Annotated in this window: 30 protein-coding genes, 5 rRNA genes and 1 pseudogene (2 of these 36 cut by a window edge); 15 read left to right on the top strand and 21 right to left on the bottom strand. The window is 54.8% G+C overall.

Annotation, left to right across the window (positions count from 1 at the left end):
• The 8 genes from OZX70_RS00500 to OZX70_RS00465 all read right to left on the bottom strand — a co-directional run.
• Nucleotides 1–2,532 (bottom strand): 23S ribosomal RNA (locus OZX70_RS00500) (it extends 539 nt beyond the left edge of the window).
• A gap of 422 nt (nucleotides 2,533–2,954) precedes the next feature.
• Nucleotides 2,955–4,479 (bottom strand): 16S ribosomal RNA (locus OZX70_RS00495).
• The 16S and 23S rRNA genes sit together here, the layout of an rRNA operon.
• A 461-nt stretch (nucleotides 4,480–4,940) precedes the next feature.
• Entirely contained in the window at nucleotides 4,941–6,470 is a 1,530-nt protein-coding gene (locus OZX70_RS00490) for a hypothetical protein (RefSeq protein ID WP_277181070.1), read from the bottom strand.
• Between the two features lie 179 nt (nucleotides 6,471–6,649).
• Entirely contained in the window at nucleotides 6,650–8,479 is a 1,830-nt protein-coding gene (locus OZX70_RS00485; RefSeq protein ID WP_277181068.1) for an AAA family ATPase, read from the bottom strand.
• Between the two features lie 545 nt (nucleotides 8,480–9,024).
• The gene (locus OZX70_RS00480) at nucleotides 9,025–9,558 is read right to left on the bottom strand and encodes a GNAT family N-acetyltransferase (RefSeq protein ID WP_277181066.1); all 534 of its coding nucleotides are present in this window, start codon (nucleotides 9,556–9,558) and stop codon (nucleotides 9,025–9,027) included.
• Between the two features lie 270 nt (nucleotides 9,559–9,828).
• Nucleotides 9,829–9,945 (bottom strand): 5S ribosomal RNA (gene rrf, locus OZX70_RS00475).
• Between the two features lie 163 nt (nucleotides 9,946–10,108).
• Nucleotides 10,109–13,178, bottom strand: a 23S ribosomal RNA gene (locus OZX70_RS00470).
• Nucleotides 13,179–13,600: 422 nt separating this feature from the next.
• Nucleotides 13,601–15,129, bottom strand: a 16S ribosomal RNA gene (locus OZX70_RS00465).
• A gap of 771 nt (nucleotides 15,130–15,900) precedes the next feature.
• Here OZX70_RS00465 and OZX70_RS00460 point away from each other — a divergent pair.
• On the top strand, nucleotides 15,901–16,662 hold the full coding sequence (locus OZX70_RS00460; protein WP_277181064.1) for a Sir2 family NAD-dependent protein deacetylase: 762 nt from the start codon (nucleotides 15,901–15,903) through the stop codon (nucleotides 16,660–16,662).
• Between the two features lie 207 nt (nucleotides 16,663–16,869).
• Complete coding sequence (locus OZX70_RS00455) at nucleotides 16,870–17,259, top strand: pyridoxamine 5'-phosphate oxidase family protein (RefSeq protein WP_277181062.1); 390 nt, start codon at nucleotides 16,870–16,872, stop codon at nucleotides 17,257–17,259.
• A gap of 231 nt (nucleotides 17,260–17,490) precedes the next feature.
• Here OZX70_RS00455 and ilvA read toward each other — a convergent pair whose 3' ends face one another.
• On the bottom strand, nucleotides 17,491–18,756 hold the full coding sequence (ilvA, locus tag OZX70_RS00450) for a threonine ammonia-lyase (RefSeq protein WP_277181060.1): 1,266 nt from the start codon (nucleotides 18,754–18,756) through the stop codon (nucleotides 17,491–17,493).
• A gap of 247 nt (nucleotides 18,757–19,003) precedes the next feature.
• Nucleotides 19,004–21,697 (bottom strand): bifunctional alpha,alpha-trehalose-phosphate synthase (UDP-forming)/trehalose-phosphatase, encoded by a 2,694-nt coding sequence (locus OZX70_RS00445; protein ID WP_277181058.1) that lies wholly within the window; start codon nucleotides 21,695–21,697, stop codon nucleotides 19,004–19,006.
• Nucleotides 21,698–22,035: 338 nt separating this feature from the next.
• Here OZX70_RS00445 and asnB point away from each other — a divergent pair, with 338 nt between their 5' ends.
• Both asnB and OZX70_RS00435 read left to right on the top strand, forming a co-directional pair.
• A complete protein-coding gene (gene asnB, locus OZX70_RS00440; RefSeq protein ID WP_277181056.1) occupies nucleotides 22,036–23,994 on the top strand; it encodes an asparagine synthase (glutamine-hydrolyzing) in 1,959 nt (652 codons plus the stop codon).
• Nucleotides 23,995–24,129: 135 nt separating this feature from the next.
• Nucleotides 24,130–25,110, top strand: a complete 981-nt coding sequence (locus OZX70_RS00435; protein ID WP_277181055.1) for a sulfite exporter TauE/SafE family protein — start codon at nucleotides 24,130–24,132, stop codon at nucleotides 25,108–25,110.
• Between the two features lie 131 nt (nucleotides 25,111–25,241).
• Here OZX70_RS00435 and OZX70_RS00430 read toward each other — a convergent pair whose 3' ends face one another.
• Nucleotides 25,242–25,778, bottom strand: a complete 537-nt coding sequence (locus OZX70_RS00430) for a nucleoside deaminase (RefSeq protein WP_277181053.1) — start codon at nucleotides 25,776–25,778, stop codon at nucleotides 25,242–25,244.
• Between the two features lie 164 nt (nucleotides 25,779–25,942).
• Here OZX70_RS00430 and OZX70_RS00425 point away from each other — a divergent pair, with 164 nt between their 5' ends.
• Nucleotides 25,943–28,021 carry a Na+/H+ antiporter gene (locus tag OZX70_RS00425; RefSeq protein WP_277181051.1) on the top strand — a complete coding sequence of 693 codons (2,079 nt, stop codon included), beginning with the start codon at nucleotides 25,943–25,945 and terminating at the stop codon, nucleotides 28,019–28,021.
• A gap of 546 nt (nucleotides 28,022–28,567) precedes the next feature.
• Here OZX70_RS00425 and OZX70_RS00420 read toward each other — a convergent pair.
• Nucleotides 28,568–29,356 carry an alpha/beta hydrolase-fold protein gene (locus OZX70_RS00420; RefSeq protein ID WP_277182209.1) on the bottom strand — a complete coding sequence of 263 codons (789 nt, stop codon included), beginning with the start codon at nucleotides 29,354–29,356 and terminating at the stop codon, nucleotides 28,568–28,570.
• 182 nt (nucleotides 29,357–29,538) lie between these two features.
• Nucleotides 29,539–30,210 (bottom strand): hypothetical protein, encoded by a 672-nt coding sequence (locus OZX70_RS00415; RefSeq protein ID WP_277181049.1) that lies wholly within the window; start codon nucleotides 30,208–30,210, stop codon nucleotides 29,539–29,541.
• 653 nt (nucleotides 30,211–30,863) lie between these two features.
• Here OZX70_RS00415 and dcd point away from each other — a divergent pair.
• Together dcd and rlmB are read left to right on the top strand one after the other, a co-directional pair.
• The gene (dcd, locus tag OZX70_RS00410) at nucleotides 30,864–31,445 is read left to right on the top strand and encodes a dCTP deaminase (protein ID WP_277181047.1); all 582 of its coding nucleotides are present in this window, start codon (nucleotides 30,864–30,866) and stop codon (nucleotides 31,443–31,445) included.
• Between the two features lie 454 nt (nucleotides 31,446–31,899).
• Nucleotides 31,900–32,904 (top strand): 23S rRNA (guanosine(2251)-2'-O)-methyltransferase RlmB, encoded by a 1,005-nt coding sequence (gene rlmB / locus OZX70_RS00405; protein ID WP_277181045.1) that lies wholly within the window; start codon nucleotides 31,900–31,902, stop codon nucleotides 32,902–32,904.
• A 546-nt stretch (nucleotides 32,905–33,450) separates the two neighbouring features.
• Here rlmB and OZX70_RS00400 read toward each other — a convergent pair.
• Both OZX70_RS00400 and ugpC read right to left on the bottom strand, forming a co-directional pair.
• A pseudogene (locus OZX70_RS00400) lies at nucleotides 33,451–34,815 on the bottom strand (DUF4032 domain-containing protein); the annotation flags it as partial.
• A gap of 249 nt (nucleotides 34,816–35,064) precedes the next feature.
• Nucleotides 35,065–36,192, bottom strand: coding sequence for a sn-glycerol-3-phosphate ABC transporter ATP-binding protein UgpC (ugpC, locus tag OZX70_RS00395; RefSeq protein ID WP_277181042.1), 1,128 nt, complete (start codon nucleotides 36,190–36,192; stop codon nucleotides 35,065–35,067).
• Nucleotides 36,193–36,812: 620 nt separating this feature from the next.
• On the opposite strand from ugpC, the gene OZX70_RS00390 reads away from it, so the two are divergent.
• The 4 genes from OZX70_RS00390 (at nucleotide 36,813) to OZX70_RS00375 (ending at nucleotide 41,022) form a co-directional block, all read left to right on the top strand.
• Nucleotides 36,813–37,163 (top strand): hypothetical protein, encoded by a 351-nt coding sequence (locus tag OZX70_RS00390; RefSeq protein WP_277181041.1) that lies wholly within the window; start codon nucleotides 36,813–36,815, stop codon nucleotides 37,161–37,163.
• A gap of 464 nt (nucleotides 37,164–37,627) precedes the next feature.
• Nucleotides 37,628–38,029, top strand: coding sequence for a hypothetical protein (locus tag OZX70_RS00385; protein WP_277181039.1), 402 nt, complete (start codon nucleotides 37,628–37,630; stop codon nucleotides 38,027–38,029).
• Between the two features lie 429 nt (nucleotides 38,030–38,458).
• Nucleotides 38,459–38,836, top strand: coding sequence for a hypothetical protein (locus OZX70_RS00380; RefSeq protein ID WP_277181037.1), 378 nt, complete (start codon nucleotides 38,459–38,461; stop codon nucleotides 38,834–38,836).
• Between the two features lie 632 nt (nucleotides 38,837–39,468).
• Entirely contained in the window at nucleotides 39,469–41,022 is a 1,554-nt protein-coding gene (locus tag OZX70_RS00375) for a dicarboxylate/amino acid:cation symporter (RefSeq protein WP_277181035.1), read from the top strand.
• Nucleotides 41,023–41,141: 119 nt separating this feature from the next.
• Here OZX70_RS00375 and OZX70_RS00370 read toward each other — a convergent pair whose 3' ends face one another.
• Both OZX70_RS00370 and OZX70_RS00365 read right to left on the bottom strand, forming a co-directional pair.
• Nucleotides 41,142–42,590 carry an amidohydrolase gene (locus OZX70_RS00370; protein ID WP_277181033.1) on the bottom strand — a complete coding sequence of 483 codons (1,449 nt, stop codon included), beginning with the start codon at nucleotides 42,588–42,590 and terminating at the stop codon, nucleotides 41,142–41,144.
• A 329-nt stretch (nucleotides 42,591–42,919) separates the two neighbouring features.
• Nucleotides 42,920–44,455, bottom strand: a complete 1,536-nt coding sequence (locus OZX70_RS00365; protein ID WP_277181031.1) for a hypothetical protein — start codon at nucleotides 44,453–44,455, stop codon at nucleotides 42,920–42,922.
• Between the two features lie 450 nt (nucleotides 44,456–44,905).
• Here OZX70_RS00365 and OZX70_RS00360 point away from each other — a divergent pair, with 450 nt between their 5' ends.
• Together OZX70_RS00360 and OZX70_RS00355 are read left to right on the top strand one after the other, a co-directional pair.
• Nucleotides 44,906–45,625 carry a LytTR family DNA-binding domain-containing protein gene (locus tag OZX70_RS00360; RefSeq protein WP_277181029.1) on the top strand — a complete coding sequence of 240 codons (720 nt, stop codon included), beginning with the start codon at nucleotides 44,906–44,908 and terminating at the stop codon, nucleotides 45,623–45,625.
• Nucleotides 45,626–45,908: 283 nt separating this feature from the next.
• Nucleotides 45,909–47,246, top strand: coding sequence for a sensor histidine kinase (locus OZX70_RS00355; RefSeq protein WP_277181027.1), 1,338 nt, complete (start codon nucleotides 45,909–45,911; stop codon nucleotides 47,244–47,246).
• 449 nt (nucleotides 47,247–47,695) lie between these two features.
• Here OZX70_RS00355 and OZX70_RS00350 read toward each other — a convergent pair whose 3' ends face one another.
• The 3 genes from OZX70_RS00350 to OZX70_RS00340 form a co-directional block, all read right to left on the bottom strand.
• Complete coding sequence (locus tag OZX70_RS00350; protein ID WP_277181025.1) at nucleotides 47,696–48,283, bottom strand: GtrA family protein; 588 nt, start codon at nucleotides 48,281–48,283, stop codon at nucleotides 47,696–47,698.
• Nucleotides 48,280–50,871, bottom strand: a complete 2,592-nt coding sequence (locus OZX70_RS00345; RefSeq protein ID WP_277181023.1) for a glycoside hydrolase family 3 C-terminal domain-containing protein — start codon at nucleotides 50,869–50,871, stop codon at nucleotides 48,280–48,282. The genes OZX70_RS00350 and OZX70_RS00345 overlap by 4 nt, the downstream gene beginning before the upstream one ends.
• Nucleotides 50,872–51,071: 200 nt before the next feature.
• Nucleotides 51,072–53,987, bottom strand: coding sequence for a glycoside hydrolase family 3 N-terminal domain-containing protein (locus tag OZX70_RS00340; RefSeq protein ID WP_277181021.1), 2,916 nt, complete (start codon nucleotides 53,985–53,987; stop codon nucleotides 51,072–51,074).
• Between the two features lie 560 nt (nucleotides 53,988–54,547).
• Here OZX70_RS00340 and OZX70_RS00335 point away from each other — a divergent pair.
• Nucleotides 54,548–55,507 (top strand): hypothetical protein, encoded by a 960-nt coding sequence (locus OZX70_RS00335; RefSeq protein ID WP_277181019.1) that lies wholly within the window; start codon nucleotides 54,548–54,550, stop codon nucleotides 55,505–55,507.
• A 423-nt stretch (nucleotides 55,508–55,930) separates the two neighbouring features.
• On the opposite strand, the gene OZX70_RS00330 is transcribed toward OZX70_RS00335, so the two are convergent.
• On the bottom strand, nucleotides 55,931–56,323 hold the full coding sequence (locus tag OZX70_RS00330; protein ID WP_277181017.1) for a helix-turn-helix domain-containing protein: 393 nt from the start codon (nucleotides 56,321–56,323) through the stop codon (nucleotides 55,931–55,933).
• 120 nt (nucleotides 56,324–56,443) lie between these two features.
• Here OZX70_RS00330 and OZX70_RS00325 point away from each other — a divergent pair, with 120 nt between their 5' ends.
• On the top strand, nucleotides 56,444–57,671 hold the 5' portion of the coding sequence (locus OZX70_RS00325; protein ID WP_277181015.1) for a serine/threonine protein kinase. Its footprint extends 1,256 nt past the window's final position; 1,228 of the gene's 2,484 nt are visible here — the first part of the coding sequence; the start codon lies at nucleotides 56,444–56,446; its stop codon lies off the right edge, out of view.

Below are 57,671 nucleotides of genomic sequence, written 5' to 3'. Positions count from 1 at the left end.
CGACCCGTCAGTCTCACAGTCAAGCCCGCTTGTGCGATTGCACTCGACACCCGATTGCCAACCGGGCTGAGCGGACCTTTGAGCGCCTCCGTTATCCTTTGGGAGGCAACCGCCCCAGTTAAACTACCCGCCAGGCACTGTCCCTGACGCGGATCACGCGTCGAGGTTAGACATCAAATGGAGACAGAGCGGTATTTCACCTTGCGGCTCCACACGGGCTGGCGCCCGCGCTTCGAAGCCTCCCGCCTATGCTACACAGTTTCCACCTAATGACAATACCAAGGTATAGTAAAGGTCCCGGGGTCTTTTCGTCCTTCTGCGCTTAACGAGCATCTTTACTCGTACTGCAATTTCGCCGAGCTCCTGGTCGAGACAGTGGGGAAGTCGTTACGCCATTCGTGCAGGTCGGAACTTACCCGACAAGGAATTTCGCTACCTTAGGATGGTTATAGTTACCACCGCCGTTTACCGGGGCTTGAATTCACCGCTGCCCCCTCCGAAGAGGGATGACGGATCCTCTTAACCTTCCGGCACCGGGCAGGCGTCAGTGCATATACAGCGGCTTGCGCCTTCGCATGCACCTGTGTTTTTGGTAAACAGTCGCTACCCCCTGGTCTGTGCCACCCCCCGCGGCTCCGGGCGCGAAGCCCATCACCGCAGGGGGTCTCCCTTATACCGAAGGCACGGGAGTGATTTGCCGAGTTCCTTGACCAGGATTCGCTCGATCGCTTTGGTATTCTCTACCTGACCACCTGTGTCGGTTTGCGGTACGGGCGCCGCAGCACCTCGCGCCGAAGCTTTTCTCGGCAACGGAAACCACCGGATTCGGCCCCAACGGGCCCCACCATCGCGCCTCGCCCTGTTGCACCGCGGATTTGCCTACGGTACGGGCTGCACGCTTGGCCACGGACTACCACCGCCGCGGCCGGCTCTTCCATTGCGTCACTCCTGCGCTGGCCTACCGGAAGGTCTGTCCCAACCGCCAAGCATCAGCCACCCCGAAGGGAGGCATCCGCAAGGCGGGAGGTTAGTACCCGACTTTCGGCCCGGACGGTCCTGCGCCGGTACGGGAATATCGACCCGTTCGTCCATTCGACTACGCCTGTCGGCCTCGCCTTAGGACCCGACTCACCCGGGGACGATGAACGTGGCCCCGGAACCCTTGGTCATCCAGCGGACGGGATCCTCACCCGTCTCTCGCTACTCATGTCTGCATTCTCGCTCCCGCACGGTCCACGGCGAGCTTACGCTGCCGCTTCACCCCGTACGGGACGCTCTCCTACCCAGCATACGAAACGTACGCTGCCGCGTCTTCGGTGGCGTGCTTGAGCCCCGCTACATTGTCGGCGCGGAACCACTAGACCAGTGAGCTGTTACGCACTCTTTCAAGGGTGGCTGCTTCTGAGCCAACCTCCTGGCTGTCTATGCGACTCCACATCCTTTCCCACTTAGCACGCGCTTCGGGACCTTAGACGACGATCTGGGCTGTTTCCCTTTCGACGACGGAGCTTATCCCCCGCCGACTCACTGCCGCGCTATACCGCCACGGGTATTCGGAGTTTGGTTGCCTTCGGTACGCGATACGCGCCCTCAGGCATCCAGTAGCTCTACCCCCCGGGCGAACCACACGACGCTGCACCTAAATGCATTTCGGAGAGAACCAGCTATCACGGAATTTGATTGGCCTTTCACCCCTAGCCCCAAGTCATCCCCCCAGTTTTCAACCTAGGTGGGTCCGGTCCTCCACGCGGTCTTACCCGCGCTTCAACCTGCTCAGGGCTAGATCATCCCGCTTCGGGTCCAGGACAAGCGACTCAAACGCCTTTTGAGACTCGCCTTCGCTACGGCTCCCCCACGACGGGTTAGCCTCGCCACTTGCCACTGACTCGCAGACTCATTTTTCGATAGGCACGCCGTCACCCCTCAAGGAGGCTCCGACGGTTCGTAGGCGCACGGTTTCAGAAACTGTTTCATTCCCCTCCCGGGGTGCTTTTCACCTTTCCCTCACGGTACTCGTTCGCTATCGGTCAGACAGTCATATCTAGGCTTACCCCACGGTCGGGGCGGATTCACACGGGATTCCACGAGTCCCGTGCTACTTGGGAACCTGGATCGGAAGGCAGCGCGCGACCGGCTACGGGGCCATCACCCTCTACGGCCGGGAATTCAATCCCGTTCGCCTAGCACGCCGCTTTATGACTTCCGCCGGACGCTCCAGCATCCGGGCACCAGGCCCCACAACACCCGCCGCGCAACGCCTGGAGGCTATCACACGCGGCCGGTTTGGCCTGATCCGCTTTCGCTCGCCACTACTCACGGAATATCCTTTCCTGCAGGTACTGAGATGTTTCACTTCCCTGCGTACCCCCCGCTCGAAAGCGGTGCCAACCCATACGGCTGGCGGGTCCCCCCATTCGGAAATCCTCGGATCAAAGCCCTGTCGGCGGCTCCCCGAGGCCTATCGCGGCCCCACACGTCCTTCATCGGTACTGTCTGCCAAGGCATCCACCATACGCCCTTACCAGCAACACACACCCATACGGGCTGCATGCCGCAAGGACCTTCTGCGAAAAACTCTGGACAACACATCATCACACTATGAATGATCACAAAACGATCGACCAAATCCCCAATTAGAAAATCGGAGACCGGTCTTAAAAATTGCATCTAACAAAGCAAGATCAAAATCTTGCTCGCGTCCACTATCCAGTTCTCAAGCCACCACGCACGACCGCATCAGACGCCCCGACCGGGGCCGCCGTCAACGGAAGGCATCGAATCGCACCATCCACAAGGGATGGGGTGGCGATCCGGGAGCCCAAAAGCATGCCCATACTCCAATGTATGTGTAAAGCTGTCATCCTTGATCTTTTCCACACCAGCAGGACCATCAACGGGAACATCCCGAGACGGCCCGACACCGGATGCCAAACAGCATCCTGAATTCTCCGTAGAAAGGAGGTGATCCAGCCGCACCTTCCGGTACGGCTACCTTGTTACGACTTAGTCCCAATCACGAGCCTCACCTTAGACGGCTCCGCCCCACAAGGGGTTCGGACACCGGCTTCGGGTGCTGCCCACTTTCATGACTTGACGGGCGGTGTGTACAAGGCCCGGGAACGCATTCACCGCGGCGTTGCTGATCCGCGATTACTAGCGACTCCGCCTTCATGGAGTCGGGTTGCAGACTCCAATCCGAACTGAGACCGGTTTTCAGGGATCCGCTCCATGTCGCCATGTCGCATCCCGTTGTACCGGCCATTGTAGCATGCGTGAAGCCCTGGACGTAAGGGGCATGATGATCTGACGTCATCCCCACCTTCCTCCGAGTTGACCCCGGCGGTCCCTTGTGAGTTCCCGGCATAACCCGCTGGCAACACAAGGCGAGGGTTGCGCTCGTTGCGGGACTTAACCCAACATCTCACGACACGAGCTGACGACGACCATGCACCACCTGTGAACCGGCCCCGAAGGGAAGCCCCATCTCTGAGGCGATCCGGAACATGTCAAGCCCAGGTAAGGTTCTTCGCGTTGCATCGAATTAATCCGCATGCTCCGCCGCTTGTGCGGGCCCCCGTCAATTTCTTTGAGTTTTAGCCTTGCGGCCGTACTCCCCAGGCGGGATGCTTAACGCGTTAGCTCCGACGCGGAACCCGTGGAATGGGCCCCACATCCAGCATCCACCGTTTACGGCGTGGACTACCAGGGTATCTAATCCTGTTCGCTCCCCACGCTTTCGCTCCTCAGCGTCAGTAACAGCCCAGAGACCTGCCTTCGCCATTGGTGTTCTTCCCGATATCTACACATTCCACCGTTACACCGGGAATTCCAGTCTCCCCTACTGCACTCAAGCCCGCCCGTATCCGGCGCAGACCCATCGTTAAGCGATGGGCTTTCACACCAGACGCGACGAACCGCCTACGAGCTCTTTACGCCCAATAAATCCGGATAACGCTTGCGCCCTACGTATTACCGCGGCTGCTGGCACGTAGTTAGCCGGCGCTTATTCGAAGGGTACACTCACTCTCGCTTGCTCCCCAACAAAAGCGGTTTACAACCCGAAGGCCTTCATCCCGCACGCGGCGTCGCTGCATCAGGGTTCCCCCCATTGTGCAATATTCCCCACTGCTGCCTCCCGTAGGAGTCTGGGCCGTATCTCAGTCCCAATGAGGCCGGTCGCCCTCTCAGGCCGGCTACCCGTCAAAGCCTTGGTGGGCCGTTGCCCCGCCAACAAGCTGATAGGACGCGACCCCATCCCATGTCGGTAACCCTTTCCCGCGATCACATGCGATCACGCGGAACACCCGGCATTACCACCCGTTTCCAGGAGCTATTCCGGAACATGGGGCAGGTTGGTCACGCATTACTCTCCCGTTCGCCACTCTCACCACGGTGCAAGCACCATGGATCCCGTTCGACTTGCATGTGTTAAGCACGCCGCCAGCGTTCATCCTGAGCCAGAATCGAACCCTCCACAAAAAACATGAAAGGCCGAACAAATCGGCTCTATACAAAATAATTGACGGAACCATTCCATAAGGGGGAATGGCCCCCACTAAAAACCTCGACGTCCCTCACAGCCCCGCTAGAGGCACCCCGCAAAACACGGGGCGGACGCCAAACTGGCAATCAAAAAAAGCTTTACAAATAAAAAGTAGTACAGACACACTCTTGAGTTCTCAAACCACCACCACACCAATGATTTCAACTAATCTCAGGGATTTGTTGTCGCCATCAGGCAGCAAGTAGATAACTTACACTAGATTGCCCCCACACGCAAGTTTCATTGAAATAAATGCTCTATATTCATTCTAATTTCAACGTTTCGTCGGCGTGTCGGAATTGTTGCTTTTATACTGCTTTCGACTTTGGAAATAAGTAAAACGTACTCGAGACTTTTTGCCACTAAGCCATTACAAGTCAAGCACTATTTTCTCTTGTCAACTTTCTGGATGCTGAATCAGCTTACGCATGCGATCTTCGTTCTTTCCCATCTGTTTGCTGAATTGGGGATAGCTGCAATCCTCGGAAGGAATATTCAGTCCAATCTTGTATACAGTGACATCCTGCGTCTGATCCACATCGAATAGTTCTCTCGTAAAGTCATGCCCATCTACACCCTTTAACAATCTGTACTCTATTAACTCGTTCTCGTCATCATTGAGCTTTCCGTCATTACGAAGTGGATGTAGATAATAGCCGCGACTGGTGCCAAATCGAAACATATAAGTCAGTACCTGCTTATAATCGTTTCCGCTTATTCCCGTGGTTACCTTAAATTTGGCATCCAACACAAAATTCCCGTCAGCCGTAACAAAATCCGGAAAAATCTGACCTACACATGCCTTACTGGCATCACGATCTTTATCCATTCTTCGCAACAGCATTTGTTCACCACTACCTGCATGGCCTTTCAACCTGTTTTTTGGATGCCAGAACTGCGAGCCGAGTACTTTCCCAACATATTCTTCCCAGAGCCATGCTCCATCGAATAGAATGCCATACATGTCGTTCGCATGCCCTTTGGCAGCAATAGATTGCCTGTCAATGATTGCCAAGCAGAGTTTCTGCAAATCAGCATATTCTGAATAATAGGGATGTTTGAACGGATTACGTCGATTATATTCAACGACCTTTACCCAATCGTATGGATTATATGTCGCATCAGTAGCGCGCCTTATCGCCCGTATATCTTTTCTGATACGCAAATCACCGAGTACACCACGGCCAAGGCCACGTTCAGGGTAAAGTCGGGGAATCATTTCTATAGTATGCCGCACCAATTGATTCATCATATTATCCGGCGAAGGATCGTACGAGCTGTACGCAAGTCGGTCACGACGACCGATATTACTGATTATTTGTCTGTCCACATCGATGGGGCCTCTTACCGCAAGGTCATTGTGCTGATGCCTGATGTACGTGCTGAACGGCCCTTTAAGCATCGCTTGATGCAGGAAATTGGGGAATAGCAGCACCATCAGTTGGAAAATCCTTGTTTCAACATCGGCGTTAATCGACAAATCTACCAAATCAAGCCGCAAACCCAATACTCGTTGCAACAGATACTGTAAGAACCAATCAGCTCCAAAACCATTCAGCTGTGCTGGACGCTCATCTATTAAGTACAGATCCTCGTTTTTCTTCTTATCAACTGCGCTGACGAACGGCGAGGTAATTGTCAAGGCGTCACCGGCATAACCGATGAACCCCATGACGTTGCCGGTCTTATATTTGGTTTCCTGCTTATCTCCTGGATGGGCAATGACCGTACACCCTTCATCATCACGCAAATCCGGAGAACCTGCGAGCCCTCTAGGAAGAACGAAGAAACATCTTCCTCCGAATTTATCATGCAACTCAGAAAGCTTCAGACCGTTAATCTTCTGCAGAAGCCCACTCTCGCCAATCTTCGTGTTATCCGCCTTATTCATATCCACCGTATTGTTGCAGATAAAAGTCATTTCCATGTCTTGCTCCCGAGCGCAAATGCTGATCTTCGAAACCTGCTATGAGCGGATTTTGTTTGTCTGAAGACCCGGTCAGATTTTTTCGTTTATGTTATGAGTTCGCGAACACCAGCGACTTGCCAAGTCCTGCATCCATCAGCCAACATTGCTAAACGTCACATTTGTCTAACCAATCTTAATCATTCCGGCAACGGTTCAACAGAATCGACCTCCTGGTCTTCCTTTTCTTCAAAATCTTGTAAAGTTCTGGCTCCGTCAGACTCAGGCATTATTCTCTGATACTCAATCAGCAATGGTTTCAGCTCGTTTTTCCAAAGCTCGCGAGCCGTTTCTTCGCCCTGAGCCATATTCACAAAATAGCTCGCACCAATGCAATATCCGGAACCAAGTCCGGAAACTTTGATTTCGTCGTTCACTTTATCCATGAAAGCTTCCGCCTGCCCGATTTGCGCTCCAGACAGCATCACCTTGCTATCCTCAACGGATATGGGCACAAACCTGAAGCGCCGGCGCATAGCGAAATCGAAGGTATCGACGGATCGGTCGATGTCATTCATCGTCGCGATGATGTAGACGTTTTCTGGGATATAGAACCAATCGTTGGAATCATCTTTGTCGGCATTCGACGACGATTTCTTATCATTATCATCATGCAGGTTAGCGTACTGGGTCTTTACTTTGCCTTTCAACCCACGGTACCCTGGATCGATGCTGAAAAACAGCTCACCAAAAATCTCCGATATATTGCCGCGGTTAATCTCATCAATGACGAAAACATACTTCCGCTCAGGATCTTTACGCGCTTTATTTATGAATCGCATAAACACACCAGGACGCAACTCAAAACCGGATCGGGAATCAACAGCCTTCACCGGACGTATCCCTTCTACAAAATCAGTGTAGTCATAACTCGGATGGAACTGGACAAAGTCGAAACGAAAGTCATCCTCCGCAAGCGCTGCAACATCTGGAACCCTGATGATCTTCGCAGCAATTTGTTTCGCCATCGTCGTCTTGCCTGTTCCCGGCGCACCATGAAGAATAACGTTGGGGGAACCATGCCTCCTAGTCATCATCTCGAAAATCTCTTGAACTCTAGGGTTGGTAGCCTCTGTCGGAGCGGCACCGTCTCGTTTTTCTCCAGTCCCATCATCGCTGGGCACACTTGTATTTGAGCCGACACCAGCATCATCCGCTAAAGAATCGCGATTTGACGACGGTTCGGTATCCGACATCGAGGCATCTGGGACGCTCCCACCATGACTTTCCCAAGCATGATATGACATGTCCTGCAGACTTGAATAAGGAACTTTCTCGCTCTGAACCGCATTCAGGCAATCATCACAGAGCTCGAGATAGTCACCACCATTGGGCGGGTTATTATCTAACAAGGCAGCAACCTTTTCAAATACTGGCTGCCGTTGGCCCTGGATAAATCTTCTGTTATATTCACTCAGCGATACGTAACGCTGAAGATTCAGCCAACTCAGCCCGTTAGTCAGAGACCACTTAAGTCCGGGAATTTTCAACACTACATCATATGCGTTCATAAATGTTTGACGAGCTTTATTCGTGTCATCAGACTCAAGAACTCTGGCAGCTTCAAATAAAAGCCACAGATTCTCTATATCTTCCTTCTGCTGAGCTGCAGATACTCGTCTGTTTTTTACCGACGTCCGATAGAATGTTGGCGGGCCAGCACTTCTTATGGAAATGCCTTTTAAGTCAGTCGGAACCGGTGCTTTGATAGCAAGCTCACTCTTAAGCTCAGACATATAATGCTGCCGATTTTGAAAGTTAGATGTTCGCGCATAAGCATTGAAAAGATTGTATACCGTAAAGGGGTCTATGACATTAATAAGATATTTTCTAGGACTGATACCCATTCTTCGATCAACATTTTTTATTTTCGCAAGTAAGGGTCTGCTATCTTGACGAAAAGCCGATAGTTTATCTGCAACTTCTTCATAAAAGGAAACCTGCTCCTTAATACATCCAGATTGAACCATTACCCATCCTTGATTATATTTACCACATTTCAAGCATAATTACTCAGTCGAGGATACCACCGTTTTCAACAAAACAACAATGTTCGCCAAATCCGATAATGAACATTATGTTCGTTTGATTTGCAGATATACGCTTCTTTTACGCTTTTAAACGCTCAATGCTGATTATGGTGCCTCAAGCGATTCCTTCTTCTTACCAAGGCAAGGCAACGAAAACTTAATGAGAACCTATAAACCCAAACCAAACTACGACATAAACATGAACAAATCACTGTACAACTGAGGTTATTCGTTATGGCTCCAAACAGGGTAGATAGTTTCTGTTTGCGTATCGTCATCGATATAGTAAGCCACACGACGATGCTGACCGTTGATCCGCCTGGGGCACAATCTTTTACTGGCCTGCTGAAGCTTTTGAAAAAGATGAGGCGGCTGATACGGTTCTGATTTCGGATCTGCAACAATCTGCATGAATGATTGCCGGAATTGTGGACGCTTAAGTTTTTACCATTTTCTGTGGCAAGTTTTCGGTAACAACGTATTCGTCACAGTGTATCCCAATCGATATCATCGATATCTGTCGTACCGCTATCATCGCCAAGTCGCTTTTCAATCAGACCAAAAGCATCTGAACTCTCGAGTAGAAATCGTTCCATGACGATCTCGCCGTCATCAATCTCACCAGTAGCGGTGAAACCCGCCTTGACATATACGTGTTCGGCCATGGCGTTGCCAGGCACGTAGCTTAAACGCAACCGAACCATGCCGGCAGCTTTCGCTTTTTGAGCCAAAAGTTCCAGCGTACGTGAGCCATACCCATGGTTCACATATTCTTCCGGTATCAGGATCCGCCAGACATGGCAAATTCGTTGATTGCAATCGTCATGGGTCATTGCAAAGCCCACCAAGGCATCATCGTCATAGATTGCAAAAGGATGGACCGTGTGCTCATCCCCATAGAGCCATGCCTCGGCAAGGGAAACGCTGTTCGGCGCCACATATTCTTCGCCTTCAGGTCGGCGCATGTCCAGGACCTGATAAAAGTTTGATTTGTCGATATCGCACAGTTGCACTGTCATAATTCGATATTATCGAAATGTGCGGATATAACAAAGTAATTCCGGCTGACGAAGCATGCATGACGAGGATGCAACGTACCGATAGTGCGGAGGGTCGTGACGCGGATCCCATTCCCGGGATTCCGTCCCGTGCGGGTGTGCGGCCGCGGCCGGTGCGCGCGGAGGCCTCGTGGGGGGGCCGCGGGTGCCGTGCGGCTTGTGGCCGTGGTGTGTGTGGGGTATGAGAAAAGGGGAGCCGTCCTTTCGGGCGCTCCCCTTTCGTGGAGTGTGGTGCGGCGGCGGGCTACTCTCCCACACCCTGTCGGGTGCAGTACCATCGCCGTGCCAGGCCTTAGCTTCCGGGTTCGGAATGGGACCGGGCGTCTCCCCTGGGCTATGGCCGCCGCAAATCTTGAATTGTACGCAACCCTCGGGGCTGCGGCATGTGGCGGCTCGGGAACCGGAAAGCGGACGCGTTGGATGCGGATGAATCGTGATGTGACATCGAAGTGCTCAATGCCGTCTTCGTTTATCGCAGAAGATGCCTCACGTCCCAACCGCAACGGTTGGGGGTGTGATTGCCTTTCGGCCGTTAGTACCGGTCGGCTCCACCCCTCGCGGGGCTTCCACGTCCGGCCTATCAACCAGGTGTTCTCGCCTGGGGCCTACAGAGGCTCGAAGCCTCAAGGAATACTGATCTCGGAGCAGGCTTCCCGCTTAGATGCTTTCAGCGGTTATCCCTTCCGAACGTAGCCAACCGGCCGTGCCGCTGGCGCGACAACCGGCATACCAGAGGTTCGTCCACCCAGGTCCTCTCGTACTATGGGCAGGTCTCCTCAATATTCCAACGAGCGCAGAGGATAGAGACCAAACTGTCTCACGACGTTCTGAACCCAGCTCGCGTGCCGCTTTAATCGGCGAACGGCCGAACCCTTGGGACCTGCTACAGCCCCAGGATGCGACGAGCCGACATCGAGGTGCCAAACCATCCCGTCGATATGGACTCTTGGGAATGATCAGCCTGTTATCCCCGGGGTACCTTTTATCCGTTGAGCGATGCCGCGCCCGTGCGCCGGCACCGGATCACTATCTCCGACTTTCGTCCCTGCTCGACCCGTCAGTCTCACAGTCAAGCCCGCTTGTGCGATTGCACTCGACACCCGATTGCCAACCGGGCTGAGCGGACCTTTGAGCGCCTCCGTTATCCTTTGGGAGGCAACCGCCCCAGTTAAACTACCCGCCAGGCACTGTCCCTGACGCGGATCACGCGTCGAGGTTAGACATCAAATGGAGACAGAGCGGTATTTCACCTTGCGGCTCCACACGGGCTGGCGCCCGCGCTTCGAAGCCTCCCGCCTATGCTACACAGTTTCCACCTAATGACAATACCAAGGTATAGTAAAGGTCCCGGGGTCTTTTCGTCCTTCTGCGCTTAACGAGCATCTTTACTCGTACTGCAATTTCGCCGAGCTCCTGGTCGAGACAGTGGGGAAGTCGTTACGCCATTCGTGCAGGTCGGAACTTACCCGACAAGGAATTTCGCTACCTTAGGATGGTTATAGTTACCACCGCCGTTTACCGGGGCTTGAATTCACCGCTGCCCCCTCCGAAGAGGGATGACGGATCCTCTTAACCTTCCGGCACCGGGCAGGCGTCAGTGCATATACAGCGGCTTGCGCCTTCGCATGCACCTGTGTTTTTGGTAAACAGTCGCTACCCCCTGGTCTGTGCCACCCCCCGCGGCTCCGGGCGCGAAGCCCATCACCGCAGGGGGTCTCCCTTATACCGAAGGCACGGGAGTGATTTGCCGAGTTCCTTGACCAGGATTCGCTCGATCGCTTTGGTATTCTCTACCTGACCACCTGTGTCGGTTTGCGGTACGGGCGCCGCAGCACCTCGCGCCGAAGCTTTTCTCGGCAACGGAAACCACCGGATTCGGCCCCAACGGGCCCCACCATCGCGCCTCGCCCTGTTGCACCGCGGATTTGCCTACGGTACGGGCTGCACGCTTGGCCACGGACTACCACCGCCGCGGCCGGCTCTTCCATTGCGTCACTCCTGCGCTGGCCTACCGGAAGGTCTGTCCCAACCGCCAAGCATCAGCCACCCCGAAGGGAGGCATCCGCAAGGCGGGAGGTTAGTACCCGACTTTCGGCCCGGACGGTCCTGCGCCGGTACGGGAATATCGACCCGTTCGTCCATTCGACTACGCCTGTCGGCCTCGCCTTAGGACCCGACTCACCCGGGACGATGAACGTGGCCCCGGAACCCTTGGTCATCCAGCGGACGGGATCCTCACCCGTCTCTCGCTACTCATGTCTGCATTCTCGCTCCCGCACGGTCCACGGCGAGCTTACGCTGCCGCTTCACCCCGTACGGGACGCTCTCCTACCCAGCATACGAAACGTACGCTGCCGCGTCTTCGGTGGCGTGCTTGAGCCCCGCTACATTGTCGGCGCGGAACCACTAGACCAGTGAGCTGTTACGCACTCTTTCAAGGGTGGCTGCTTCTGAGCCAACCTCCTGGCTGTCTATGCGACTCCACATCCTTTCCCACTTAGCACGCGCTTCGGGACCTTAGACGACGATCTGGGCTGTTTCCCTTTCGACGACGGAGCTTATCCCCCGCCGACTCACTGCCGCGCTATACCGCCACGGGTATTCGGAGTTTGGTTGCCTTCGGTACGCGATACGCGCCCTCAGGCATCCAGTAGCTCTACCCCCCGGGCGAACCACACGACGCTGCACCTAAATGCATTTCGGAGAGAACCAGCTATCACGGAATTTGATTGGCCTTTCACCCCTAGCCCCAAGTCATCCCCCCAGTTTTCAACCTAGGTGGGTCCGGTCCTCCACGCGGTCTTACCCGCGCTTCAACCTGCTCAGGGCTAGATCATCCCGCTTCGGGTCCAGGACAAGCGACTCAAACGCCTTTTGAGACTCGCCTTCGCTACGGCTCCCCCACGACGGGTTAGCCTCGCCACTTGCCACTGACTCGCAGACTCATTTTTCGATAGGCACGCCGTCACCCCTCAAGGAGGCTCCGACGGTTCGTAGGCGCACGGTTTCAGAAACTGTTTCATTCCCCTCCCGGGGTGCTTTTCACCTTTCCCTCACGGTACTCGTTCGCTATCGGTCAGACAGTCATATCTAGGCTTACCCCACGGTCGGGGCGGATTCACACGGGATTCCACGAGTCCCGTGCTACTTGGGAACCTGGATCGGAAGGCAGCGCGCGACCGGCTACGGGGCCATCACCCTCTACGGCCGGGAATTCAATCCCGTTCGCCTAGCACGCCGCTTTATGACTTCCGCCGGACGCTCCAGCATCCGGGCACCAGGCCCCACAACACCCGCCGCGCAACGCCTGGAGGCTATCACACGCGGCCGGTTTGGCCTGATCCGCTTTCGCTCGCCACTACTCACGGAATATCCTTTCCTGCAGGTACTGAGATGTTTCACTTCCCTGCGTACCCCCCGCTCGAAAGCGGTGCCAACCCATACGGCTGGCGGGTCCCCCCATTCGGAAATCCTCGGATCAAAGCCCTGTCGGCGGCTCCCCGAGGCCTATCGCGGCCCCACACGTCCTTCATCGGTACTGTCTGCCAAGGCATCCACCATACGCCCTTACCAGCAACACACACCCATACGGGCTGCATGCCGCAAGGACCTTCTGCGAAAAACTCTGGACAACACATCATCACACTATGAATGATCACAAAACGATCGACCAAATCCCCAATTAGAAAATCGGAGACCGGTCTTAAAAATTGCATCTAACAAAGCAAGATCAAAATCTTGCTCGCGTCCACTATCCAGTTCTCAAGCCACCACGCACGACCGCATCAGACGCCCCGACCGGGGCCGCCGTCAACGGAAGGCATCGAATCGCACCATCCACAAGGGATGGGGTGGCGATCCGGGAGCCCAAAAGCATGCCCATACTCCAATGTATGTGTAAAGCTGTCATCCTTGATCTTTTCCACACCAGCAGGACCATCAACGGGAACATCCCGAGACGGCCCGACACCGGATGCCAAACAGCATCCTGAATTCTCCGTAGAAAGGAGGTGATCCAGCCGCACCTTCCGGTACGGCTACCTTGTTACGACTTAGTCCCAATCACGAGCCTCACCTTAGACGGCTCCGCCCCACAAGGGGTTCGGACACCGGCTTCGGGTGCTGCCCACTTTCATGACTTGACGGGCGGTGTGTACAAGGCCCGGGGGAACGCATTCACCGCGGCGTTGCTGATCCGCGATTACTAGCGACTCCGCCTTCATGGAGTCGGGTTGCAGACTCCAATCCGAACTGAGACCGGTTTTCAGGGATCCGCTCCATGTCGCCATGTCGCATCCCGTTGTACCGGCCATTGTAGCATGCGTGAAGCCCTGGACGTAAGGGGCATGATGATCTGACGTCATCCCCACCTTCCTCCGAGTTGACCCCGGCGGTCCCTTGTGAGTTCCCGGCATAACCCGCTGGCAACACAAGGCGAGGGTTGCGCTCGTTGCGGGACTTAACCCAACATCTCACGACACGAGCTGACGACGACCATGCACCACCTGTGAACCGGCCCCGAAGGGAAGCCCCATCTCTGAGGCGATCCGGAACATGTCAAGCCCAGGTAAGGTTCTTCGCGTTGCATCGAATTAATCCGCATGCTCCGCCGCTTGTGCGGGCCCCCGTCAATTTCTTTGAGTTTTAGCCTTGCGGCCGTACTCCCCAGGCGGGATGCTTAACGCGTTAGCTCCGACGCGGAACCCGTGGAATGGGCCCCACATCCAGCATCCACCGTTTACGGCGTGGACTACCAGGGTATCTAATCCTGTTCGCTCCCCACGCTTTCGCTCCTCAGCGTCAGTAACAGCCCAGAGACCTGCCTTCGCCATTGGTGTTCTTCCCGATATCTACACATTCCACCGTTACACCGGGAATTCCAGTCTCCCCTACTGCACTCAAGCCCGCCCGTATCCGGCGCAGACCCATCGTTAAGCGATGGGCTTTCACACCAGACGCGACGAACCGCCTACGAGCTCTTTACGCCCAATAAATCCGGATAACGCTTGCGCCCTACGTATTACCGCGGCTGCTGGCACGTAGTTAGCCGGCGCTTATTCGAAGGGTACACTCACTCTCGCTTGCTCCCCAACAAAAGCGGTTTACAACCCGAAGGCCTTCATCCCGCACGCGGCGTCGCTGCATCAGGGTTCCCCCCCCATTGTGCAATATTCCCCACTGCTGCCTCCCGTAGGAGTCTGGGCCGTATCTCAGTCCCAATGAGGCCGGTCGCCCTCTCAGGCCGGCTACCCGTCAAAGCCTTGGTGGGCCGTTGCCCCGCCAACAAGCTGATAGGACGCGACCCCATCCCATGTCGGTAACCCTTTCCCGCGATCACATGCGATCACGCGGAACACCCGGCATTACCACCCGTTTCCAGGAGCTATTCCGGAACATGGGGCAGGTTGGTCACGCATTACTCTCCCGTTCGCCACTCTCACCACGGTGCAAGCACCATGGATCCCGTTCGACTTGCATGTGTTAAGCACGCCGCCAGCGTTCATCCTGAGCCAGAATCGAACCCTCCACAAAAAACATGAAAGGCCGAACAAATCGGCTCTATACAAAATAATTGACGGAACCATTCCATAAGGGGGAATGGCCCCCACTAAAAACCTCGACGTCCCTCACAGCCCCGCTAGAGGCACCCCGCAAAACACGGGGCGGACGCCAAACTGGCAATCAAAAAAAGCTTTACAAATAAAAAGTAGTACAGACACACTCTTGAGTTCTCAAACCACCACCACACCAACAAACAATCTCAACTCTTAGAGGAGAAGTTGCCGTGTTGAGCAGCAAGAGATAAATATACGCGGAAATCGGATTCCGCGCAAGTTGAAGGACGCAAAAACCTTAAGAACCGTTGCAATGATGCGGTTCTTTCGGCGTGTCACTAAAGGCGTTACTACACCTTTACGAGTTATTTTAGCTTGTAAATGTCAAGAATCAAATCGATGTAATTCTTTTTCCTTGGCGTTTCCAAGCAATAGCGCAAGAACCAATTCGTTACATGCCTTTTCATATCTAATTATTTGTCTCGAATATTGAAATGAGTTCGTTGGTAACGGAGATTTACAAGCGCTCTATACATAGGTCGAACCAGAACGTTGCAATAATCCTGTGTACCACACTTGATTTCTCTGTACCACACATGCAATCGGTACTCCGCGATTTCAAGGTCTGTGGCCTGCGCTCAATACAACAAGCGGCCGCAGATAAATAGCCTGACAATATAATGTTTTCTCACAGGCACAGCAAGACAGCGGCAACTAGAACCACGCCAGCCTGACTACAATAATATATATGACTAAAAAAATTGCGGTATTGACTGGTGCTGGCATTTCGACTTCGGCAGGTATTCCTGACTTCCGCGGACCGGACGGAGTGTGGACCAAGCACCCCGACCAGATGAGCGTCTATGACATCGATGCGTTTATGCGTGACAAGAAGGCGCGCGAATATTCGTGGGCCTGGCAGAAAGCATCGCCGGTGTGGAACGCGGAGCCGGGCGAGGCGCACAAGGCGCTGGTCAAGCTGGAAAAGGCGGGACTACTGACGTTGCTTGCCACGCAGAATTTTGACGCGCTGCACGAGAAGGCCGGCAATTCCAGCGATCTGATCGTCAACCTGCACGGAACCATCGGCACCTCGCACTGCATGAAGTGTCATGCCAAGTACAACACCGCCGACATCATGGACAACCTCGACGCCGAGCCGGACCCGCACTGCCACCGCAAGCTGCCGTATAGCGGCAATATGCCCTGCAACGGACTGATCAAAACCGACGTGGTCTATTTCGGCGAAATGTTGCCAGACGGAGCGATGGAGAAGTCGATGGCGCGCGTAGCCAAGGCCGACGAGTTCTGGGTGATCGGCTCGACGCTCGAGGTCTTCCCAGCCGCATCGCTCGCGCCGACCGCCGTGCAGGCCGGAGTGCCGATGACAATTATGAATATGGGACACACGCAGTACGACAACATCGCCACTACGCTCATCCACGACGACATCGCCAAAGCCTTGCCTGAACTGGTAGATCGAACGATCGCCGAAGCAGAGGAAGCCTAACATCGCACCCATGTGGCACAAGATAAACACTGAACATGCCATCCTCGCCCGTAGGTAGTCAATAGGGTAAATGACACCGTCACACCAATCCGCAGGTTCTCGTATTATCATCATGACGCTGCCGGAACTGGTTGACCGGACCATCGCCGAAAACAACGAATAAAGAGGTATATTTTTATGAACACTCGAGAAACATTTTTGCACATTATGTCAGAGCAAACGGAAATGGCCTTGGCGACTTCCGTAGATAACGTTCCTGACGTGAGGATCGTCAATTTCTATTTCGACCCGGACAGCAATCTCCTGTATTTCACGACATTCAAAGACAATAACAAAGTCGCCGAGATCCGGGCAAACGGCCACGTTGCGTTCACGACCGTGCCCCACACCGGCAATGCACATGTCAAGGCGCGGGGCATCGCTCGCCCAAGCAAAAGGGCCATCGGAGACGTCGCCGAACAGTTCGACGCCAAGATTCCAGGCTACGCCGAGACCTTGCAATATGGGGGCGACGACATGCTGCTCTACGAAATCAGCTTCGAGACGGCAACCGTGACACGGGACCTCGAACATATCGACACCTTGACGATTCGCTGACCCAACATGCTCGTTTCAGAATTGGCTTGATAACATAACTTCCCAAGTCCGCGTAAGACGGTTACGCGTGGAAACATGTACCAAAACGGGTTATAGGTCAAATTACATTCGGAAAGTTACGTAATTCAAAAGTAAAAAGTACGTTTGTACATTTATCGATACAGGTGTGGATGCCTCCGCTGGGACGAAATCCGCGGAGGCATCCACACCTTTGATAGCAAAATACGAGTATCAGTAGATGCGCTTCGGGTCGAAACCGGCGTCTTTAAGGGCTTTCAGGACCTGGGCGATGTGGTCGGGGCCGTTCGTTTCAACGGTGACGCCGAGGGAGACCGAATCTGTGTAGTGTCCGGAGGCCTTGAACTGGTCGTGGTTGAGCTCGATGACATTGGCGCGAGCATCGGCAAGGACCTGGGCGACCTTGACCAGCTGGCCGGGGGTATCAGGAAGCTCGACCTCGAAGTTCATGATGCGACCGCGGGCGATCATACCCTTTTGAATCACAGCACCGATGGTGACCGTGTCAATGTTGCCGCCGGAGATAATCGGGACGATGACATGCTTGCCCTTGGCCGAAGCGAAAACTCGCGAGCGCAGGCTCAGATGCTCAAGCGCGGCGAGCGAAACCGCTCCAGCGGCCTCGACCACCAGCTTGTGCTTCTCCATCATCAGAAGAATCATCTCATTGATGTCGCGTTCGGTGACGGTAATCAAATCATCAAGATATTCATTGAGAATGGCGAATGTGAGATCACCAGGATGTCCGACCGCAACACCCTCGGCGGAGGTGACCACTTTGTCGGCTGGAACGACCGTGCCGGCCGCGAACGAATTCTTGAAAGCGGGCGAACCCTCCGGGATTGCGCCGATGACGCGGACTTCGGGCTTGAAAGTCTTGATGGCGAGCGCAACGCCCGCACCCAGGCCGCCGCCGCCAAGCGGAACCACGACGTCAGTGACGTTCGGGACATCCTCAAGAATCTCCATGCCGATGGTGCCCTGGCCACAAAGCACCTCGTAATCGTCGAAGGGATGCACATAGATCAGACCGTCGCGCTGCGAAAGCTGGGAGGCGTATTCGGCGGCATCATCGAATAAGTTGCCGTGCAAGACGACGTTGGCGCCGTAGGACTTCGTCGCATCGACTTTCAGCGGAGGCGTGCTTTCGGGCATGACGATGGTCGCCTTGGCGCCACGTTCGCGTGCCGCGTATGCGACACCCTGCGCATGGTTGCCAGCGGAAGCGGTGACGATGCCCCTGGCCAAATCCGCCTCGGTTAGCGATGCAATCTTGTTGTACGCACCGCGAATCTTGAAAGAACCGGTGACTTGAAGGTTTTCCGGCTTCAAAAGAATCTCATGGCCAGTGGCTTCGGAAAGGACCGGCGAAGGCATAATGCGCGTATGACGCGCGGTACCTTTGAGCCTTTGAGCGGCCTTCTTCAATTCGGCCGCGTGATCATGCTGCAGTGCTTTGACAACGTCTACTTGTTTCATACCGGAATTGTACGGCGACATCAAGTACCGAGAGATGCCATGTCCCAGAATGCGAATACGGGTTTGATTCTCGGACTTGATTACCAACCCGCCAATCGCGTATAGCCATCGCTATTCTCAACCGCCCACGCATCCATCGGCCTGCCAGTCTCATCCAAGAATTACGCTGCCGTTTTTTCATATCCACCGAGACAAAGAAATACCTGCCGCCATCTCATGGGATGGCGCCAGGTATCGGCACTCACGATTATTTCGATGCTTTCTTGGTCTTGGACGAAGCCTTGCTCTTCGCTGCAGACTTTGATTTCGAAACGCGCTTGGCCTTTGGCTTGGTCTCCTCGTCGGGAGCTGAGCCGGCAGCGACGGCCTCGGACTCGGCTACCAAGTAACCCAGTAAACGACCGGTATCGGTAGGAGTGGCAATGCGCGAACGGGCGTTGGTCTCGCCGGCGCCGACCTTGATCGTCCACGCAGCCAAAGGCCTTGCGGGCTTCCCGGCAGGTTTCGGCCTCTGAGACTGAGCCGCCGCGACGTCTGCCTTGGTAGGCGTCTCTGCGGAATCGACCATCTTGACCACGCCGGCGTTGTCGACACCGAGAGCGGCAAGCACATCAGATTTGTCGCTGTCCGAACCGTAGCTCAAAACTGCGGCAAACATCGTTTCGTCCGTGGTGTCATCGCCGAAAGCAAGCGCAAAATCGTAACGGCCACTTTCAAGCAACGGCTTTACTGCCTCGCCCTTGCTGACATTGGCCGGGCAGACCTCGATGACCTTGGCGTTGCGCATGACCGTCAGGCCGTATTGCGGACACACCTTCTCCAGCTCGTCGACCAGACGCTCACGTTGCTCCTGGGCGAGCTTCTGATCGCTCATGCGATAGTGCCATGCCAAATCCGTGGACTTGTATTCGATAAACGACTGCGGGACGCGGGAAACGGACTTGTTCATAATGGTCTCGATAATCGGACGCCATTCGTCGGGATCGGGAAGACCATCGGCGCGCAGCCAGCGGCGCTTGGGAGCAATCGTCCTGCCCTCTGCATTTTTGGCGGTGGTTCCTGCAACCGGCTTGGTATGCCAGGCGCCGTGCTCGGCAATCAGACCGATCGGCAAACAGCCGAACCACTCCTCCATCGTCTCGCGGGTACGCCCGGAAACCAGATACAGATCCACATCGGGAATGGAACCGACTTCACGCAACAAATCAAGCAAACGATGGGTCGGCTTGGCACGACCGGGCGTACGGACGATCTGCGTCAGCGTGCCGTCGTAATCGCACAGTACCAACTTGCGCTTTGATTGGCCCCACTCGTGGACCAAATGATCGCGCTGAACGCTTTGCAGGCGACGGTCGGCCATACGCGGGTCGCTGACCTGACGAAGTGTGCTCAGGAATTCGGCGCTCCACAGGCCTGCGGTGCGGTACTTCAAGCGGGCCTGCATAGCCGCGTTGCGGCGTTTGGCCTCGCCGGAACTGATTTCCAAAGCCGAATGCAACGCCTCGCAAACCGCTTCCGTATCGTAAGGATTGACAATGAACGCGTCCGTCAGCTCGCGGGCAGCACCGCATTCATCGGAAAGCACCAGCGCACCATCGCGGCCGTCGCGGGCGGCCAGATATTCCTTGGCGACCAGATTCATGCCATCGCGGAGCGGAGTGACCAACGCGACGTCACCGGCCGTATAGATGCCACAGACCGGCTTGATCGGCAGCGAACGGGTGATGTAATGGATAGGAGTCCACGAAAGCAGCGAATACTTGCCGTTAATCTCGCCGACCAACTGATCGACCTGATCCTTCAACTTGCGGTAGGTTTCAACGTCTTCACGCGTAGGCGTCGCCAAAAGGTAATACGTAACGTGGCCGACCCACTCCGGGTAACGGCTCAGCATCAAATCAAACGCGCGCAGGCGCTCGGGCAGGCCCTTGGTGTAATCGAGACGATCGACGGAAACGACCACCTTGTTGTCTTCGGTGCCGCGCTTGGCCGCTGCCGACCTGGCGAGCTCAACCTCAGGCAACTCATCGCCGGTATGGGAACTCCACCAGTTTTCTTCCTGCTCGCTGGCTTCGACAGCCGCTTCGGATTCTGCAGCAAGAGAAGTGCTCACGCGCCTGGTGCGCTTGCCGCTGACTGCCTCGATGCCGTGGCGCATGGCCTGCGCATAGCTGGAATGCGCGTTGCGGCGATAGAGGCCATAATCAATGCCGATCGGGAAGGCGTCGACGGTGACGAAACGCTGCAACGTGCCGTTGCCGACAGGAATACGGCCGTCCTTATCAACCCCGATGCCGAGAATGGAGCGGACCGAAGCGAGGAAGTTGACACAGAAATCCTCGGTGTGGAAGCCCAGCAAATCCGCACCCATCAGGCCTTCAAGCAGGTCTTTGCCGTTGGGTAGCTGATGGAAGATCTCGGGGCTTGGGAACGGAATGTGGAGGAACCAGCCGATCTTGAGCTTGGGGAAGCGGGAACGCAGCATGGCCGGAAGCAACATCAGGTGATAATCCTGAATCCACACGGTGTCATCGGGATTGACAAGTTCGATGATAGCGTCGGCGAACTTCTGGTTGACCTCCTGATAGACCTTCCACGTAGACGAATCGAACTTGGCCTCGTGCGCAAAATCATGGAACAACGGCCACAGCGTATCGTTGGCATAACCGGCGTAATATCCGTCGACCTCTTTTTGTGTCAGGAAAATCGGAATGCAACGACGACGTTTGAATTCCTCGGTGACGTTTTTGATTTCGTCTTTCGGACACGTATCAGGATCGATACTGCTCCAGCCAACCCAAAGGCAATCATTGTGGGACTTGTGGTAAGGGCCAATCGCCGTTGCCAAACCGCCGATACTTTGCTTCATTGCGTAGGTGCCATCCGGCTTGGCGTGCAGTGAAGCTGGAAGCCTATTGGAAACGATAATCAAACGTGCCATGAATACTCCTTCGCCGCTGGAACCGCCGTATGCGAGAAGCAAATCCGAGCTTGCCATCACACAGGCAATGTCTATATTTGTATTCTAGCCCACAAAAGCCATGCGCGAGAATCGTTCGGGTAAAGGCGGAACCTTGAAACCGCTTTGCGTTGCATTCCGTAAAAATACATAACAGGATAATTTCAGATATTCCGGAGATTCCGCACATTCCGGACTCTTCCATCGGCCGATCGGCCATTGCGCTGGACGTGACAAAACCGAAAAGTTCGGCAAAGCCAACGGCGAATACAAGACACGGGTATGGGCTACGATATGCGAGATAACCCAGAGGAGGACACATGTGCGGAATAGTTGCTTTCTGCGATAAAAGCGTGCTCGACAAGGATCTGACCATCCATTCGATGATGAAGATGATCCAGCATCGCGGGCCGAACGTCAAAGGCAGCGGATACTACACGAACGACCAGGTGGCCATGGGTTTCCGGCGTCTGAGCGTCATCGATCTCAAGGGCGGCAAGCAGCCGATCTTCAACGAGGACGAGTCCATCCTCATCACCTTCAACGGCGAGATTTACAACTACAAGAGCCTGCGCAAAGAGCTGCTGGCGGCGGGGCACACCTTCCGCACCGAGGCCGACACCGAAGTGCTGCTACACGGTTACGAAGAGTGGGGCATGGAGGGGCTGCTTTCGCGGGTGCGCGGCATGTTCGCCTTCCTCATCTGGGACGACAACAAAAAGGCCATGTTCGGCGCACGCGACTTCTTTGGCATCAAGCCGCTTTATTACTACCACGAAAACGGCACCTTCATTATCGGCTCGGAAATCAAATCGTTCCTGGTGCATCCGAACTTCAAGAAGGAACTCAACGAGAAAGCTGTCAAGCCGTTCTTGATGAACCAGTACAACGACCTCAAGGAGACGTTCTTCAAAGGCGTCTACCGCTTCCCGGCGGGCCATTGGTTCGAGTTCAAGGACGACAAGCTCGACATTCACGAATATTGGGACGCGCACTACGACATCGATTACCAGCGCAGCGACGAAGAGACCATCGACGAGATTGACAAGACTGTCGAAGAATCCGTTGAGGCCCATCATATCGCCGACGTGCCGGTGGGGGCTTTCCTTTCCGAGGGTGTGGACTCCAGCTACGTGACCACTATTTTGAAGCCCGAAGAGGTATTCAGCATCAACTTCGACGAAGGTCCGTTCGACGAGGCCAGCGTGGCCAAGCAGCTCGCGGACCACGAAGGCCTGCACTTCAACCAGACCAGTGTGAAGGGCGACGAGGCGTTCCGCGACTTCGCCGAAATGCAATATCATCTGGACGAACCGGACGCGAACCCTTCAGTGATTCCGCTGTGGTATCTCTGCCGCCTGGCCCGCAAGAAGGTGACCGTCGTGCTTTCCGGCGAAGGCGCGGACGAGCTGTTCGCAGGCTATATCAATTACGGCGTGCATACCAAGAACAAGACGATTCGTGCCATCGCGGCCGATATCCACAAGCTGCCCGACGGTATGCGACGCGGTATCGCCGGCGCCATCAAGAAGATGCCGGATTTCCCAGGCAAGACCCAGCTTTACACCCAAGCCGCCAAACCGCGTGACTATTACAACGGTCAGGCGTGGGTATACGACATGGACCAGCCTTCGATTTTCACCTCGCAACAGGCCAACGACGTGTTGCAACCGGAATATCGAAACTCGCTGACTGTCAATGGGATCTATCAGGAGGATTTTGACAAGGTCTCCGATGCCGAGGAAGTCAAGCAGATGCAATATATCGATCTGCACCACTTCATGTTGAGCGATATTCTGCAGAAGGCCGACAAAATTTCGATGGCTCATTCCCTAGAGCTGCGCGTGCCGTATCTCGACCGGAAGGTGGCTGAGCTCGCCAACACCATCCCCTCCTCGAAGCTGCTGAACAGCCATGATTCCAAGGACATCTTCCGCAAGGCCGCCGCGAGGCATCTGCCGAAGGATTGGGCAAAGCGCCCCAAGCTCGGCTTCCCGGTGCCGATCAAAAGCTGGCTGCGCGAGGAAAAGTACTGCGCCCAGGTACGTTCGCTGTTCTCAGAGGAATGGGTCGGGCAGTTCTTCGAGCAGGACCGGATTCTGACATTGCTGCAAGACAACTTCGACGGCAAAGTGGACGCACGTCGCCAAATTTGGAATATCTTCACATTCCTGACTTGGTACAAGCTTTTCTTCGTCGATTTCGACGGGACACGTGAGCGCTACGAGCATTTGCAGCCGGACGTGCAGAAATTCATGGATGAAGGCGTGTTGGTATAAACGGATACCGGTATCAACGAAATTTCCCATATTCTTAACCTGAATATGGGAAATTTTTGTTTTCCAATTATTATTACCCCTATAACGGAGTAACGGTGCGGATATCACACAACACTCGAACGTGAAGAGGCAGATATGAGGGAACAATCAGCGGATACTCGGCAAACGCATGAATCGCAGGAAAATTCGGGAACCCAGGAAACGCACGAGAACCGGAATGAGCAGAGCCATCAGGAATCGGCAACTGCGAGCAAGGGCAAAGCAACTGCGAAAGTCGAGGAAAGTACTGAAGAGAGCGTCCCGGAAGAAACGCCCGTTACGCGCGGTCCGGTGCAGCAGATCGTTATTATGATTGCGGTTGGTTTGATTGCAGGCTTCTTTTCAGGGCTTTTCGGCATCGGCGGCGGCTCGATTATTGTGCCGGCGCTCGTGTGGCTGGGAATGACACAACGGCACGCGGCAGCTACCTCGCTTGCAGCGATTATTCCGCTTTCGATTTCCGGCGTGATTTCCTACGCAATGAGCGGGCACGTCGATTGGATCGCGGCAATCCTGATGGTGGTCGGCACGATTATCGGCTCACAAATCGGCAGCTGGCTGCTTTCCCGGCTTTCCGAAGTGTTCCTGCGCTGGTTCTTCGTGGCGTTCCTGGCGTTCGTTGTGGTCAGCCAGCTGGTATTGACGCCCTCGCGCAACTCCAGCATCCACTTGACCGTGGCCAAAGGCATTCTGCTCGTGCTGCTTGGCGTGCTCATCGGCATGCTTTCGGCGCTGCTTGGCATTGGCGGCGGGGCCGTCACCGTGCCGGCGCTTTCGCTTTTCTTCGGTGCAAGCGATTTGATCGCACGCGGTACCTCGCTGCTGGCTATGTTCCCCAGTGCCATCACCGGCACCATCGCCAACTGGAAACGCGGGCTGGTACATCTCAAGAACGGCCTGATCATTGGCATCGCAGCGGCTTGTGGCACGCCGCTGGGGGCTTGGATCGCCGCGTTCGTCTCGGCGAAAGTGGGCTCGTACCTGCTCGCGGCCTACCTCTTTATCATCCTGTTGCGTTCCGCTTGGACGGCACTGAAGATTACGCCCGGCATCGGGCCGAAGTTGCCGCGCAAATAAGCGTTGAGCAAGAACCAAAAGATTCAGCGGCCGTTTTCTAGCACTCACGTCAAGAAAAGCAAGAAAACGGCCATTTACACGACTCTAGTGAGCAGTTTCCGGCATAACGTTATGAAGATGCTAGAAAACGTTCATTTACAGCCGCTCGCTGAACGCTTCCCCGCGAAAAACTTCGCCAACAAATCCGCACATTCCTGTTCGCGCACACCGCCAATGACTTCGGGACGGCTGCCTACGTGCGGGTCACGAGGAATATCCCAGACCGAACCGCATGCGCCGAGTTTTGCGTCCCACGCACCGAAGACGATGCGACCAATATGAGTTTGCAATACAGCTCCAGCGCACATCGGGCACGGTTCAAGCGTGACCACCAAGGTGCATTCGGCGAGATTCCAAGCATTTGGCAGCTTTAGTGAATTGCCGCTGTTTCGAGAGATGACTGTATTGCCAGCTTCGCACGCCTGCTGAAGGTTGTTTCGCGATTTCACGGCCTCCCGCATCGCCATCACCTCGGCGTGGGCAAGCGGATCGCCATCGGTCTCACGCCGATTGCAGCCGCGGCCGATAATCTTGCCATCAGCATCGAGCACGACCGCACCTACCGGAACTTCCCCAGCGTTCGCAGCCTCCCGCGCCAACTCAAGGGCCTCGCCCATCGCACTTCGCATACTCGCAGAATCCATAATTTCTAGTCTAAAAGCTATCCGCAAAGCTTGAGGCATAATGTCGAAATACCGATTCGATATAGTGAATAGAGATAGTGTCCGAATATGTCCGAACAACTGAATACAAGCAAAACGCAAAGAAGCCTACAAGAAAGGAATCGAAATCCGTGGCAATTTTCGAGCTGATCCTCTGCATTCTGGGGGCCGTCGTCCTCTCATCATTCATCAGCCGGTTCATTCCGCGAATATCGACCCCACTTGTCCAGATTGCGCTGGGTGTCGCCCTCGCCTTCCTGCCTGCGTTCCCGCACGTCAAACTTGACCCTGAACTGTTCATGGTTCTGTTTATCGCACCGCTGCTCTACGTCGAGGCTCACGAAATCGACAAGCGAATGCTCTTCAAAACGTTGAAATTCTCTCTGCCCATGGCCATTGGCCTAGCGCTGGGAACCATGGCCGTCGTGGGATTCATGCTGCACGCGGTGTGGCCGGTCATCCCGCTGGCGGCGGCGTTCGCGTTGGGCGCAGCGCTCGGACCGACCGACGCGGTGGCCGTGTCCTCACTTTCCAGCGAAGCCTCGTTTACTAAGGAACAATCCGGCATATTGACCGGCGAATCGCTGTTCAACGACGCTTCCGGCGTTATCGGCTTCCAGTTCTCGATTCTGGCCGCAGTCACCGGCTCCTTCTCGATGGCGAGCGCCACAAAAGATTTCCTACTCTCGTTCTTCGGCGGAATCATCATCGGCATCGTGGCGGGCTTCATCGCCAACTGGATCTTTACCCTGGCCCGGCAACTTGGCTGGGAAACGATGACCACACGAATCTTGATGGAACTGTTCCTGCCGTTCCTCGTCTTCCTTGGGGCTGAAGAACTCCATATTTCCGGCATCCTCGCCGTGGTCGCCTTCGGTTTGACTGTCCATTTCGACCGCAACGGCATCGGCGGGCCAAACGTCGCCCGCACCAATATCGTCTCGAACAGCGTGTGGACCGTACTCTCGTTCGTCCTGAACGGCACCGTGTTCATCCTGCTCGGCATGCAGCTGCCGGGAGCCATGCGGGCCAGCTGGGACGATCACAATGTCAGCAATACCGCTTTGGTCAGCATTATTCTGCTGGTCACCGTCGTCGCCATCGCCATCCGGTTCCTCTGGGTCTGGCTCATCGCGGCACCCACGCGCGACCGCGAAACCGGCAAACGAGTCACTCTGAAAGCCCGCTCGCTGCGAGATTCGGCGGTAATGACCTTCGGCGGGCCGAAGGGCACCATTACCCTCGCGTTGATGTTCACTATCCCCTACACCGTCGCGTCCGGCGCTGCCTTCCCGATGCGCAACGAACTGATTTTCATAGCCTCCGGAGTTATCGTCCTGACCCTGCTGCTGGCCAACTTCATGCTGCCGCTGCTCGCACCCGCCAAAGACGATGCCGACGAATCCGAAAAACTCATCGAAATCACCATCGAAGAACTCACGCGCACCATACAGGAACTTTCAAACCGCGTCACCGACGACAACCGTCGCGTGATTCTGCCGGTCATCGACTCCTACAACAACCGCATCACCCGCCTGCGCCAACGCATCGGCGGATTCAATGTCGAGGAATTCGAGACCTTGCAGATCGACGCACTGCATTGGGAAAAGGATTACGTACGCGACCGCCTTGCGAACACCCAGGCCGATACGCAGATGAACGAGCACAATCGTCAGCTGCAGATCGAGGCCTGCGAGCGCATGATGGACCAGATCATGAACACGCTGCGGCATACGGCCGACAAGAAAACCCACCATCGCGCGGTCTCGCAGATTCGCGGGCGCGTGCATGCGCTGCGGCGTCAAATCACGACATTTGCAAGGCGGGCAAACAACAAGTTCCGCCGAACCGCCCCGATGCTCAATGAGAATGAAATTTACTACTATCTGAGAGCAACCCAAATCGACGCCATCGATCACGTCATCAACCGGCTTTACAAGGAAATGCGCAGCGGTACCTATAAATCCGAATACTGCACGCTGCTGCTGCGCGACTACCGACGCGCGCGAGCCGAGCTGCGAAGCCGCAAGGACGTCGCGGCCGCAGCGAAGGCCGCTCCGCAGATCGACGAGGTCAAGCACGAAAGCTACTCCATCGAGCTCGGCGTCATTCAGGACATGCTCGATTCCGGGGAAATTTCGCGTAATCAGGCGAAGCATTTGAGGCGAAATGTGTATGTGATGCAGGTCGATGCGGAAGCTGAACTCTAACCGGCACCTGACTGTGCGAAGAACGCCCGTTTCGACCTGCATCCTTCGCACGCGTAAGCGTGCTCACTTCGGCTACGCGGAGCCCACAGGGCTTCGCGCTTAACGCCTCAGCAAGTTGACGCTGAGGCCGAATTATAGAGGTTATCTAACTGTGCAAGAGGTCCTCATTCAACTTGCATCCTTCGCACGCGTAAGGCGTGCTCAGCTCACCTACGCGGAGCCCACAGGGCTTCGCGCTTAACGGCTCGCCAGGTCGATGCCTGGGGATAAGTGTAAAAGGCAATCTGGCTTTACACTCTAAACCTACAACTCGCTCTTTCGCGCTCGATACATCGCGCTCACTTCGGCTACTCGATACATCGCGCTCACTTCGGCTACGCGGAGCCCACAGGGCCTGTGGTGTTGAAAACACATACTCCACTTGAGCTCTTATCACTCTTTCGCGCTCGAGCATCGCGCTCTCTTCACCTACGGAAAGCCCACTGGGCTTTCCGCTTAACGGCTCAGCGCGTCAGCAAGTTGACGCAGAAGCGGAACTGTAATAGATCAGACGACGCCGGACGAGATGTTGTTGAGGAGGAGCCATTGGGTGAGGTCCGTGAACTCCGCCGGGCTCACGGCGTGGTCGAGCTGGTGATAATTCTTCACCGTCAGCCACGTATGTTCCTCAAGCCAAGCGGTCGCGCCGTAAATCTCGTACTTCGGCAGGACATTATCACGGTCACCGTAACCATAAAAGACCGGCTTTTCCATATCCGCAAGCCGGTCGTCGGCCGGAGCCGTTCCCGGAACTTGACCGGGGGCGACAAAACCGGAAAGCGCCGCGACCGCGCGGTAACGCTCGGGATGAACCCGCAAAAGATGAATCGCTAGCGCCGCACCCTGCGAGAACCCGATCGGCACCAACTCGCGCTCCGGATCGATATGCTCACCGACCCAGTTGTCGACGGCCGTAGCCGCCGCGAAAATATCCCTGTCCAAGTCCTCACCGGTGGGCACACCGTCATGGAACCAGCTATACGCACCAGAACCGCTACCGAACTCCCCAGGTCCTTCGGCCTGCAGCACCAGCGGGGCACGCAGGGAAACGTAATCATTGCCGGGTGCGACATAACGCATCATCTGCGCCAAATCCTGCTCATTCGAACCCCAGCCGTGCAGGCACAGGAACATCGGCCGCGTCGGACGCGCCTTGCCGCCGCCCTGCGAATAGATGACGTGCGAAATCTCCATCGGGTCGCCAAAGCGCCCTGGGATGGCGTCGGACTTGCGGCCGATCAAATCATTCCCGCCGTTTGCCGTGCCATCTGATTCACCGGAATGTTCGCTGTTCATTGCTTCATCGCTCATACTCCCATGATAAGCACTAAGCTCAACACCGGCTGCAAATGTTCACCGGGAATTCGGTATGAGAAAGCGGTACGGAACCGATGAATACCAATCCAACGAATTCAACAGAAATCCAATATCCCGCAAAGCTCTCTGAAGAGCACCTGCCCGGCTAAAAGCAATATAAGCTACTGCTCAGAACTTGATTCAATCGGTTCGAGCTTGCCGCCCCACTGCTGCTGCAAGGCCTTCATCGCCTTCGCGTTGCCAACGGCCATCCACAAGTCATTGCTCAAAATCCGCAGGTTTTTCTCGTCCACTTTACTGCCGGCATATTGGCTGATGAGGTTGTGCGCCTGCGAGCGCACCATGTCGCCGTCCATAGAAGCCGCTGCCTTCGTCTGGAACGTGATGAACGCAACTTGCGTCGAGGCGCAGAATGACGCAGCGGAGGCACCTGCCAACTCACCCGAAACATCGACATCCATCCAACCTTTTGAACAGGTTCCGGCGACTTTTTCGATGCTCTGCTTCATTTGAGCGGGATCTCCCTCAGGAGCCTTGGTTTTGCCCTTGAGCACGCTGATATCGGGATTATTACCGGCAGCGGAATTTGTATTACGCTTAAGCGTTTGGAGTGAGACGACTAGCGCCACGGCGATCAGAGCAACAACGACGATGACCACTATCGCGCTGACGACAAACGACTTGTGGCGTCGGACCATGCGCTGCGCCTCTGGACTTTGACGGCGCAAGTCATTGACGTTGTATATACGCGCATTATTCGGTTGAGAGTCATTTCGGGCCTGCGGGCGTGGAGAACCGGTCTGATTGCCATGGTGGTCGGAATCCTCTTTCATACGCTTTGTCCCGTCTGACGAATCCATTTTGCAATATAAATAAATATATGGCCAGCGATTCCGGACAGCGGACCTATAACAAATACCTCACAAATCCGCTTGCGAAACGAACCATTGACTTTAGTCTACCTCGCATAGATGCCGGAAAACGGCATATCTGATGTGACCGGTTATAGGCCACAGCATAGGTGGTTTATAACTGAACGCCGTCAACGGGATGTCGTCAGATTGCGAAGCGACCCACACGCGGCTGAGAACTCAAAGACGTAGAAGAAAAGAGAAACCCCGGTGCTAGGAACGCACCGGGGAAGAGAAGAGAGAAGAAGAAAGGGTTCAATTATCGGAAAATCCAAACCTCAAGATTACCGGTCAGCTCTTGCTGACAGTTCTTATATAACTACACAATCCTTGGTGCAAGAATCGGATTAGCTGAGAATTAGCTGAAAATTTAGGCTATTTTTGCCTATTTTTAGGTTTTGATGGCCGATTTCGAGGAAAAATGCGGCAGTCTGCCAACGCTCGCGGATGTCAGACCGCCGCAACGTCTACACTTATAGCAGAATAAGCCATTGCCGTGTGAGCTCGGCGCGATGTTTTCTTTCAGACCGCGTCGCACCAAACGCTGGCAGGCAAACCGACATCTGGAGGAACCTATGCTGCTGTCCGATCGCGACATCCTCGCCGCCCAGGCCGACGGCCATATCTCGCTGGACCCGTGGACGCCCGAAATGGTGCAGCCCGCCTCCATCGACGTGCGGCTCGACCGGTATTTCAGGCTGTTCAATAATCACGCCTACACTTACGTCGATCCGGCGGAAAATCAGGGCGACCTGACCGAACAGTTTGAGGTCGGCCCCGACGAACCGTGGATCATGCACCCCGGCGAATTCGCCTTGGCTTCCACTTGGGAGTATGTCAAGCTTGACGGCACCATGGCCGCACGTCTCGAGGGCAAAAGCTCGCTGGGACGCTTGGGGATTCTGACCCATTCCACTGCTGGCTTTATAGACCCCGGCTTTGAAGGCCACATTACGCTCGAACTTTCGAACGTCAGCACGCTGCCGGTGAAACTGTGGCCGGGGATGAAAATCGGGCAGATGTGCTTCTTCGAGCTGAGCTCCCCCGCCGCGCACCCGTATGGCTCCACCGGCGTCGGTTCGCACTATCAGGGCCAGCGTGGTCCCACCCCCTCACGTTCCTACGTCAACTTCTACAAGGCCGAGATCAAGGACTGAACGGCACTCTCAGCAGCACTGAGCAGCGAACAAGAGCTGCCATCCAGCCGCTTTCCAACCGCTTTCCAGCCGCTTTCCAGCCGCTTTCCAGCCGCTTTCCAACCGCTTTCCAACCGCTTTCCAACCGCTTTCCAACCGCTTTCCAACCGCTTTCCAACCGACTTGGTTTGTTTAGCAAGTTTCGCGTCCGAAAGCAGACTTAGGCGGTCCCTTTTCTGCTTTTTGACGCATGTCCCGATGTACCTGCGTTAAAAAGCAGCTTTAGGTAGCCGTTAATCTGCTTTCGAACGCATCTCTTTGGGCTATTGCGTTGAAAAGCAGATTTCAGCGGTCTTTTTCTGCTTTTCAACGCATCTCTGCCAACCCTCCGAGACGAACCCACACACCTGCCGACGAACGCAACCCGAGCTCACCGATAGCAGGCTTGGCGCGGGGTGCTGGGACAATTGGGAGTATGACTAACAAGAAGGGCCCAGTCAAAGGTTCGGGCGGAAAACATCGCAACGCATTGAAGGGCCGCGGGCCGACGCCCAAAGCCGAGGACCGCGTGTACCACAAGGCATACCGTGCCAAGAAGCAGAATGAGAAGCGCCGCTTCGCCGATCCGCGACTGGCGGCACGTCGCCGCGCGGCACACTATACTTCGGATTCCGATGATCTGGTGGTCGGCCGCAACGCGGTGCTCGAAGCGCTACGGGTGGGCGTGCCAAGCACACAGCTCTATATCGCCAACCGCATCGAGCACGACGACCGTACCCGCGAAATCGTGAAGCTCGCCGGCATGCAGGGGCTCAACCTGCTTGAGGCCGACCGGCTGGAGATGGACCGCATCGCCCACTCGCGCAATCATCAGGGCATCATTTTGAAGGTGCAGCCCTACCAGTACCACACGCTGGCCGATCTGGCCGATCGCGCCGACAAGAAATCGCATGCCATGGAAGAGGCGGATTCGCAAAGCGCCCGTATCAACGCGCGTCCGCTCTTCATCGCGCTTGACGGTGTCACCGACCCTCAGAATCTCGGAGCTGTAATACGTTCTGCGGCCGCTTTCGGCGCCAACGGCGTCATTCTGCCGGAACGGCGCTCAGCTTCCGTCAACGCCGCGGCTTGGAAGGTCTCGGCCGGCGCCGCCGCGCACTTGCCCGTCGCCCGCGTGGTCAATCTGACCAAGGCCATCGAAGCGTTGAAGGAGCGCAGCTACTACGTGGTCGGGCTTGACGGCGGCGGCGATGCCATCGTCGGCGAAAGCGGCTTCGAGACCGACCCGCTCGTGGTCGTGCTGGGATCAGAGGGCAAGGGCCTGAGCCGTTTGGTGCGCGAGGCTTGCGATTCCATCGCCAGCATCCCGATTTCCAGCGAAGTCGAGTCGCTCAACGCCTCGGTTGCCGCCGGCATCAGCCTCTACGCCGTCTCCCGCGCCCGCAGCAAGGCCGGCGAAAAGGCCGATAACGCCGAATAGCCAAGGACCTTTCTACCGGATTCTTGGCATCCGCTGACAAATGAAAATCTCCCGCGGGAATAATTCCAATGGGAGATTTTCGTATCTGCATGCAAAAACTCAGTGGCTCCAGACAGCGGCATCCTGATCGTATTCGGCCGGATCGTAGTCGTCATCATCGCCATCTGCCTTGTTCGTCGACGTGGCAGTGCCGCCGACCTCGGCATCGCCAACAGCCGCAGGGCCGGAACCCGAAGCATCAGTACCGGCAGCAGATCCGGAACTAGCCGCGGAACCGGCTTCTGCAGATTGTCGGTCATCGCTCGAGCCGCGCGCACCTCGCGCCGTGAGCACGGGGTCGGGAGTCGTTGGCCACAAATCCTCGGATACTTTGGTATCGCGGTTAATCCCGTCATCACCGCTGGCGCTTAGCGTCTCTCCCAAGTTACCTAAACCGTCACCAAGATCGGCATAATCGCCGCGGCTGATGCTGTCGACATCATCATTGTCGGAACCCACGGTGTCTGCAGTGTCGCCGTTTCCTTCATCGTCCAAGCCATCCGCAACTTCGTCGTAGGTCGAGCTGTCATCGACCACGCCGGAATCCGCGTCGGCGTTGATTTCGGCGAGCGCCTTGGAATCGATATTGTAATCAGGCAGATTGTGCTTGATATAATCACTCGCGGCGACGGCCGTGGACACGTCGTGCCCCGCCTTTTCGGCCATATACCAACGATTCTGCAGAACCTCATGGAAGAACTGGGCCGGCTCGATCTTGGAACGGTATTCCTTGGGAATCATGCGCACGACGGGCTCGAAGACCTCGCGCATCCAGTCGGTCGCAACGATTTCCAGCTCCTCGCCGTCACGCCAAGTGGAGGCACGATAGGCATCGAGGTCGTTCAACAACCGACGTGCCTGATTCTCCTGCACGTCGAGGCCCGTGAGCCGCAAAAGCTTGCGGGAGGCATACCCGGCGTCGACCACGCGAGGCCGCACCAGCACGCGCTTGCCATCGGCGGCGGTCTTGACCTCGAGCTCATCGACGTCGAAGCCCAAATCGTTGAGCTTGTTGACGCGCTTCTCGATCTTCCACATCTCATCGAGCCCGAAGTCCTCCTCGTCGGTCAACGCACTCCACAGCGAGTCATAGCGCTCGATGAGCCGGTCGCCGACCTCGACCTCATCGACCTCGTCGGGCAGCAACTTGCCGGAACTCAAATCCATCAGCTCTCCGATGATATTAGTGCGGGCGAGGTCCATATCATAGCTGCGTTGGCCGTCGGTCAGCGTCGTGTAAAGCGCACCGGTTTCCGCGTCGACCAAGAAAGCCGAGAACGCGTCAGCGTCACGCAAGAAGAGGACGTTGGAAAGAGAAACATCGCCCCAATAGAAGCCGGAAAGATGCAGACGCACCATGAGCACCGCAAGCGCATCGATCAGGCGGTCGGCAGTGTCAGGGCGCAAGTTGCCGGCGAACAAGGCACGATATGGCAGCGAGAACTTGAGCTGTTTGGTAACCAGAATCGATTCCAACGGCTCGCCTTCGCGCGTATGCCGACCGGTAACCACGGCAATCGGAGTGACTGTAGGCAGCTCGAGCTTCTGTAGACGGCGGAGCAGCTCGTATTCGTGCGCGGCCACGCGGCTGGTAATCTCCTTCATCGCGTAGATCTCGTCGCCGACGTGAACGAAACGAACGACGTGCCGGGAAATGCCTCGCGGCAGGTTCGCCAGCAGTTCCTTGGGCCAGGTCGCCAGCGGCTTTTCCCACGGCAAAGTGAACATTTTAGGATTCGAGCTCGCGGCAGTGATCTGCAGTGCCTTGGGCTCAGGAACGTCGACGTCCCCGGCCTCGGCGGTCGTTACGGACGTCGCCTTCAGCGCCCGCGGATCCATCTGCATTCCTTGCATCCCACCACTTATTTCCATACCTCTCAATCTACCGCCCGCGTAGGATAGTTTCCCTCATTGTCAGCAGCTGATATATCCATCCCCTCTTGCCATCTTATTGCAAACGTGACGCCATACGCATTACCAGCGTCACATCTGCAAGCGAACACTCCTGAATATTGCAAACGTGACGCCGACAGGACTACCAGCATCACAAACGCGAGCAAACGGAAAGGGCCCGCACACGAATGTACGGACCCTTTCAGCTAAACGACGCGAAGACGCGAATCAGTTCAGGCGCAGCTCGGAAGCCGGGGAGAAGAGGTGCATCTTGGACGGGTCAATCTTGATCTTGACGGTGTCACCGACCTTCGGCAGATCACGCGGATTAACACGAATCGTGGTCAGCTTGTTCTGGTCGGACATCGTGGCGGTGGACTCGGCCACGGAGCCATCAGTGACAATGTTGCCGTAGATGTAGCCATCAGAGCCCAGATCCTCGACGTTCTCGACCTTCAGCGCGAAGGCGTTGGGATCGTCGGCGGTCGCAAGCGAAGCATCCTCAGGACGGAAGCCGACGACGATGCGGCCCTTGTCTTCCGGAGTGAGCTTGGCGACGGCGTCCTTGTCGAGTTCGATGGTGTCGCTGCCGATCTTCGCCCTGCCGTTGACGACGGGGTGGGTGTTGATGTTCATGGAAGGCGAGCCAATGAAGCCGGCGACGAAGACGTTCTTCGGCTTGTCATACAGCTCGGTCGGGGCGCCGACCTGCTGGAGAATGCCCAGCTTGATGACGGCGATGCGGTCGCCCATCGTCAGAGCCTCGGTCTGATCGTGGGTGACGTAAAGGGTGGTGACGCCGAGCTGGCGCTGCAGTGCTGCAATCTGGGTACGGGTCTGCACACGGAGCTTTGCATCCAAGTTGGAAAGCGGCTCATCCATCAGGAAGACCTTAGGCTTACGAACGATTGCGCGGCCCATGGCGACACGCTGACGCTGACCACCGGAAAGGGCCTTCGGCTTGCGATCGAGGAATTCGGTCAGGTCGAGGACCTTGGCTGCCTCTTCGACGCGCTGACGAATCTCGTCCTTCGGAACGCCGGCAATCTTCAGGGCGAAGCCCATGTTGTCGGCAACGGTCATGTGCGGATACAGTGCGTAGTTCTGGAAGACCATGGCGATATCGCGGTCTTTCGGCTGCATCGTCGTGACGTCCTTATCACCGATGAAAATCTTGCCCTTGTTGACTTCCTCAAGGCCTGCGAGCATACGCAGGGTCGTTGACTTGCCGCAGCCAGAAGGGCCGACGAGCACGAGGAATTCACCATCTTTGATGTCGAGTGAGAGATCAGATACCGAGGGCTCCGTATTGCCCGGGTAGATACGAGTGACATGGTCAAATACGACTTTTGCCATAATATATAGTTCCTTTCATCGGCAGGTACGTGCCGAACGATCCGTAGTGAAGGGGTTTTGCATCCACCCGCAAGCCAACTTCGGCCGACGAATTTCCGCACTTTCATTCCATTATGAGTGGGGCCTTTCGGGGTTCCTCCCCCTCGAAGCTCAAGCCCCACTATACACGTTCAGCCGCAAAATATCGCGACAACACGCCTAATAACGTACAATGCGGGCGCCAATCACCTCACACCTCCAACATATAGAGAAGTAAACAAAGAACGTAATATGAAACAAGCGCATTTTATGCCGAGAACGAAAAAACTAGGCATTATTCTTTTTTAATAATTAATTTAAAAATTTTTTTAAAAACTTTTGACGCAAATAATTTTCATTTATCTATTTCAACTATTTTCAACATTTTATATTGACCTTCAGTACCATATCAATGCCGCACTTCCATGTGAGAGAAAAGTCAGAAAACACTACTAAAAACTAACTTACCCACTATCTGTATCAGGCGGATCATCACTAAAGACGAGCGACATTCCGAAATTAGCGTAATATACGTCAACGTCAAACGTAATCACTAATTTCGGGGCCTTTCTTTTTTTACACAGTTATCAGAAAATAACAATATGGAAAAAACGAATACATCCGGCAACCAAATTATGTGGTTGCGTCGAATCACTCACGACGACTCCATCAACAGCATCGCCAGGCGCACCAAAATCCCGTATGCGACGCTTTACAAGCGCTACCAATCCAACGAACTGGCGACCGACGAAATCATCACCATCGCACGATGCTACGGAATCAACCCGATCAACGCCTTGGTGGACACGGGCGTCATCAGCACCGACGAGGCCTCCGGTGTGCGTGGCGAAAACTCACTGAGACTGTGCAGCATCGACGCCATAGCCCAGGAAATCGTGAGGCGAAGCAACGAGTCAATGAATGCTCCTCTGGCCGGCCTTAACGAATCCTGAAAGCGAAGCTTGAATAGCGACCTGTCTTAAAATCACCTCCGAAGAGCAAGTTCCAGGGAACCGCAATATTGTCAGATATCGAGTTGATGCCTGTTTAAGGTAAACGTTTGATATTTGGCAATTCTATCGATGCTGTAGCTCGCCTATATGCTTTAACGAAAACAGTGGATTCCGCTATTGCCGAAATTTGTAGAATCTCACAAATGATTCAACCCCGCATTTTCGCAGCTATTGTGCATCGAGCATTTATGTCGAAGAATCCAGTAAGGAGAGGCCTTCAGCAACACATAAAGCGCATAATATCAAGGAAATACGGCAAGCTGGAAATAAAACATCAAAGCCGTCTTTTATTTCACAGTAATCTATTCACAGTAACTATTATCACTTCATATTGTTTATTTATGGCATATCTCTCTTTCACATCAAACGTTTCAGTTTTGGTGATTACTTTTTAAGGTAAAACATTGCATAATAAATATATGAACGAAAACACGAGTAGCAACCCGATCGAATGGCTGAAGCGCATTACGCATGACGACTCCATCAATAAAATCTCCCGTTTGAGCGGAATTCCCTATACGACCCTCTATAAACGCTTCCAATCGAACACGCTTGCCACCGACGAAATCATCGCAATCGCCCGCGGCTACAACATCAACCCCGTGGAGGCATTGGTCCAAAACAACGTCATTGAGAAGGATGAAGCCACCGATGTTCGGGGAAACAATGCCCTGAAGCTCTGCAGCATCAACGAAATCGCAAAAGAAATCGTGAGGCGAGACGCCGTAGGAAGAGGAATAACCTCTGCGGCCTCATCGAAAACATCCGGAGACTTTGACCACGAGGGAACTGAGTCTGGCGAATAAGGCTTTGTATGACTCAACTTGCGCCTTGACTTGCGCGGTTTAAGCAGGCTGAGTTGAACCGATTCGCGCCGTTGTAAAGGTATAAAGAAACATTCATGCATTAGACAAAAAAGGTAAATTAAGCTAATAACAAAATTATTAACGTTTTATATAATTTTTTCTAATTTTTTTCTAAATCGATTAATGTATGCCAAAAAGAATATATGAACGTTATGTTTTTGACCACCGTCTACAACGGAGCTGCCGTTCACACTTCATTATACGCCACTTGCCCCATAATATCAACGCTTTACAGGCATATTAGACAAGATATTATATCGACTAAACCGTATGCCCAATTATCAAAAAAATAAATACTTCTGAAAACATCAAACGTTTAATTAATTTTTACCTCTTACATTTTCACCCGAATTATCGGAAAATAAAAACATGGAAAAAATTCGACATAATCACATTGAATGGCTACGAGAAATCACGCACGACGATTCTATCAACAGAATCTCGCAACAAGCTGGCATCCCCTATGCCACCCTTTATAAGCGCTTCAAGTCAAACGAACTGGCGACCGACGAAATCATCTCTATCGCGCGAAGCTACGGCATCAACCCCGTAGACGCACTGGTGAAAACCGGCGTTGTCAGCAACGAAGAGGCTTCGGGCGTACGCGGCGACAATGCCCTGCGTTTGTGCAACATCGAATCGATTGCGAAGGAGATCGTCCGCCGCGACAACGAGAAGACGCAGCTGAAAAGCGAGAAGCACGAGAACGGCATCGAGGCGCAAACCCCCACAACAAAAGCCGCCTGAATACATTTATCAATCCAATTGGGCTGACGAGCGATTCGCCGTTAGCCCTTTTTATATGCTGAGTTTTCCTACGCGCGTCGAGGCTGCCGCACGTCGTAACTTTTTCTTTGATACGAAAATCTCATTTTTTGAGATTCGCTATTGCGAATTTCGTCCCCATCGGTTATCGTTGCGTTTATGACATCTCAAATTTCTTCTGCGGACAGCAGCAACGGCTATGGACTCTATCGTTCCGCCGTCAACTGTAACTCTCGTCTGCACACGATGATGTCTTGTATGACGATGTCTTGTTGTCGCTGAAACCTCGATATTTCGCCGCTACATTTTCGCATTCTTTTTCAGGTGTTGTTGGCCAGTTGGCATATTGGGCTCTAACCGATATTCAATTGGATGAATAATTTATACCGTTTTTATTTCATTAACGGAATATTCCAACTCTTGTAAGTTTTCGCGACGGAAACGCCAGCTCTTCACATAAATAGCCAAAATCTTGCTGCATTCCTTTTATTTCTTATGGAATAGACGAATGTAAACGCATTTAAAACGCACCAAAATAAGATTTTGGCTACCAAAAAACACATTCACTTCATACATTTATACATATTTTTATACAAGTAATTGAGAGGAAGATTATGACCGCAACAATCTGGAACTGGCTGGCCCTCGGCGTCACCGTTCTGCTCTTCGCCGGAATCGCCGTGTTGAGCCGCACCAAGAAGGCCGGGTTCAGCGCCCGAGTCATCATCGCTACCGTACTTGGCATCGCGATGGGGCTGATTTTTAAAGGCCACACCACTTACGTCGCCGCATTCGGCACCGTCTGGTCGAACGCCATCGGGGCCATCGTCGTGCCGCTGCTCCTGTTCAGCGTCATCGCCAGCATCACCAATCTCGGCTCGTCGCTACGGCTCAAGAACATCGGGGTCAAAACCGTGGTGTTCCTGCTTTTGAACACGCTGACCTCCTCACTTATCACGCTCGGGCTCGCGCTGGCATTCGGAGTGGGTAAGGGCTTCGACGTGGCCATGCCGCAGCACTACCAGGCCAAGCACGTGCCACCGGTGCTCGACACCATCGTCGGGCTTTTCCCCTCGAACCTCGTAGCCAACTGGGCCGCCAACCAGGTGGTGCCGGTCGTCATCTTCGCCATCTTGGTTGGGCTCGCCTACAACGCCGCGGCTTCAACGCCGAAAGGTGAGGCAGCCGTCAAACCGTTCAAGACCTTTGTAGACGCCGGCAACGTCGTGCTTTCCAAGGCCACGCAGATCGTCGTCGGATTCACCCCTTACGCCGTGCTCGCACTAATCGCCGCCGCCATCTCCAACAGCAATCTCGTGGCACTGCTCCCCCTGCTGCTCGTGCTCGTCGTGGCCTATATCGCCATTGCGCTGCAAATGTTCATCGTTCAGCCCGCCATCCTCGGCGTGACCACACGCACCAACCCGCTTCGCTTCTTCAAGTTCTTCTGGCCCGCCGGAGTGGTCGCCTTCACTTCCGAATCCAGCATTGGCACCATTCCGGTAACCGTACGCCAGCTGCGCAAAGGCGGCGTTCCCGATGACATCGCCTCGTTCGTGGCCTCGCTCGGGGCGAATTTGGGCATGCCCGGATGCGCCGGCGTCTGGCCCACGCTGCTCGCGGTATTCGCCGTCAACTCACTGAATATGCATTACACTCCGTTGCAGTATCTGTTGCTTGTCGCCCTGACCCTGCTGGTCTCCATTGGCACCGTCGGCGTGCCTGGAACCGCCACCATCACCGCGACTTCCCTCTTCGCCGCCACCGGCCTGCCAATCGCTTTCATCGCCATCGCCCAGCCGATCTCGCAGATCGTAGATATGGGCCGCACCGCGCTCAACGTGGCCGGCGCCTCTAACACCGCCTTTATCGTCGCAGCCACCGAGCATCAGCTCGACCGCGATCTTTACGACGGCCGCAAGGAGTTCGTCGACTCGGATCTGGACACGGACGCCGTAGAGCATTCCGCCGACGCCAAGCCACTTGTCAGAGCCGATGCGGCTACGGAGAGCGCCACACCGAATTCGGCTACAACAGCCGCCTCGTTGCATCTCTCAGCAACGAACAACCTGCTGAGTTTCTCCCCGTCCTCTGCCCTGGACGGCCAAGGCGATGACATGTGCGGCCTGCGTTCGTCCGATACTAAGGATGAAGACAAAACCGAATAATCCATAGACCAATTCCACCCAATTAAAAAGCCGTATCTCGACACTTATTAGAGCGTCATCGATACGGCTTTTATTCCATCACTGCCGGGCCAAACAATCGACAGCCAAGCAGATCTTACTCACCCATGGGGCTGGGTTTCGGGAGGGATCACCGACTTGTAGGGCTTGCCCTTGAACTCCTTGGCGTAGGCATCCTTAGCGGCCTGGAGAAGATCGGGGTCGGTCAGAGCGTCGTAGGCGGTCAAAGCGATGGTCTTGGCGGCCTGAACGAGCCCCTTGTGGGCCACGCTGGACTGACCGTTGGCCACCCATTGCCAAGAGTGCGCCGGGGTACCAAGTGGCTCGAAACCGCCGTAATACTGCGCGGTCGGGGTGCACCAGCTCACGTCGCCGACGTCGGTGGACGCCTGGCCTTTCGTGTCGGTGGTGTAGATCAGCGGGAACAACGGCAGCGCCATGCTGGAATGGGCCATCTTGCTTGCCTCCTCGTCGTTCAGCTCCGGATTCGCGGCCTTCAACTGCTCGGCAAGCGGGCCCTCGAAGCCCTTGGGGTTATTCGCTTGGATCTTGCCTTCGAACTCGAGCTCCTCGGACGTAAGCTTGAGCGGGCCGACCAGATCGAGGTTCTTGTCCATATCCTCGCTCAGCGGGTGGTTCGGTACGTAGTTGGCGCACGCGGAATCGAAGTCGATCGACAATTCGGTGTCCGTCATCATCGCGGCGCCCTTGGCGATCTTGACCACGCGATCGTAGATTTCCTTGGCCTGATCCAGGAACGGGGCGCGTACGAAGAAGTAAAGCGTCGCCGTGGGATGCACGACGTTGGCGGATTCGCCGCCCGCGTCGAGATAGGCGTAATGGATACGCGCGGCGTCGATGATGTGCTCGCGCAGGAACTGCACGCCAACCGTCATCAACGTGGCGGCATCGAGCGCATCGCGCCCCTGCTCCGGAGCCGCGGCGGCATGGGCCGCGATGCCCTTGAAGCTGAAGCTGGCCTGCATCACGGCAAGTCCGGAGCCTCCGGCCACAGCCGTTGTGCTGGAGGGATGCCAAGTGAAAGCCGCATCCACGTCGTCGAAGACGCCTGCGCGGGCCATGAACGCCTTGCCATAGCCGCTTTCTTCGGCTGGGCAGCCGAAAAGCTTGAGCGTGCCCTTGAGATGCTTCTCCTCCATCAGCGTCTTCAGCGCGACGGCGGCACCCAGCGCACCCGTTCCGAGCACGTTGTGGCCGCAACCTTGACCAGGCGCTCCCTCGACCAGCGGCTTGCGGTTCGGATTGCCTGCCTCTTGACTCAGGTTGTCCAAAGCGTCGTATTCGGCGGTGATGCCGATGACCGGCTTGCCCGAACCGTACGTGGCAATGTAGGCGTAATCCATACCGGCCACGCCCTTTTGAATGTCAAAGCCTTCTTTTTCAAGCACTTTGTAATGCTGCTCGACGGACTTCGGAACGGTGAAACGCGTCTCAGGCGTCTCCCAGATACGGTCCGATGCCTCGATGAACTCGCCTTTTTTATCGTCTACGATATCCATTATCCGTTGCTTGTTACTATCAATTGCCATAGAAACGCTTCCTTTCGAGGCCATGTTTTATTTCTATGAATTTCTATGAATGGCATTGCGTCGCTTTCGCAGCACAAGCCGAATCTTCCTGACGCTGCCATCACCGGCCATCCCTCAAGCGAAATGACCGATTTCCTACACCATAGCGCGTTTGCTCGCGAACCGTTAACATGCCCCGCATAGCGGATGGAAAGTATCCGAATCTTGGCATCTAACCATAAATAAAGGTCAGCCGATAGGGCACCGGAACCGGTGAAGCAACACCGTTCCAGCTACCTATCGGCTGACCTTGCTTCTAGAAAAACCGTCGTTACCGACGAGCGAACCGATCAGGCACGCTTGCGGTCGACGAGCTTGACGGCGGCACCCGCAGCAGCGAGCAGCGCCATGACGCCGACGGCGATGGAAACCGAAGCACCCGTCTGAGCCAAACCGGACTTCTTGGCTGCGTCACCAGCGGCACCAGCACCGGGTCCCATCGTCTGGGAGGCCTTGCGCACCAGAGCGGACTGAGCGTCCTCGAGCTCCACGTAGTTGTACGTGTAGTCGTCAATGCCGCCGTCACGTGTCAAATCAGAATTCTCAGAATTCTTGAGAGCATCCTTGGCGTCCTTCAAAGCCGCTGCGAAGACCTTCCAGGAAGCGTCGTTATAATCGCCCTGCTTGAGCTTGTCGGCCTGGGCAATCAAAGCGGTCAAATCAGCCTTAGTCTTAGGAGTAGTGGGGACATCCGCACCGGTCTTTTGGCCGGCAATCGGGGTTTTGAGAGCAGCAAGGCTCGAGCTCAGAATGCCTTCGGCGCTATTTACACGTTCCTGCGTAGCATTGGCATCAGCGACGACAGACTTTGCATAAGGCAGGTTCAGCGTAAGGCAGTACCAAGTGAATTCCGTGTAATCGGCAGGCTTCAACGAGGAGACCTTGGCGATATCGGCCTTGAGCCCGGCAATGCTGATCAAAGCATCTGCCTTGGCATTGAGGGCCGTGGCTTCGGCATCGAACGCTTCCTTGGTGGCGCCGGTATTGAGCATATCCTTGGCCTTGGCAAGCTCAGCGGTGAACGCGGCCCAAGGAGAAGCAGCGGTGAAATCGCTCTGCTTGTAGTCCTTCACCTTGTCGTAGGCACTGCGCAAACCGGCCTTCTTGTCGACAGGAGCAGGGGTTGGCGTCGGAGCTGGCGCGGGAGTCGGGGTCGGTGTCGGCGCCGGAGTCGATGATCCAGTGCCCCCTGTAGGGATACCCGCCACCAGCGAAGGATCCATTTCATAGACCGCGTGGAATATATTGTCGTACCCTACAGTCGTCTGATAAACGCTGTCATCCTTGTATCCAGGCTCTAGCATATAAGCAGAAGAACGAAGCATGCTCTGGACGTAGTTCCAGTCTTCGTCCGGATAGCTACCCTTCTGAACAGCCTTGATCTTGTTATAGAAATCGCGCAGATCCGACAGATTCCTCCAAGGAGCGGCACCGGTCGGCTCACCTGCAACGGCGCCCCGCAAGGCATCAGGATAAAGATTGAGGCCTTGCGTAGCAACGTCGATGTCACCTTGGTTCCTTGCTCCACCAGCAGACGTATTACCATCATTGGCGTCATTCAGCAGAGCTTTGGCATCTTGCAGCCTCACAAACATAACCGCCCAAGACCCCTGGGTGTACTTACCTGCCTGATACGTGTTCGCGATGCTCTGCACTTTATCGTAAGCTGTCCGCAAAGCGGTCTTATTGAACTCAGACGCCTGCGCAGCCACGACCGGCGCAGCACTCGGGCTGGCAGGTTCTGCAGCGCTGGCAAAACCGATGCCCGCAAATAATGTGCATGCCGCCGCAAACGACGCGACCGCAACCTTGCTTGACTTCTTCATATTCATCCTTTTCTGTCGTGAATTATCTCTCGGGGATAGTCGAGTTAACCTTACCCCCTTTTAGCAAATTTTCATAATAAATTAATCGTTTTTATCGAAATGTGACAGCGCTTGTAACAATTGTTACCATTAAAGGCCCGATTCTTAGACAATTCGCATTGTCAGACATTCTGCTGTCTCGGAAACTCAGACACTAACATATTGTAATCAGGCATTCGGGATTACCTTTCCCGAAATAACATCAAACCTTTTACTTATCCTCAAAAAGTACATAGCACTTATGTCATTACAATAATATTTGCGTACAATAAATTCTTGTCTATTTTAGACTTACGCAACAAATTGAGAATCGGTAAGAACAAGATAGCGAGATGCGGCAACAGAAACAACCAACCGTGTTATATAACGATGGTATGGGGATTGAGGACCCGAAAACGAGAGGCGGCGACGATGCGCAACATCAGAATCGGAGTAGTGGAGGATGAGCCAACCGCATGCCAGAAAGTGCTCGACTACCTCAACCGCTACCAGGCCGAAAACAGCGAAAACTTTACTGTCTCCGTTTTCGATGACGGGGCGAAAATTGTGGAGGGGTATCGGCCAATCTACGACATCTTGCTGCTCGATATCGAAATGAAACAGATGGACGGTATGGAGGCAGCACGGCGAATCCGCAAAGTCGACGGCAGCGTCGTGATCGTTTTCATTACCAACGCCTCGCAATATGCCATCAACGGCTACGAAGTGCAGGCACTCTCCTATCTGCTCAAGCCGGTGCCGTATTTTGCGTTCAGCCAGGAAATCAAGCGATGCATCGAGGCAGTGCGGCGGCAGAGCGACGATTCGATGCTGTTCGAGGCCGGGTCACAGCGCACGCGCGTCGAGCTCAAATCCATCGTCTACATAGAATCAATTCGTCATACAATAGTCATCCACACGCTCGACGGCAAACTTTCCGTCACTTCGACTCTGAAGGAACTGGAAGCACAACTGGCCGAGCACGACTTCTTCCGCTCAAATTCCTGTTATCTTGTCAACCTGCGGCACGTCACCGGCATCGAGGATCAGGACTGCATCATGAGCAACGGCGAGCGCCTGCGCATCAGCCGTCCTCGCAAGAAGGCATTCGTCGCCGCGCTGACCGGCTACATCAACGGCGGGCTGCAATGAACGTACTTAATCCCACAAACCCATACTTTAGCGACCGTCCGAAGGTACATGTTTCTGACGCTACCGTCGCAAATGTGCAACTTAGGCCCTCCAACACGCACATTCCCGACGCTACCGTCAGAAACATGCACCCTACGCCGGCCAACATGCACTTTTATGACGCTACCGTCGCAAATGTGCACCTTAACGCGTCCAAAGTGCACTTTTCCGACGTAACCGCAGCAGACTCACAGCCTGAACACAAGCACGCGGGCGCGGATCTGCGTCACCGGGGAGGCCAGCGATGAACACCATCACCAACGCGCTGCCCAATATTCCGCGGCTTTACACCGGCATCTGCGAATGGATGGCCTGCGTCGTGTACCTGCTGGTCATCTACCGGCGGGCGCCGAAATGGCGCAGCGTGCTCGTGGCCGCAATCGGGTTGCCGGCGATTATCGGAATCCAATATCTCGACGGGGCCATGAGCCTTGATTTCTGGATTTTCGGCATGTTGCTGGCGGTGGCTGGAATGTACCTTATTATCTTTCTTGGCGCGCAAACCACGCCGCGCGAGGGGCTTTACGTCACCGCCCGCGCGTTCGTGCTCGCGGAACTCGTGGCCTCGTTGCACTGGCAGATTGCGACATTTATCGGATTCAACAAACACGACCGCGGCAAAGCCTCCGTTTCGGCGTTTGACTTGCGTACGGCGATACTGGCCACGGTGATTTACCTGGTCGGTTTCGGCCTGGCTTGGGCCATCGAACGGCGGAATTTCGAGCGCGACAGACCCACGAATCCAAGCCGCACCGCGGTAGCCGGTTCCATTATCATCACGATTGTCACATTCGCGATGAGCAACTTGAGTTTCGTCTCGACCAACACGCCCTTCTCCGGCTCCGTCGGCCAGGAGATTTTCTATATCCGTACGCTCGTCGATTTGTGCGGTTACGCCATTCTCGGCGCCCAACAAGAGCAGGCGAGGGTAACCCGGGCGAACGTCGAGCTCAATTCCATCGACGCCAAGCTACAGAGCGAACACCAGGAATATCTGCAATCCAAGGAGAATATCGAATCATTGGGGCGCATCGCGCACGATTTGAAACATCAAATCACGGCACTACGGGCCGAAGTAGACCCGGAACACGTGGCTGCCGGCTTCGAGCAGCTTGAGGCGTCGGTACAGGAATACAGCGCACAGGAGCACACCGGCAATTCTGTGCTCGACGTCATTTTGACCTCGAAAGTAAAGGCTTGCGCTCAGCAAGGTATTACATTGACCACAGTGGCCGACGGCAAGTTACTGGCCGATATGAGTTCGATGGATATCGCCACGCTTTTCGGTAACGCGCTCGACAACGCCATCGAAGCAACTTCAAAGGTTGCGGAACCGGAACGGCGGCTTATCAAGCTCGCGCTCTACGCGCACGGGCAGTTCACGGTCATCCGTGTCGAAAATTACTACGAATCGACTTTACGCACCGACGCCCAAGGCGACCTGCGCACCACCAAATCCGACCAGCGCGCCCACGGCTACGGCGTGAAATCGATCAAGCACATCGCCGCCCTTTACCATGGCGACGTCACCATCAAAGCCCGCGATCACTGGTTTACGCTCACCGTGCTGTTGCCACGGTAAATCACAGGCCGGCGGATAGGTTATCTGCACATTCATATCATCGTCATTCACGCAGTCATAAAACCTACAACGTAATTTTCTTCGTCACTTTCTCCGTCATGACGAAGAAAACTCTATAGAGTCCCTAAATACGCATCCACAGGCAAGCAAAACCAACCAATCAATCGCCTTACTCGAATCGATGCCCCTCAATACGCCAGTGAGTACCCAAGAGCTCGTCTTCCAAACCGGCAAATCCACAAAAACCATACAAAGACATCTCAATACCTTAATGGAACAAGGTAAAGTACAAGCGATCGGGGAGCAACACAGCAAACTACGCACGTACAGCAGGATTGCATGAATCAAAAACACAAAGGTCGGTCGATAGGCTATCCGCAATGGCGGAATTGCGCCAATCACATTCCCTATCGACCGACCTTTGTGCTAGACAAAACCGACAGTACGGCTTACTTTTCGCTCTTGTCGCCCTTCTTCGCCGGAGCGATCCACCACTTCAGGAGCGGGTAGCTGATGATGACGGCTAGGAGCGTGTTGACCACAGAGGCGAGGGTGGAGGAAATGGCGTCATTCCAGCCGAAGCCCTTGCACAGCGTGGTGATGTAGCCGGGCAGCAGGAGGCCGCAGACCACGATGATGATGGCCAGAATCGCGTACTTCCACGCGGCGGACTTGAAGCTTGCGTCGGACTTGAAAACCCATTTCATTTGCACCACGAAGTTGACAGCCTGCGCGCAGATTTCCGCAATCAGGAAGGTGAGGAAACCGCCAAGACCGTTGGTGCTGGGTTTGGAATAGTTGAAGATCAGGAAACTGAACGGCTGGGTCAGGTGCATCGCGTGCACGAACAGCGCGGTCAGGATCCACACGGCCACGAAACGCGTGATGGTCGAAATATTCGAAAGCACATTGAACTTGATGAACTCCCAGAGGTTCGGGTACTTGGCGATCAGACGCTTGCAGGCGGCGATGAAGCCCTTACCTTCGAGTTTACCTTCGACCTGCTGTGCGTTTTCGTTCTTGTTGGTGTCACTCATTTGTTTTCCAGCTCCTTCGCCACACGCTTGTTGGCCGAGATATTGCGGAAATAACCGACGACGAACGAACCGATGCCGCGGAACGTATGACCATTCGCGATTTTGACGACGGCCTGGACCATCGCCGAATCGACCAGACCTCCCGTCATCTTGCACATCGCGCGCGGCGGCATATTCAGGATGAAGAGCGTGTTGAGGTCGGGCTGGCCGGTCTTTTGGCGAATCTTCGCCTCTCGCTTGCTCAGCGTTTTGGCGATGGTTCGCGCGAGGAAACCGCGGGAACCAGCCCAAGACGAAATCGGATCGTTCTCGCCGAAAACCGTCGGCTTGCCGGGCGCGACAACAGCATGGCCGAAAAGCGCAGACATCTCGTTGTCGGTGACGTCCTTGACCTGGCCCTTGAGATAGTGGCCAAGTACCGGGTTCGGCGGGCACAAATCAATGTCGCCTTTGACCATCTGGGTGGTCGAAAGCGGCAGATTTTCCACGCTGTCGCCGACCAGAATCTCACGTTCGCCGGTTTCGGTTTTCCACATGCCGGGCACCACATCGTAATGACGGAACGTATAGCGATCAAATGGAATCGTGACAGTCTTAGTCTCGTGCGCGCGGAGGTTGATCTTCTTGAATCCCTTGAGCTCACGGTCAGGACGCATCGCGCCACCCTGCGGCCCGCGGACGTACATCTGAGCGACAGTGGCTCCGGGAATGTCGGAATCGTTGGTGACGGTAAAGGTAACACCTTTCTCATCACTGGCCAAGCCGGAATAGGTGAACGTGCTGTAGCTCAGACCATAACCGAACGGGAAACGCACGGGCACGCCGGCGGTCTCGTAATAGCGATAGCCGACGAACGGGCCCTCGCGGTAGATGGCGTCGCGGCCGATGGCCGGGTACCAGCCGGAGCTGGGAACGTCTTCATATTTGAGCGGCCAGGTTTCGGCGAGATGGCCGGAAGGATTGACCGCGCCGGTGAGCACACGAGCCGCAGCACTTGCTCCCGCTTGACCGGAAAGTCCTATATACAGGAGTGCGGAAACGTCATCGAACCAAGGCAGCTCGACGGGGGAGCCGGCCACAAGCACGATGACTACGGGCTTGCCGGTTGCGACCAGCGCCCTCACCAGTTCGTTCTGGCCTTCGGGAATGGCCATCGTAGAACGGTCGAGCCCTTCGGATTCGCTGCGTTCGTCAAGTCCGACAACGGCGAGAATCACATCGGTCTTGCCGGCAGCGGCCAGCGCGACGGCGTCCTCAACCAGGGCGCTGTTCTTGCCGCCATGACGTTCGTAGCCCTGTTGGTAGCCGGCGACTTCGATGCCCTCGATCTTCTTGAGCTCATCAAGCAAGTTTTCTTCTTGCGTCGCGTTGATCTTCGAGGAACCGGATCCCTGATATCGTGCGGTTTTGGCCATGTCGCCGATAACCGCAACGCGAGTGCCGGGCTTCAGCGGCAAGATACGCGTACCAGACTTCAAAGAATTTGCCATTGTTGTATTACATGACTTATTTGTTGCGCTCGTTACCAAAGTTTCATTGGCAGAAGATGGATGAGTTTGATTATCCGAATCCGATACCAAACCCGCAACGTTACCGCTTTGCATGGTTGGCCGTGAACCGGAAACAGTGTCGTTCTTGAGCAACACAGCCGTATTTTCAGCAATATGACTCGCAACTTTGTGGCGTTCTTTGACGATATCATCACTGAGCAAATCATCGCGGCCGACACCCACGAAATGTGTCCGTTTGGCCAGTCTGGAAATCTCGCCAGCACGCACGTTGAGATCGGCCTCGGACAGCGTACCGGCTTCTACAGCGCCAACCAGCTCACGAACGGAAGTGTAACCAGGAGAGGGCATTTCAAGCGTCCCGCCAGCCTTCACCGCAGCAACGGCGGAATTGGAACCACCCCAATCGGAAATAACCGCACCGTCGAAGCCCCACCCCTGGCGCAGGATTTCGGTAAGCAGATGCTTGTTTTCGTGAGCGTAGGTGCCGTTGATCTGGTTGTACGAGGTCATAATGGCCCACGGACGGGCCTCACGAATCATAATCTCGAAACCGGTCAGATAGAGCTCGCGCAATGTACGCTCGTCAACCACGGAATTGGAGGCCTGACGACGTAGTTCCTGGCTGTTGACCGCGAAATGCTTCGGGCAAGCTGCCACGCCATTGCTTTGGATGCCCTTGACCAGCCCTGCGGCCATACGCCCGGCGACCTGCGGGTCTTCGGAATAATACTCGAAATTGCGGCCACAAAGCGGATTGCGCTTGATGTTCATACCCGGGCCAAGCAGCACGTTCACGTCGAGATCGTGCGCTTCACGTCCCAGCGCCTCGCCCATTTCCTCGGCGAGCGACGGATCCCAGGAATTGGCCACGGTACCAGCGGTAGGGAAACAGGTCGCAGGTTTGGAGCTACCAAGACCAAGGTGGTCGCCCGACCCAAGCTGGCGACGCACGCCATGGGGCCCGTCGCTCATCACGAAACTCGGAATTCCGGCCCGCTCGTTGCCGCGCGAATCCCACTCGGATGCGCCCGAAAGCAGCGCCGCCTTCTCGGTAATCGAAAGCTCTTCAAGTTTCATGGCTTTCTCCCAACCTTCTCCACGCCATAATCAATGGCTAACAAATCCATCTCAAAGGAGATACATATTGATATATTCCATCATCCGCTGCAGCGCACATCATGCAACGAATGACAGGCCCGCGTTCGGCGGTAATCGGCATAACACGATTATTTTGCCGATTTACCGCCTGACACGAGAAGTGGTTGAGCAGACCTCAACTACTTTGTAGCTGCAGATTCCGCATCGGCACCATCGCTGCCGGATGTCAAGCGACGCTTACGGAACCGCATGATGGCAAGGACTTCAAGCCCAACAACCAGCACAGCTGTCACGCCCCAGACCACATACATGGCTATGCGCCATACAGGGGTTTCCTTGCCGGGCTCACCGTGCTCGTAACGCCAGCCGTTTACCGCAGTGTAGAGAATATTCTTGCACGACTGACGCATCGCCTTTATCGAGGTCGCGGACTTGTCGGTGATATGGTTAGTCGTCTTGGTGGTCGCGAGCATAGCGTCGGTTCCGCCACGAATAATCTGATCGGCATTCTGATAGCTGTAGTTCGAACCGGAGAAGTAATCCGTTTCAACGAAGCCCTTGAAGCCCCACTCCCCACGAAGAATCGTGTTGTTAAGTGTGGAATTAGCACTTGAATACGTATTGCCAACGTAGTTGAAGGAACCCATGATGCCTTGCGCATCGCCATCAGCCTTGACGATAAGCTCGAACGGCTTCAAGTAAATCTCGCGCAAAGCCTGCTCGTCGGACCAAGTGCAAAGCTGACCATTACGCTGGGTTTCCTGCTCGTTCAGGGCAAAATGCTTGGTGAAGGAGTAGACACCCTTATCGGCCGCACCAAGAACCTGTTCCTTGGCGAGATTCGCGGTCAGAATTGGGTCTTCGGAGAAATACTCGAAAGTTCTGCCGCCGAACGGGGAACGGTGGATGTTGACCGACGGAGCATACCAGCCGGAGACCAGCATCTCATGGGCCATATCGCCGATGGTTCTGCCGAACTCACGCGCCAGTTCGGTGTTCCACGTGCAGGCGACCGCGACGTTTGAAGGCAAGCCAATCGAGCCAACCTTGGTAAAGTTGTCCTTCAGAGCAGCCGGGCCATCGACGTCAGAAAGACGAATCTTTCCGATGGAATCAATGGCAGGGTTCTGATAACCCGTGTTGGCGATGAGGTTGTCCATATCCTTGAACGTCAGCTCATCAAGCAGCTTCTCCCACTTGGGGTCGTCGTAGGACTTGCCGCGCAACGAAGCCAAGCGGATGTTGTTCTTCGCACCCATCGTCGGCATCTGGTCACTCGACTTGTCGAATTTCTTCGGATCATAGTTGCCGTTGTTGTAATAGGTCGCCTTGACCTTTGCGCTCATGTTAAAGTCCGTCGGTGCTGCCGTTGCAGCGGCGTAATTGGCGAAATGGTTGGCGCGCGAAAGATAATTCACGTTGCCACGGACGCTGTCGAAGCGATTCGTGGCCACTTGCTTATCCCCGTTATGCATATTGGATTTCGTGTTATAGACAATCTTCTTGGCAACGGACACGTCCTGATGGTCGAGCACTGTATGGGAGTCCGACTGGATAGAGACGTCATAGTCGCCTTTATCCAGAACATAGGCCTTTGCGTTCTTATCGTCGTATGAAGCCATGTCCGAGTCATTGAAACTGATCTTGACATCTTGCGATTCGCCGGGCTTGAGTAGTTTCGTCTTCGAGAACGTCACCAGATTGGTGGATGCCTTTTCGATTCCTCCATTGGTGTATGGCGGATCGTAATAGACTTCGACCACGTCTTTGCCTGCCTTGTTGCCCGTATTCGAAACGGTAACATCGAAGGAAACCTTGCCATTATCGTGCGAGACCTTGCCCATTTTCTGATTGAACTTCGTATAGCTCATGCCATAACCGAACGGGTATTGCACCTCTTGGGTGTAATTGATAAGACCTTCTTTGGCCGCTGTTTCATAGAAACGGTAACCCACGTAGATGCCCTCGACGTAATTGACAAATCTCGGCGAACGCATGCCACGCGCGGAATTGATCTTGAATTCGTCAACGTTTTTATACGGGAAATCACCGAAATTATTCCACGTCGGTGTCTCCTTCAGATTTGTCAGGAACGTGTCAGACGTCTTGCCGGACGGATTGATCTTGCCGCTCATCACGTCGCCAAGAGACTTGAAACCAGCCTGCCCGGGATGGGGAACCCACAAAACGGATTTGATCTGAGGATACTGCTTGATGAAATTGAGCTGGAAGACATTCGCTCCGTTATAGACCAATACCACTTTCGAGAAATTCGAAGTGACCAAATTGATCATGTCTTGTTCGGTGCGATTCAGCTCAAGATAGTGCTGCCCCTTAGCGAAATCGTCATACTTTTTGGAATTGTTCTTATACACCGTTCCGTCAGCGCGCATATCGGTCGGCAAATCAAGCCCTTCGCCGCCCACGCGTCCAACCACTACGACGGCGGTCTTGGAGAACTTCTTTGCATTGTCCATCAAAGAACTGCTGTAGTTCTCCGCCGGCGGCTCAGGCAAGGTCCAATCGGCAGACGTGACCGCAATCTCACCGCGCTTGGTGGAATAATCCGTATAGAACTTGCTCAGCTCAGTATTGGTTTTGTAGCCGGCCTGATGAAGACCATCGAGCAGGGAAGTGGTCTTATAGGATTCGTCCAACGAACCCGACCCGGTGCCGCCGTAAATCGGATTGGTGGATGCCCAACCGAAAACGTTCAGCGGCTCACTGCTGTTCAAAGGTAACGTATTGTTGTTATTCTGTAGCAACGTGATGGCCTCGTTCTCGATATTCACCGCGAGACCATTCGTTTTTTTGATAGTGTTTTGTGTCAATTGCTGCTTCGGCGTGGAGGCATTGTTAAGCAATGTCTGCACCGGCCCGGTAAGTATCATGGATACAGCCACAACGATACCCACCAACGCCACAATCCACGTCTGATTATGTACCATCTTTCGCACGCCTGTATCGGATAGGGTTTTCCGGTTGGCGGCGGCGGTAATTATAATCGCGACGATAAGCAATACGCCGATAGCGACCAAATAAGGCACCAGCGAGTGCACCACCGCGATGACGTCATCCATATTGATTCCCAACATGTTTCAGTCCTCTCCTTCGTTTACTCGTACATGAACTGAAGAAATCGACAACTTTGCCGATAACCACCCCGTAACATGACGGATTCTTTTTCAAACGGAACGGAGAATCTGCCATATCGCCGGCTTCATGTTCATTTTCATTGTGCCCAGCAATCGCGGAACTTTTCGCCCTCAAGCTTAGCCTGTCATTTTCCGCGCACGTTTTGCAACAAATTTTCTGGACCGGCTTTGCCGTCAAAAACATGCACCTTGCGATCCTCAAAGCGCACTTTTCAGACGCTGCCGTCAAAAATATGCACTTTACACCGCCCAACTTGCACTTTCTTGACGCTACCGTCAAAAACGTGCATCTTGACTGAGCCAACTTGCACTTTTCCGACAGCAGCATTGATTAGGCAAACCGCCATCACTCACGATACGGTGGATAAACCACCATTCGTCACCCAAACTTGTGGACAAGTAAGATGCGACACGCCCGAATTGTGGACAACCCCGAGCATTCGACCACAGCAGCCCGCACAGCTTGCCGTCCAAGGTACTTCACGTCTAGCGTCAGTTCCATGAAACGCAATCAGGAAGTGGAACGAATCGCCGACAAGGCGCAACAGCACCAGCGCTACTTTTTCGGGAAAACGGCAAATCAACAAAGAGCCATGCGAAAACGCTGGCTTGCCAATGAATATGTCCGTCCATGTTCAAATATCTATGCAAGAAACGAGTATTACAAAATGCTCAATCCGCAAGAACGCGCTATGCACCTGATACGCACTTTAGCCGCTAAATACCCACACAAAGTATTTGGCGCAATGAGCGCCGCCCTGGTCTTGGGGCTTGAATGCTCTTGGACTAATACAGGGATAGAACACGTGCAAATCGCGACGGAAGGTTCAATGTCAAAAGATACGCGAGGAACCATCGAGAAAATATATGTGCATCCGCTAACGTTTGTCACACAAAACGGAATTCGTGTCACTCCTGCAGAACGAACATTGGTAGATTGCGGCTTACGGTACTCTTATAGGCAGTCTCTGGGAATTTTCGATTCCGCATTGCGTTTGGGGTTAGTAACCCGGAAGGATGTAGATAAAGCTTGCGCCGGTTTGCATAAAGATTGTGCGCCAGTGCAAAAACTCTTACGCGACGCAGATGGAAAAAGTGAAAATGGCGGAGAATCGTTATGTCGCGCAACAATTCTTGAAGCTGGTTTTACGCAACCAGAATTACAGCACGAATTTCGGGATCCCGCCGACCCAAGACATCTTTTCCGTACCGACTTTCTATGGATATGCAACCGCAAAGTTATCGCTTTGGAATATGATGGCATGGAGAAATATACAAACCAACGCATGACAAACGGGCACAGTGCTCGACACGTAGTCTATGAAGAACGCCAGCGCGAAGATGCGCTACGACGTGCCGGAGTAACCACTATTCTGCGAACGGATTATGAAGAGGTTATGCAGCCAAGGCCACTCATCCAAAAACTCATCAATAACGGGGTGCCAATGAGGCGCATCTGACGATATCGCTATAACGCCTCAGGCTGTCACCGCTAACGCTGCCGTCAAAAACGCACCCAGCGCAACCCCAAGTCGCAGTTTTCTGACGCTACCGTGGAAAAGATGCACTTTGCAGACTCTAAGTTGCAGTTTTCTGACGCTACCGTGGAAAAGATGCACTTTGCAGACTCTAAGTTGCAGTTTTCTGACGCTACCGTGGAAAAGATGCACTTTGCAGACTCTAAGTTGCAGTTTTCTGACGCTACCGTGGAAAAGATGCACTTTGCAGACTCTAAGTTGCAGTTTTCTGACGCTACCGTGGAAAAGATGCACTTTACATGAATCAACTTGCATATTTTTGACGGTACCGCCAGAAATATGCACCTGACGCCGGTCTCACACTTTTGACGATACGCTACTTTTGGCCGCCACCGCCCGCAGCCATTATCTGGTCCTTGTTGGGATAGAGCCCTGATCTAGGTCGTAAGCGCCGGAATCAAAAGCAATGTGCCTAGCCTGCGTCAGATTCTTTTCCCTTGCCTTGGCGCTGCGCTCACGGTATGCGATGACCTCGGAAGCGGAAACCATGCGATGGCCCGAGATGCCACGACGTTCACTTTTCATCTCGCCGGCATCCAACATACGAGCGACAGTTTTGGCTGATACTCCCAGAATTGCTGCGGCTTCACCAGTTGTGAGCATCTCCTGCCGACCCGAAAAAGCCGCAAGTACGCTCTGCACAACTTTGTAGGCCTCGTCGCCAAGGAACGTCTTCTTGCCGTCACGACCCATCACATACGGAGCTTGCCCGTTGGCCATAGTAGAAGAGCTGCTCACGATTGTCCCCTTGTTAAGAAATATCTTGATACGAGAATAGCACAAACGGACAAAACGGACAGCAACGCAAATATGCTTCCTAGCAGTACCCACTCCGGCCACACCGGTAGTATTGGGTACATGAGCGACTTGAACGCGTTAGACCTGGAACCCGGGGAGATTGTCGGCGGATATACGCTGATCTCGCGGCTGGGTGGCGGCGCAATGGGCTCGGTCTGGCGCGTGCGCGACGACGGCGGGCAGGATTACGCCATGAAAATCCTACGGGATTCGCTCAAGGATGATAGCGATACCAGCAATCAGGATTATCAAAACAACGGCAGCGCAGACAGTAATACATCTGACAGCTATGGCAATACTATCGATGATGGCAACAACAACACGGCGCAACAACACCATCACCACAGCCACGATCCGCATGTCACGGCCCGCGAGCGCATGCGTCGCGAGGCAGTCGCGATGCGCAAAATTAACCATCCCGGGGTGTGTGCCATCGTCGACATGGAACTTGACGATTCCCTTGCTTTCATTGTCACGGAACTAATCGAGGGTAAAAACCTGCGCGACGACGTGGCGGCGAACGGACGGTACGTCGGCGACGACCTGCAGCGCCTTGCAGCAAAACTCATCGATGCCGTGCGCGCGGTTCACGCCCAAGGCATCATCCACCGCGACATCAAGCCGACCAACGTCATGATTTCGGCCGCCGGCCCGGTCTTGGTGGATTTCGGCATCGCCATGAGCGCCGGCGAAAGCCACGTCACGCGCACCGGCCTGGTGATGGGTACACCCGGCTTCATCGCCCCGGAAATCATCGACGGCGCAGAAAGCAACGAGGCCACCGATTGGTGGTCGCTCGCCAGCGTCATCGCCTTCGCCGCCACCGGCAGGCCGGTTTTCGGCAGCAAACCAATGATGGCCGTGCTCGAGCGCGAGGCGAGCGGCAACGCGAATCTCGCCGGCCTTCCGCCGAATACGTTGAACGCTTTGCGCAGCGCACTCGACCCGGACCCGACCAAGCGTTGCAGCCCCGACCAGCTACTGCAGGCCATCACGCTCGACGCGCTCAACCCCTTCGAAAACGGCGAGCTGGATGACGATGATGACGCTACCGGAAACGGCGCTGAAGGGGTGGTGCCCCCTTTTGGCCAAACGCCTCGGCCTGATTCGGCCTCTCCGAACAGCGCCACAGACAATCCACGGGCCGCTTGGATTGACAGCACTCCTATAGCATCGCCTTCATCACAAACCGATAGTCTTGCATTGTCAGGCAGCTCTCGCATGCAGCCCGCAACGTCGCAAGGCCGCCAAATACGCGGTTCGACGCGAGCGATGCCAAGAACGCAGG

It is taken from the genome of Bifidobacterium sp. ESL0732 (assembly GCF_029395535.1).
In the GTDB taxonomy this organism is placed as follows: domain Bacteria; phylum Actinomycetota; class Actinomycetes; order Actinomycetales; family Bifidobacteriaceae; genus Bifidobacterium.
Note: the sequence above shows the minus strand (reverse complement) of the source record. Positions and strands in the feature narration are given on the sequence as shown.

Coding starts and splice junctions, on each gene's coding strand:
- OZX70_RS00490 (WP_277181070.1), bottom strand. CDS start 6,470: ATGGAAATGACTTTTATCTGCAACAATACGGTGGATATGAATAAGGCG.
- OZX70_RS00485 (WP_277181068.1), bottom strand. CDS start 8,479: ATGGTTCAATCTGGATGTATTAAGGAGCAGGTTTCCTTTTATGAAGAA.
- OZX70_RS00480 (WP_277181066.1), bottom strand. CDS start 9,558: ATGACAGTGCAACTGTGCGATATCGACAAATCAAACTTTTATCAGGTC.
- OZX70_RS00460 (WP_277181064.1), top strand. CDS start 15,901: ATGACTAAAAAAATTGCGGTATTGACTGGTGCTGGCATTTCGACTTCG.
- OZX70_RS00455 (WP_277181062.1), top strand. CDS start 16,870: ATGTCAGAGCAAACGGAAATGGCCTTGGCGACTTCCGTAGATAACGTT.
- ilvA (WP_277181060.1), bottom strand. CDS start 18,756: ATGAAACAAGTAGACGTTGTCAAAGCACTGCAGCATGATCACGCGGCC.
- OZX70_RS00445 (WP_277181058.1), bottom strand. CDS start 21,697: ATGGCACGTTTGATTATCGTTTCCAATAGGCTTCCAGCTTCACTGCAC.
- asnB (WP_277181056.1), top strand. CDS start 22,036: ATGTGCGGAATAGTTGCTTTCTGCGATAAAAGCGTGCTCGACAAGGAT.
- OZX70_RS00435 (WP_277181055.1), top strand. CDS start 24,130: ATGAGGGAACAATCAGCGGATACTCGGCAAACGCATGAATCGCAGGAA.
- OZX70_RS00430 (WP_277181053.1), bottom strand. CDS start 25,778: ATGCGAAGTGCGATGGGCGAGGCCCTTGAGTTGGCGCGGGAGGCTGCG.
- OZX70_RS00420 (WP_277182209.1), bottom strand. CDS start 29,356: ATGAACAGCGAACATTCCGGTGAATCAGATGGCACGGCAAACGGCGGG.
- OZX70_RS00415 (WP_277181049.1), bottom strand. CDS start 30,210: ATGAAAGAGGATTCCGACCACCATGGCAATCAGACCGGTTCTCCACGC.
- dcd (WP_277181047.1), top strand. CDS start 30,864: ATGCTGCTGTCCGATCGCGACATCCTCGCCGCCCAGGCCGACGGCCAT.
- rlmB (WP_277181045.1), top strand. CDS start 31,900: ATGACTAACAAGAAGGGCCCAGTCAAAGGTTCGGGCGGAAAACATCGC.
- ugpC (WP_277181042.1), bottom strand. CDS start 36,192: ATGGCAAAAGTCGTATTTGACCATGTCACTCGTATCTACCCGGGCAAT.
- OZX70_RS00390 (WP_277181041.1), top strand. CDS start 36,813: ATGGAAAAAACGAATACATCCGGCAACCAAATTATGTGGTTGCGTCGA.
- OZX70_RS00380 (WP_277181037.1), top strand. CDS start 38,459: ATGGAAAAAATTCGACATAATCACATTGAATGGCTACGAGAAATCACG.
- OZX70_RS00375 (WP_277181035.1), top strand. CDS start 39,469: ATGACCGCAACAATCTGGAACTGGCTGGCCCTCGGCGTCACCGTTCTG.
- OZX70_RS00370 (WP_277181033.1), bottom strand. CDS start 42,590: ATGGCAATTGATAGTAACAAGCAACGGATAATGGATATCGTAGACGAT.
- OZX70_RS00365 (WP_277181031.1), bottom strand. CDS start 44,455: ATGAAGAAGTCAAGCAAGGTTGCGGTCGCGTCGTTTGCGGCGGCATGC.
- OZX70_RS00360 (WP_277181029.1), top strand. CDS start 44,906: ATGCGCAACATCAGAATCGGAGTAGTGGAGGATGAGCCAACCGCATGC.
- OZX70_RS00355 (WP_277181027.1), top strand. CDS start 45,909: ATGAACACCATCACCAACGCGCTGCCCAATATTCCGCGGCTTTACACC.
- OZX70_RS00350 (WP_277181025.1), bottom strand. CDS start 48,283: ATGAGTGACACCAACAAGAACGAAAACGCACAGCAGGTCGAAGGTAAA.
- OZX70_RS00345 (WP_277181023.1), bottom strand. CDS start 50,871: ATGAAACTTGAAGAGCTTTCGATTACCGAGAAGGCGGCGCTGCTTTCG.
- OZX70_RS00340 (WP_277181021.1), bottom strand. CDS start 53,987: ATGTTGGGAATCAATATGGATGACGTCATCGCGGTGGTGCACTCGCTG.
- OZX70_RS00335 (WP_277181019.1), top strand. CDS start 54,548: ATGAAACGCAATCAGGAAGTGGAACGAATCGCCGACAAGGCGCAACAG.